Raw genomic sequence first — 55,914 nt, 5'->3', positions numbered from 1 at the left:
TTTTGCCCCTTTGCGCGCGGCAGGTGATCTCCGGACCGCCTGCCGCGTACAGTTTCGCAAGCAAACAGCCATCAGACCCCGGAAAACGGAGCCAGAGACCCATGCCCCGCATCACATTCATTTCCGCCGACGGCACGCAGCTGGACGTCGAGGCCACGGAAGGCCAGACGCTGATGGCCGCTGCCGTGGCGCATGGCATAGAGGAAATCGCGGCGGAATGCGGCGGCGCTTGTGCCTGTGGAACCTGCCACTGCTACATCGAGGCCAGCCAGCTCGCCTTGCTGCCGCCGGCTGATGAGGCGGAAACGGCGATGATCGAATGTGTGATCGACCCGCGTCCCGAAAGCCGTCTGTCCTGCCAGGTGAAGCTCACCGCGGCGCAGGACGGACTGGTGGTGCATTTGCCCGCCAGCCAGCACTGAACATCAAGGCAGCGGAATAGGTCGCACGAAGGAACGCGTTGAAGCCTGTGCCGCGACAGTCGGTCCAGGCAGCGGAACCGTGGCAACGACCGGCTGCACGACCGTCTTCGGCAGTGTTTCCGGGGTCACCTTCGCTGGAAGGGGAACGGTGACGGGCGCCGGAGACACTGTGGCCACAACCGGTGCAAGAGCTGGCACCTGCACCGAAACCGGAGACAGCACTGGCGACAGGTTACCTTGTGCCGTTGGCGTGGTTGGGGCCGGTCGCGTGCGCCGGGCCGGCGTTTTGCCCGTGTCCGGTTGGTTCGGCGCAGCGAGCAAGGTATCCACACTGGCGAGGGCGGGAGACAGGCCCATGCCCGGCGACTGCAGGCTCGACAGCAGGTTGGCGGACGAGATGCCCGGCACGGCAAGCTGCAGCCGCTGCATCAGGTCCACAGCAACCGTTTCCGTGAGGCCTGACCGGCACAGCCGGACCCGGATCTCGGCCAACCCGGTCTTGCTCGGCTGGAAGAAGGACGCCTCGTCCGAGCTGCGCTGGACATCCTGCCAAAGGTAGTTGCAGCCGGAATTGTCGCTGGCGATGCCGAAGGGGCCATAGGCGTTGACGGGCAAGCGCGTGGACAGGCGCAACGTGCGGCCCGGAAAGGCTGCTGCCATTTCCGCCTGCAGCGTCGCGGCCGAGGGCGCGGGCTGTGATTTCCCGGGCACAAGCCGGATTTCGATGGCATTTTCACCCCGGCTGCCGGTGTCTCCGGCGAGCGTGATGCGCTGCCGCTCGATGCCGCCGGAGCGGCTCTGCGTCACCGCGATCACCTGACCGGCGGCCTCTGGCAGGCGTGCCAACGCCATTGCGGTGCCCACATCGCGCGGCGCGGTGTCGGTCAAGGCGGACAGGGCCGCGTCATGATAGGCCGTCACAGTTGAAGGCACTTGCGCGCAGCCGGCCGAGCCAAGCACGGCAAGTGACAGCGCGAAACGGAGGGCGTTTCCGGCTTTCGTCATCATTCGCTGTCCACGATCAGGATGGGATCCAGTTCCTGTAGCCCGGCCCGCGTCTCACGCGATGAGAGCTGCCGGTCGAGCAGGGTGAAGACCTGGCGGGCGGCGGTCTTCTGGCCGGTGTGGATCAGGGCCCAGCCGCGCAGCAGCATCAGGTCGCGCGGCTCGGGCACCAGCAGGCGGCGCCGGTCGAGCGCGGCGAGTGTACTGGCGTAGTTGCCCGCATCAAATGCACTTGCAGCGGCCTGGGCCAGTGCGGCGCTGGCGATCTCCTGCCTGCGCTCCTGTGGCTGGGACACGCTCTGCGCCGCCGCCACCGCATCGAACGAACGACCAACCCGCAGCATTGCCAGCGACTTGCCATAGGCTGCATCGCGCGACACCTTGCCCGGGCCGGACATGGCTGCATTAAAGGCCAGCGCTGCTTCTTCGGGGCGGTTCAGGTCCATGAGGCACCAGCCCCGCATCAAGGCAGCTTCGGCCCCGGCAGCGGTTTCAACGAGCTTGAGGCAGGCAGCGGGATCTTTGGCCTTGCGAGCCTTTTCGGCACGCGCAAGGACACCGGAGCCTCCGGATTTGCCCGGCTTTTGCTGTCCTGGCCCGGCGAGCGACAGGCTTGCCAGATGCGGGTAGCGTGGCGCATAGCCGGTCAGCAAGGCCTGCGCCGTCTTGAGGTCGCCAAGGCCGAGCGTGGCGAGGACATGCCCTTCCGCTGCCTTGTCGTCACCGCCCCACTGCAGGGCCGTCTCGAACCAGGCCGCTGCGGCCTGATGCTGCTTCAGCGAAAAGGCATACCAGGCCAGCGCCGAGGCGCCGGCGACGGACTGGCGGTTTCGCACGGCTTCGGCAAAGTCCTCCAGACGTCCGGTGTCGGAGGGGCGGGGGCTCGCCGATGCCAGGTCCTCCGCCACCAGTCCGATGAACAGGTCTTCCAGGGCCGGCAGGGCCTGCCGGTTGCTGCGGGCGATCTGTTCGGCTTCCGCGCCGCGCCCAAGGCCGGCTAGTGACAACGCCCGGCCAAGGGCCACGTCGTCTGCGGCAGGTCCGCTAACCGCTGCTTGTGCCCGCTCGAACAGCGCGAGGGCCTCGGCGTGGCGCCCGGCGCGGCGGGCCAGCCAGCCAAGCAGGCGCGTGTTGGTCATGTCCGGGCCAGTGTCCACTGCATGTACCAGCACAGCCACTTGCCGCTCCGGCGGTGCCACATCCTGTCGAAGCTCAAGATAATCCGAGGCCCAACGCCGGGCGAGATCGATTTCGACATCCTCCAGCCGCAGACCCGGTGTGCCCGCTGACGCCTGCAACCCTTCCAGCAGCCGGACCGCCTCGCTTAGCGGCAAACTTGCGACCGCCTTTTGCACGCTGGCTCGCTTGTGGTCGGCACTGACATCGCCGGCCCGCAGGGGCAACTGGTACAGGTCATAGGCTTCCGCCGTCGCGCCGGAGACCGCATAGGCCTCCGCCACCCGCCAGAGCACGTCGAGGTCCGCGACGCTGAGCAGCATCGGATCGGTCTCGACTGCGGCGATGACTTCGGCCGGACGCTGGGCATCCGAAGCCTGGATCAGGCGCAGGCGGGTCTCCTTGCGCGCAATCTTTTCAATCAGTTCCGCCGGCGGTTGCCAACCGGCGTCGCTGGCCTGGCGGCGGGCGATTTCGGCCCGCAGCATGTCCAGCTGGTCCTGTGCGAACAGGTCCCACAGGTCCTGATGCGGGTTGGCCCGGTTTGCGCCGGTGTAAAGATCGGTCGGCGCACTCCAGCCTGGATGCAGCGTGCGCAGCCGGCGGATCTCCGCCTCGACCCGTTCCCTGTTGTTCTGGGCGGCGTAATAGCGCAGCGCGCTCTCGTCCACGGCGGGCAGGGCGGCTGCCGCCAGCGTCGGATCGGGCAGGGTTTCCGGCGCGCTCGCAAGGCTCTGGGCACGCGGGGATATGCTCATTCCGACCGAGATTTGCAACAGGACTGCGGCGCTCAAAAGAAAACGGGATCTCACCAGCATTCGGGATACCTCTGCTTGACGGCAATGAGGGCGAGCGCTCTCAAGGTGGCGGGGTAATAAGGTTCGTCCGACGGCCGCAGCACGTCTTTCGGCATCGGCGTACCGTCCATGGCGCAGCTGACGAGATCGGCAATGGCGCGATAGCCGCGATCCACCAGGCGGTCGCCGGCCTGCCCGGTGACGAGATCGACGACTTCAGGCGTGCGCTGGCTCCAGGCCGCAGCAAAAGGCGCCAGTTGCTGACGCTCGCTCGGGCCTGCCCAGGCCAGATAGAGCGGAATGCGCACCGCATTGTAGCCGAAAAGAGGCGGAAACCCCTCGGCTGGACGCGGTGTGCCCTCTCCCAGCGCCACCCACTCGGCAGGCAGGTCCTGTCGGCCGAACCGGCTGTTTGCCAACAGCGCGAGGCCGCTCTCGCGCAGGCCTGACCAATCGATTGCCCGGTCTGGTCCCCCGTCCAGGGCTGCAAGCACGGGAAAAGCCGGAAAAACCCAGTAGGAAGGATTGACCACTGGCCCATCCGGTCGCTCGTCGGCGGAAAACCCGTTCGCACCCGGCAACAGCATCGGCCGGTCCGATCCGTCCTTTATCGCGAGGCGGCGCAGGGATCCAACGCGGGCAACAGCCTCGGACCTCAGGGCCGCGTCATTCCAGTGTCGTCCCGCCTCGGCCAGGCCCCAGGCAATCAGCAGATCGCCATCGGTGGCGTTGTTGGTATCGCGCACATGAGGTGGCTGCGGTTCCCAGCGCCAGGCGGCCAGCCCGTCGTCGCGCACGTCGAGATTGGCGACGGTCCAGCTCCGGATCAGGTCAAAGGCCGGCCGGTCATCCGCAGCGACCGCCAGCAACAGCCCGTAGCCCTGGCTCTCGGAATGGCTGATCCCGCCATTGGCCGTATCGATCACACGGCCCTGCGGTGAAACGAAGCGGCGCTTGTAGTCGGCCCAAAGTTCCGGCGCTTCGAGGCTGCCGGGCAAGGGGCGGGGCAGGATCTTCAAGGTGGCGGAGACTGGCGCCGTGCCCCGCTCTGTCTGGCGTGGATATGCCATGTCCATGGCTGTAACCTCAGCCTTTTTCTCCGGCCCGCTGCCAAGCCACCAAGTGGCAATAGCTGCAACGGCAAGCGCGGCAACCGCGACCCCAAGAAGCATCTTGCGCATCAGACGGTCCCCTTGCCGTCGTAACGCACGGCGCGGCCGGTCGTCACGGCCAGCAGGAGTGCCGCGACCAGCAGCAGGCCGGCATAGATCAGCGGGTTGCCCGACAGCCAGCCGGCCGCCACCAGCCGCCAGTTCGAGAGTGATCCTGGCTGGGTGACGACGTGAAAATGCGGTGCGCTGTCCTCGGCCTCGATGATGCCGCTCTGCATGTCATAGCGGGCCTCCTCGCCCACCAGCTGGCGCCAGTTCTGCGGCGCCACGATATCCTCGACCGCAATGGCCAGCGCCGTCGTGCTGGGTGCTGTCACGACGGTCCAGAAACTGTCGTTGCCGGCTCCCGGATAACCCTGCGCAAGGACGAGCGTTGTTCCCGGCGCCAGGTCCCTGCGCTGGATGTGCGGGGCGAAGAACAGGCTGGAAACGGCGGTTTCCACCTTAGACAGCGTGTTGCGCAACGGGTCGCGGCCCTGCTGCTGCTGTTCCCACCGCCGCATTACCTCGGTCCCTGACGGGCTTTGCGGCAGGGGGAACCCTTCAGGGCCCGGGCGGGTCGCTCCCGGCATGATCTGAAGCACGGGATCCTGCGGTGATCGGATCGAGCCGGTCATCACGGGTTCATTGCGGCTGATCGACTGCAGGGAAACGACCCTGCGCTGCAGCGGATTGGTGGCATTGACCATCTGTGGCGCGGCACCATCGATGCCCTGGCCGGACCAGGCAGCGCGCAACTGCTCGGCATCAAGCCCGGCTGCGGCGAGCGCTGCCGGCGACAGGTCGCCGAACGCGCCGATCAGGACAGCTGCCTCATCGGTCACTGCAGGACGACCGATCTTCAGCGTGGCCTTTGCCGTACTGTCCATGTCGATGCCCAGACGGACCGCAAACGTTGCGGCAGCGGACAGCATGTCCGGTGTCGCGAATGGGACATAGATTGGAACATTGCCTTTGGCTTGCCGGGCAAGTCCGCCGCCAAAGCTGGCGTTGAGCGAGGGCAGGCCCAGCAGGCGCGGATAGGAAGGAATGTCGAGCCGTGTTTCCTCGACCAGCAGGAAGCGCGGCGGATCCTGTAGTGCAGCCAGCGTGTCACAGTGCCGGTCTGCCTGCGTGTCGGTCTGCGTGGTCATTTCCACCGTGTTGAGCCCGGGCCGGAAAGCCTTCAGGGACAGCCGCAGCACCTTGTCCGAGAACACGTCACCTTGCGGATCTGCCAAAGGCAAACCGGCTGCTACTTTTCCGTTCACCCGGACAACGATCTGGCTCGTCTGCTCCAGGTTTGCGGCATAGCCACCGGCCAGGGACAGGCTGATGCTGCCGGTCTCTGCCGGAAAGAAATCGTCAGGCAGCCGCAGGTCGAAACGGGTGCGTTGCAGGCGACCGTTGAACTCGCTGGTGCGAGCTCCGAGATCGGCAAGCGTCAAAGTGGAGCCGGGTTCGACTGCTGCTGCACGCAGCCGTCGCAGGGCGGCAAGTCCATCCGGCGTTCCGGTCCTTGCGGCAACCGACAGATCACCGCTGCCGATCCGCTGGGCAAGGCTATCGAGACCCGCCTCATCCAGTTCCGCAGCAACGAGGGTAACGCCACTCCCGTTCTCCACAAGGGTCAGGTTGCCGGGTTGCGGCATGGCGGGGCTGGCCAGGGCGCGCAATTCGTCCGGCGTTCCCATGATCAGGGTCAGGCCGTCGCTGTGTTGTGCGCTTCCGGTCACCTCGACGATCGGGTGCGTGATGCCGGTCTCCCGGGCGATTCGGGTCAGGACGGCAACCGCACGCGACAGGGCCTTCATGTCGCTGACATCCGCCAGCACGATCCGCAGACGGTGTGCGCCGCGCCCATCCGGGGCGATCGCTGCCAGATCGGACAGGCTTTCAAGCCCGAGCGCGTTGTCTGGAAACCTCAGGCCGGTCCGTGCCGGATCGATATCACTCCACAGCTCGTAGGTCGCCGCCGAGTCACAGGCGACCCGGTGCCGCTGGCTGACGGAGAGCCGGACTGCGTTCAGCCCGGGCTGAAGTACGCCCGCCGGCAGGTCGAACAGCAATTTCTGCGGCTGTCCGAAGGCGTGGATCTCTCGTTCGGCCAATGTCTGACCATTGACCATCAGGCTCAGGCTGGAGCCTTCCGGCATCACCGAAACCGCCGATGTCAGCGCCAGCTCAAATACGGCACCCTGTCCGGCCTGCTTGCGCGTCAGATACACCGGCCATTCCCGGTGATCGCTTTCGCCAGCCAGCCGCAAGCCCGCTGCCAGCGCTGGCAACGTCCGCAAGGTCCGGTCTGGTGCCGAAACACCGGGAGCAGTCTCCTCGGCCAGCGCCGGGTTCACCGATAAGGGGAAGGCGGTGTTGCCGAGCAGAAGCAACGTCAGCAGCAGCCCGGTCCGCAAGGATTGAAACTCAAGGGAGGTCAACATGTTATCCCTCCACCGTCTTGAATGCGGCAACCTTGCCCCCGCCTTCGGCACCGCGCGGCGGCGACGCAGGCGGTTCAGCTGCCGCCGTTTCGGTGCGGTTCATTGCCAGCCATCCGAACTGCAGTCCGCGGATTGTCTGGCCCAGCGACATGCGCAGGAACATCAAGGTGCCGCGCAGGACGCCTTTGCCGGCACGGCGCAGGTTCCAGAAATCCGATAGGGGCTTGCCCTGGCCATACATCAGCTCGGCGATGATGGTGTAGTGATGCGGCGCCGGCTTCAGGTACTGCAGGCCGACCGCGAGGCTGTCCGGTTCGGCAATGGTGCGGCGGACGGCGACGGGGATGCCGCCTGTCACGCTCTGGCCATCCAGCGTCTCCACATGCAGCCGGCCGACCAGAAGGCCCTCGCCGGCCGGAAGATCAACCCCCGGCGTCAGCAGCTTGACCCGCGCGCCCGTCGTCGAGGCATCCTGGATATGCACCGCCAGACTGCCGCCGGGCAGGTCCAGCCGTCCTGTCCTGTGGACGGCAAGGCGCTGGTTGCGCCGCCGCTCGGACCGTTCGGAGACAACGCCCAGCGAGACCGCCGCAAGGGCGAGATTGATGGCGTTCCAGATGCAGACCACGACCAGCAGATCATTGTCGAGCGTCTGCGTTGCATAGCGCCATCCCGCAAAGGCCATGGCGATCACAAGCACCGCAAAGCTGACAAAATAGGGCGTGGCGAGCGACGACAGGAAGTCCCGGTTCGTGGTCACGCCCTTTTCCGTCACGTTGAAGCTCGGCTTCTTCGGATTGAGCAATACCGACAACATGGCAGGCGCCAGATAGAACGACTGGATGTACTCGTAGAGTTCTGACACCCAGGGCCAGCGCACCCGTCCGTACAGATAATTTTGCAGGATCATGTTGGCGATCAGGTAGGTCACCGCATAGGCGACAAATTCCTGGCCATTGGCGATGAAGATCTTCAGGTCGAAGAAGATGAACAGGAGCGGGGCCACGAGGAAGGTCAGGCGCGGGAAGGGGAAGGCCCAGAACAGCGCCGAGGACAGGTAGCAGACGCGCTGCGGCAGGCTGAGCCCGCGCTTCAGCAGGGGGGTTTTCAGCAGCAGGATCTGCATCATGCCCCGGCACCAGCGCGAGCGCTGGCCGATGAACGAGGCGAAGGTCTCAGGTTGCAGTCCGGCAATCATCGGCCGGTCGACATAACGGCTGTTCCAGCCGCGCGAATGCAGCTCAAGCGCCGTCTCGCAATCTTCGGTAATGGAAACACCGGAGAAACCGCCGGCCTCCACCAGAGCCGCCCGGCGCAGGACAGCCGCGGAGCCGCAGAAGAACGCAGCGTTCCAGCGGTCCAGGCCGCGCTGGATGACTGAGTAGAACATCTCGTTCTCGGATGGCATTCGCAACCAGGTCGACAGGTTCTTCTCGACAGGATCCGGGTTGAGGAAGAAATGCGGCGTCTGGACCAGAAAAAGGCGTGGATCCTCGCGGAAATGGCCAACGGTCTCACGCAGGAACTCCTGCACCGGGGCATGGTCGGCATCGAACACGACCACCAGTTCACCCGTCGAATGGGCGAGGCCGTTGTTGAGGTTGCCGGCCTTGGCGGACAGGTTTTTCTGCCGGGTGAGATAGGTCGCGCCAAGGTCGGCGCACAGGGACATCAGCTCGGCCCGCCGCCGACGGGCCGCTGCCGCCTCGATCACGTTATCCTGGGTGCATTTCTGGTCCGTGCCGCCGTCATCCAGCAGATAGACCTTCAGCTTGTCGGCCGGATAGTCGAGCGCCCGCGCTGCCGCCAGCGTCGCCGACAGGAGATGGACATCCTCGTTGTAGGTCGGAATGAACACGTCGACGGTCGGCAACTCCTCATCAGAAAGGCGCCGAGCCGGTGCCCGCTCCAGCGGGCTGGCCACGACGAACAAGCTGATGAACAACATGCCGATGCAGAACAGCTCGGCGGCGAACAGGATCATACCCGGAATGAAATCCGCCATGTCGCTCATTGATGGCAGCGTGCTGGTCGCGCGCCAGTACAGGTAACGCAACACCAGCAGCGTGCCGATCGACATCATCATCATGCGCTGGTTCGCACCGCGCCAGACCCGCCAGACCGCCAGCAACGCTGCAATGAGCACGAGACCCAGCACCAGTTGGGACTGGGTTCCCAGCGGCAGCGTGACCAGAAAAGCGACCAGTCCAGCTGACAGGAGCCAGGGGATCAAACGTTTGAACAAATCCATGATGCGGAACTTTCGCAATACCGCCCGAAAGGCTTGAGCGTTAACGCAGACTTGCCGCAAAACGTAAAAATGAATCCAATAAACGAGGTTATCGATCTGTTAAAGTAAAAGGAACTCTAGGAAAATTTCGCCTAGGCAGAAATTGTCTATGTAAATTGAAGTATGTTATCCTAGTTTAATATGATTATCCGATGATCATTATGGTTTCTGAATTCTTAATCAGACCCCAATGATGCGATGCAAAAAAGTTAAGACTGCCGTATGGTGAGTTTTTCAAAGCATAGGGAATAATGCCGAGCCGAGCCCTTGGCTGAAATGACAGCGCCCGCCGGTTGCGCAGGTAACCGGAAGCGCGGACCCTAGCGAGAATGCTTAGACGGACAAGTTCTGCGGACTGCCTCGTCATCGAGGCAGGATTTTCGGATGTGTTTGCAGGCAGATGTTTCGGTCACAACCGCTGACCTTGCGTGCAGTGCTTACGTGGCTCAATCGCCGCTGCTTGCCTTGCTCCGCAATAACCTGCGCATTTTGCGAGGGTGTACATGAAACATGTGGAGGTTGACGCCAGCGCATGATGCAGTCTGGCATGACCAGCAAAGCGGGTCAGGGTTTGGAGCCCTTTGTCCTTCTGGCCAGTCCCTCAGGCCAGTCCCTCAGGCCAGTCTTCGAGTATTCAGTCGGGCAGGCGCTCGGCAATGACGTGGTATCGGCTGCCATGGCTTGAGGTCGTCAGGACGGCCCGACGCACGAAAACAAGCTCACGTATTGCAAAGCGTCCGTCCAGCAACCGGCAGAGCTTCGCCTCGTCAAAGTAACTTTGAATCGTGCCACGCTCATGTGCCTTGTCCACGATCAGTTCGCCTGAAAAGCCGGGTTCACAGTCACTGTCATCGCCGCTGATCAGGTCAAGGTAGAACAGACCGCCGGGCCGGATCACCCGGGCCAGATCGGCAACACAGGCAAGCGCGATATCGAAAGGCATCGAATCAAGAACGCCATGCGCCACGGCAACATCAAAGGAGGCAGCAGGATAGGGCAAATCGCGCCCGTCTCCGACCGTCAGGCGTCCCGCCGCATCGCCATAGCCGGCCTCGACCAGCCAGCGCCGGCCGACCGCTATGGCTTCGGACGACAGGTCGATGCCAACGCCGTCAAGCGCGAGGTCAAGCAGGAAGCGCACATGACGCCCTATCCCGCAGCCGAAATCGAGCACACGGCTTGAGGAACTGAAGCCCTCACGAAAACTCACCTCGGAAACACCGGTCCGCTTGGCAACATGGCGGGCAAAGAAGCGCAGCACCTCCTCATTGGGATAGAACAGGAAGTTGTCGCCCCGGCGGTAGGCATCGTCCCATTCCAGTTGCTTGGCATCATCGGTCATTCGCTCACACCACAAATTCGTGTTGCAGCCTCAGGCAGGCATCGCAGTTCAGCGACTCGCGGCGCACCCGATCGTTCACATAGACATTGGAGAAATGGTACCAGAAGTCGGAATGATAGACATTCGGCTGCCGTTTGACCCGGCATTGGAAGCCAATGGACAGATCTTCCCAGGGCAACCCGAGCCGGATCACGCGGATAAACTCGGCGCGGCGGATCCGGATCGACAGATAGGTGTCAAGTTGTTCCAGCAGGGCCTCATAGCCTTGCCGGTCGAGTGCCTTGACGTGTTCCGGCCCTTCTGGCCCGAAGCGGCAATAATAGGCCTCGTCTCCGGCCTCGAAGTCATCGTCCGTGAGCCGGACGCACAGGTTGAGGGCGCGCCGGAAGTCCGATTCCATGAAATAGGTTTCGACCTCGTCCGGGCTGAGGTCGCTGTAGTCGGCCGCAGCCGCCATCAGATAGGTGTCAACATCAGCCGGCGGCATCTCGGCAACGCCCAACTTCCCCTGCTCGATGAGCATGTTGCCCGCGAACAGGAACCTGTTGCGGCTTGTCACGTCGAGCAACTCCACGCCGTTGTCACTGCAAGGCCCCGCGTAGCTGGCAACGGAGTTCTTCCTGTTGTTTGTCCGGATGTAATCATCCCGCGTGGCCGCCTCGCTGAAGAAACCGGCATAGGGCAGGAACGCCTGAGGGCGCATGCGTGACAGGATCTGCGTGTTGCTGTAGCGGGCCACGTTCCGGTTGCGCGTGACGATGCCCTGCTTTTCCTCGTCGCTATAATTGTCGAAACACAACGGAAAGCCGCTGGCCCCGCTGGCAAAGGACGACGCATAGAGCGTGACCGCCTCCGGAAACCGGTGAAAATCGATGAAATTCGCATCCACGGCAAGCAGGGCTGAAAAGCCGCCAATCTCCAGCAACAGGCCACTGTCATCTCGGAAATCGCCGCTTTTGAGAATGGAGAGCGCCACTTCATTGACGTCGTCGACAAGGCGGGTATCGAAGCCTTCGGTGCGGATATCGGCAAAGCCGAGATCGCGCAGATAGCGTTCTGTTGACCCTGAACTGAACGCGGGTGTCAGGATCGGCATGTCCCGCCTGACCTGTTCCAGCGTCTCCCGGTGCAGGTGGTCCGGGTGATTGTGCGAGATGAACAGGAAGTCGCAGGCGTTGATCCGCTCCAGGGCATCGACCGGGGAGGGCAGGCTCAGCCACCAGCCATTGCAAAAGGCCGGGCCAAGGAGCCAGGGATCGGTGGCAAAACAGATCCCCGGTGCGCGGATCAGCAGGCAGGCGTGGTTGAGAAACTCGACCTCGACCGGAATGGACCGCGTAAACCCCGTCAGCTGCCGGGACGGTTTGCGCAGCTCGAACCGCAAGGGTGCCTGAGGGTCCTCAACTCTGGCGGCGAGCACCGGAGTTTTGGCACAGTCGACATTCAGGTAGCGGCCGCTTGCCGGATCCAGGTTCCAGCCGTGCATCGGGCAGGAAATGCGGTTGTTGTTGAAGATCAGCCGGCCGCCGTTGTGGTCGCAGATCCGGTCATAAATCCGGACTTCATGTCCGCTCCGCCAGACAAACCAGTCTTCATGATTTGTCAGGCCCTCGCCGAGTTCGCCCGGCACCAGGTCATGTTCGGTGACATGGTCACGGAAGTCAGCAGGTTCCCGGCGGAAGGCGGCAAAGGGATGACTGGCGGACATGGTTCAGAAGCCCATTTGGACAGGGGTGAACAAACTCGGCAGCTGATTTTTTACAGCTCGTGTGCAAGGCCGGACGCAAACCGCGCGGACCGGGCAACACCGACATGGATTCAGTATGGGCCTTGCGGGTGCTGCCGTTCAAGTGAGCAGCAATTCCTATGCGGTCAAGTTGTGCGGGACTTGCTAAATTTTCGCGGAAGCCAGCAGGCTGAGGCCTCTGTCGCCATGCGTTTCAACCAGCCTTTTGCGGTTGAACCCGCAGTTGGTGATGCTTCTGCATCGCAGCACTCAGGTCAGGCCGGGGATTGACGAATAGTGGTACCGGATGGACCGGACAGATGGAGAAACTGCCATGGAACTCGACGAGGATAGGGTAGACGCGGCCGTTCTTGGCCTGTTGTCCCTCACCTTGCATGATGGCAATCGTGCCTGGAAAAGCTTCGACTGGGACACATTGAGCCGCTTGCATCAGCAAGGGTTCATCGAGAACCCGGTCAACACCGCAAAGTCCGTCACGCTCACCCCTGAAGGCATTCGCCGTTCCGAGGAGCTGCTCGCGCAGATGTTTGGGAAAACTAGGAAGAAAGAATGACCGAGGGTGAGGAACAACGTTCAAACCCTAAGCCACGCGCGGTGTCGGCGCGGACGGATGCGCAAAGACAGATAATGGCGGAGAGGGTGGGATTCGAACCCACGGTACGGTTGCCCGCACAACGGTTTTCGAGACCGTCCCATTCAACCACTCTGGCACCTCTCCGCGGCACTCAAGATGAATGGGTCTCAAGTGGCGCGGAACATAGACAAGGGCTTTCAGGCCCGCAAGAGGCAATTTCGGAATTTTGCGGGATAAGTTTCGGCGTCCGGGTTGTGGGTGCAATGCCTTGGCCGAACGCGGTATTTTCTGCCGACAGGATGTTTTTGGCACGGTGTAAGGCGGCCAGGTCCCCGATCCTTTCCGTGAAATATTCACGTGGCCGGCCTTTCGTCGACCTTCCGGTTGCTCGCTGGCCGCAGGTTGATCGGCTGCTGGCGGCTTAGGTAAAGGCGGGCCATATGCGGGTCTGGCCAGGCGATCAGCGTTGCAGGACTCTTTGGCGGCGAAGGCAAAAGCGCGTTGACTTCGGCGGCTTCCCGGGGGTATACAGCAACCGCTCGATGGACTGGGAGACGTGTGCCCAGGCGGTCGGCTGTTCGCAACTCTGGCCTTTGAGGTTTCTGCCGCTGGATCGGCAGCGCCTGAAAGCTCCCGAAAATCAGGTCCCGGACGCGTCGCGCTGCGGCGTCGATGGATATCTGACTGCCGGACCAGGGTTTCGGATACGTCATCAGAACGAAAAAAAGGACGTGCGAGACATGTTCGCAGTGATCAAGACTGGCGGTAAGCAGTACACCGTCGCCCAGGATGACCTTCTGAAGGTCGAAAAGCTCGACGCCGAAGCCGGCTCCATCGTGACCTTTGAAGAGGTCCTGATGCTCGGTAATGGCGAGGAAACCACCGTTGGCGCGCCCTTCGTGGCCGGCGCCACCGTGACTGCGGAAGTGGTCGATCAGGCCCGCAACCGCAAGATCATCATTTTCAAGAAGCGCCGCCGCCAGAACTCGCGTCGTCGCAACGGTCATCGTCAGGCCTACACCCTCGTGAAGGTGACTGGCATCGTGACCGGCGACGCAAAGCCGGCGAAGAAGGCGAAGAAGGCAAAGGCCGAGGAAGCTGCTGGCGAGTAATCGCCGCCACTTCGGTTCCAACTGAACAGCAAAGACGAGGAGTTTCGTCATGGCACACAAAAAAGCAGGTGGCTCGTCCCGTAACGGCCGCGATTCCGCAGGCCGCCGTCTGGGCATCAAGAAGTTCGGCGGCGAAGCTGTGATTCCGGGCAACATTATCGCGCGTCAGCGCGGCACCACCTGGCATCCGGGCACCGGCGTTGGCATGGGCAAGGACCACACCATCTTCGCAACCGTCGAAGGTAAAGTTGTATTCCAGCCGAAATCCAACGGCCGAACCACCATCAACGTGCTGCCGGTAGCGGTAGCAGCGGAGTAACGCCGAGTGCATCATCGATCGCCGGCGTCCTAATCGACCCGGCGGCTCGAAAGATCCGTTCAAAGTTAAAGGGGAGATGGGACGCCATCTCCCCTTTTTTCATTTCACTTTGACCGGAGGAAGCCATGGTTCTCGAAAGCGAAGGATATCTCGACGAAAGTTGTCTCGGTGCGGCCGTGATGCCGCAGGAAGGTGTCCGCGTGCGGCTCGACCTGCCGCGAACGGACGATCTGGCAGACATCGTGTTTCTCGCCAACAACCGAAAAATTGCCTCGCATCTGGCGACCATGCCGCATCCGTTCTCGCTGGAAGACGCGCGGCGGATGGTTCAGCGCAGCGCCGTTCTCAATTCCACCCATGCCAGCTTTGCCATCCGCATGGCCACCACCGGCCGGCTGATCGGTCAGGCCACCTGGTCGGCGCTCGAGCCTGGCGGTCCGGTTCAGGTCGGCTACTGGCTGGGCGAGCCCTTCTGGGGCCAGGGCTTTGCGACGGAAGCCCTGCAGATGCTCGTCGACCATGCGTTTGCCCAGGGAGAGATGCGTGAGTTGCTGGCGGACTGCCGGGTCACCAACGCGGCCTCGCGGCGGGTGCTGGTGAAGTGCGGCTTCCAGTACCGGGACCAGAGCATGGCTCGCTCGCTCGGCGCCGGCGGTTCGGTTCCCATCGAACGGTTTGCGCTTGAGCGGTCGGTCTGGCGCGCGCTCAAGCACTGGGGGAGGGTGGCATGACGCTTCCCGTTTTGCGTTCGCGCCGTCTTGTCCTGCGGCCGCTGGAGGCCAGTGATGCCGAGGCGATTGCCCGCCTCGGCGGTCAGGACTTCGAGATTGCCCGCTGGATGACCAGCTTTGCCTGGCCCTATGAGGAGGGGGCTGCGGAACAACTGATCGCCCGGCAGGAAAAGATCAATCCGCTGAAAGACCCGGCGGTCTTCGCCATCACGCTGGGCGGCGTGTTCATCGGTCTGATCGCGATCGATCCGCCCGGAGATCTCACGGAAGCTGCGGAGTGTCCGACGCTGGGCTACTGGCTTGGCCGGCCATTTCAGGGCTTCGGCTACACGACCGAAGCCGCACAGCGGGTACTGGGATGGGCGTTTGAGACGCACCGTTGCGCAGCGGTTGCGGCCCGGGTCTATGAGGAAAACGCAGCATCCCGCGCGGTCCTTCGCCGGCTAGGTTTCCTGCCGACGGCGGTGACCGAGCGCTTTGCCCGGCCGCTGAACCGCAAGGTCCGCAACATCGTCGTGCGCCTCGACCGGGCGTCCTTCGAGGACCGGAGGCTGCCGGCATGACGATCCGTATCGACAGCCGGCGGCTCGCCCTGCGGCCGCTGGCCGCCGCCGACATCGACCGGGTGGCCGAGTATCTCGGTGACTATGAAGTCTCCAAGATGCTGTCTCGCGTGCCTCACCCCTATGACCGGGCGGACGGGCTGGAAAAACTGCGCAGCGCCGAGGCAAATGCGGCGTGCTGGCCTGATATCGAGGAAATCGGTTTCGCCATTGACCATGACGGTGGTCTTGTGGGCGCGATTTCCTTCCGGGCATTGCATGAAACACCTGTCATCGGCTATTGGCTTGGCCGCCCGTATTGGGGACAGGGACTGATGGGCGAGGCAATGCTGGCCGCACTCGGCTGGCTGTTTGCCACCCGCGAGGTCGCGGCGGTGGAAGCGTCCGTCATGCAGGAAAACCCCGCTTCGGTGGCGCTGTTGCGCAAGGCGGGCTTTGCTATCATCGGTTCGGAGGACTGCAGCAGCCTGTCGCGCTGCGCCGCCGTGCCGGCCGTCCGCTTGCGCCTTGAGCGCGCGGACTTTCTGGGATCAAGTAACACCTGACGCGCAGGGCGCCAGGGGAACGGACACACGATGAAATTTCTCGACCAGGCCAAGATCTATGTGCGCGCCGGCAATGGCGGCGCCGGTGCCGTCTCGTTCCGGCGCGAGAAGTTCATCGAGTTCGGCGGCCCCGATGGCGGTGACGGCGGACGCGGCGGCGACGTCTGGGTCGAATGTGTCGATGGCCTCAATACGCTGATCGACTACCGCTACCAGCAGCATTTCAAGGCCGGTACTGGCATTCACGGCATGGGCCGCAACCGCTCGGGCGCCAAGGGCAAGGATGTCGTGCTGCGCGTTCCGGTCGGTACCGAGATCCTGGAAGAAGACAACGAGACCCTGATCGCCGACATGACCGAGGTCGGCCAGCGGCTGCTGCTGATCCGTGGCGGCAATGGCGGCTTCGGCAATGCCCAGTTCAAGTCTTCTACCAATCAGGCCCCGCGCCATGCCAACCCGGGCTTGGAAGGCCAGGAAAAATGGATCTGGCTGCGCCTGAAGCTGATCGCCGATGCCGGTCTTGTCGGCCTGCCGAATGCCGGCAAGTCGACGTTCCTCGCCTCGGTATCCTCCGCCAAGCCGAAGATCGCCGACTATCCTTTCACGACGCTGCATCCAAATCTGGGTGTGGTGGAACTGGACGGCCGTGGCTTCGTGTTGGCCGACATTCCGGGACTGATTGAAGGTGCCCACGAAGGCGTCGGCCTCGGCGACCGGTTCCTCGGCCATGTCGAGCGCACCCGCGTGCTGCTGCATCTGGTCGATGGATCAGGTGTGGAAGACCCGGGCGACGCCTACCGGATCATTCGCGGCGAACTGGAAGCCTATGGCAATGGGCTTGACGAGAAGCCCGAGATTGTCGCCCTGTCCAAGGCAGATGCACTCTCGCCGGAACTGAGGGAAGAACGGCTGGCCTCGCTGGAGGCTGCATGCGGTCATCGGCCGCTGATCCTGTCCTCCGCCAGCCGCGAGAACGTCGAGACGGCGCTCCGGATGATCATCCGCGCCATTGACAAGGACAAGGAAGAGGCCGCCAACGAGGTTCCGGCGCGGCCTGAGGAGGGATGGCGTCCGTGAACGAGTTGCGTCAGCTTGCCGATCACAAGCGCATTGTCGTGAAGATCGGGTCCGCGCTTCTGGTCGAAAAGGGCGAGTTGCGCCGGCCCTGGCTAGAGGCCATCGTCGAGGATATCGCGGCCCTTGTTGCAAAGGGCAGCGAGGTTCTGGTCGTCTCGTCCGGCTCGATTGCGCTCGGTCGCGGCGTCCTGGGCCTGCCGAAGGGAGCGCTGAAGCTGGAGGAAAGCCAGGCTTCGGCTGCCGTCGGCCAGATTGCGCTGGCCCAGGCCTATGCCGAGTGTCTCGGGCGCAAGGGGCTGAAGGCGGGCCAGATCCTGCTGACGCTCGGCGATACGGAAGAGCGCCGCCGCTATCTCAACGCCCGCGCCACTATCGGTACGCTGCTGCGCATGGGCGCGGTTCCGATCATCAACGAGAATGACACCGTCGCCACCTCGGAAATCCGCTATGGCGACAACGACCGTCTTGCCGCGCGCGTTGCCACGATGATGAGCGCGGATTGTCTCGTGCTCCTGTCGGATATCGACGGCCTCTATACGGCCCCGCCCGCGACCAATCCGGACGCTGTGTTCCTGCCGGAAGTTCCACGCATCACGGCCGAAATCGAGGCGATGGCCGGCAGCGCCGGATCGGAACTCTCGCGCGGTGGCATGAAGACCAAGATCGACGCCGCCAAGATCGCAACAGCCGCCGGTACGGTCATGGCCATTGCGTCGGGAAAGGTGATGAACCCGCTGAAGGCCATCGACAACGGCACCCGCTGCACGTGGTTCCTCGCGGCCTCTACGCCGGCAACGGCCCGCAAGGCCTGGATCAACGGCCATCTGGAGCCGCGCGGCGAGATCCGCCTCGATGCCGGGGCAGTCTCCGCGTTGAAGTCCGGCAAGAGCCTGCTGCCGGCCGGTGTGGTCGCGGTGGCGGGCAATTTCTCTCGCGGCGACGCGGTCAAGGTCCTGTCGCCGGAAGGCCGGGTGCTGGGCCGTGGGCTGATTGCCTATGACGCGGCAGAGGCACGCATGATTGCCGGCCGCAACAGCCGCGAGATCGAGGCAATCGTCGGGTATCCCGGGCGGGCGGAGATGATCCACCGCGATGACCTGGCACTGGATGACGCTCCGTTCGAGCGGGCGGGATAAGCAGGGATCGCGGCGCATCCGGCCGCGCGCCTGAAGACTGAACGGACGGATCGCCGACTGGCAGATTGGGATGGGGACGATGCTGGACAAGATCAAGGATGCAGCAGGCCAGGGCGACGATGTCGCTGCGTTGATGGCGGCCATGGGCCGCAAGGCGCGTGCCGCAGCCCGCGCCCTTGCGCTGGCCTCCGCGCAGACCAAGAACCAGGCGCTGCTCGCCATGGCCGCTGCGCTTCGCGCCGCGACGCCGGACATTCTTTCTGGCAACGCGCGCGATCTGGACGCCATGCGTGCCAACGGCCAGACCGAGGCCTTTCTGGATCGTGGTACCCTGACCGAGGCGCGGATCGAGGCAATTGCCCGGGCACTGGAAGACATCGCAGCGCTGCCCGATCCGGTCGGCAGCACCATTGCCGCCTGGGAGCGCCCGAACGGCCTGAAGATCGAGCGCGTGCGCACGCCGCTCGGCGTTATCGGCGTCATCTATGAGAGCCGCCCCAACGTGACCGCCGATGCAGGCGCGCTGTGCCTGAAGGCTGGCAATGCCGTCATCCTGCGCGGCGGGTCGGACACGCTGCATTCCAACATGGCCATCCACACGGCGCTGCAGGCAGGGCTTCAGGCCGCCGGCTTGCCGGTTGACGCCATTCAGGTCGTGCCGGTGGCGGATCGCGCTGCGGTCGGCGAAATGCTGGCCGGCCTCAACGGCAATCTCGATGTCATCGTGCCGCGTGGTGGCAAGAGCCTGGTCGCCCGCGTCCAGAGTGACGCCCGGGTCCCGGTCTTCGCGCATCTCGAAGGCATCGTTCACATCTTCCTCGACCGCGCAGCTGATGCTGCGACGGCAAAGTCGGTGATCATCAATTCCAAGCTGCGCCGGACGGGGATCTGCGGCGCGCTGGAGACCTTGCTCGTTGACCGCGCCATTGCGCCGGCCCTGCTGCCGGGCATTGTGGCTGAACTGTCGGCCATGGGCTGCGAGATCCGTGGCGATGCCGAAGTTCAGGCCTTGTGTCCGCAGGCCATTCCGGCAACCGACGAGGACTGGACGACCGAGTATCTCGACAAGATCCTGTCGGTCCGTGTTGTCAGTGGTCTGGATGAGGCCATCGACCACATCGAGACTTTCGGGTCGCATCACACCGACTGCATCCTCACCGAGGATGCGGCGGTAGCGGAGCGGTTCCTCTCGGAAGTGGATTCGGCCATCGTCCTGCACAATGCCTCGACCCAGTTTGCCGATGGCGGCGAATTCGGCATGGGCGGCGAGATTGGCATTGCGACCGGACGTATGCACGCTCGGGGACCGGTCGGTGTTGAACAATTGACCAGTTTCAAGTACCGCGTGCGCGGCGAGGGGCAGACACGGCCGTGAGGCTGGCCCGCGGGAAGGATGACCCCGTCGATGCATGAGCTGAACTGCCCTTCAAGGGTCCACCCTGCGTGGATGAACCTGCCTCATGCCGAAGCGGGCAATCGCATCGGCTTGTTCGGCGGGTCCTTCAATCCGCCCCACTCTGGCCACCGGCTCGTCGCCCAAACCGCGATGCAGCGGTTGGGGCTGGATCAGGTCTGGTGGCTGGTGACGCCTGGAAATCCGCTGAAGGATCATTCCGGACTGGCGCCTCTCGAGCGCCGCATCGCCATGGTATCCGCGATTGCCGATCATCCGCGCATGAAAGTGACCGCCTATGAGGCGGTGCTGGGGACCAGCTATACCGCCAGTACGCTGGCCGGCATCCTGCATCGCCGGCCGGGTGTGTCCTTCTGCTGGATCATGGGTGCGGACAATCTTGCCGGCTTCCATCGCTGGCAAAGTTGGCGCGATATTGTCGAAACCGTGCCGATTGCGGTGGTAAACCGTCCGGGCGCCTCGCTTTCGCCGCTGTTTGCCCCTATGGCTCAGGTTTACGGTCGGGCCCGGGTTCCGGAAAACGAAGCTGGACTGTTGATGCGGTGCCCGGCACCGGCCTGGGTTTTCCTGCATGCGCCACTGGACCCGACGTCCTCGACGGTCCTGCGGCGGGAAGCCGGGCAACGGTGACTGGCGCAAGGTGACTGGCGCAAGCAGCATGGTTGCCGTAAACCGGCGTTAACGATGGCAAGGCATCTGTCTTGAAATTGTAAGGTCCCGGCAGCTATTCTTGATGGCAGGTGGCAGGCAAGGTCTGAAACACTGCCACCCTGTTGGTGAACGGCGGCAAGGCATGCGCATCCGCCACAACTGTTTTTGAAAGGCAGAACACCTGAACATGACCTTTGAAAGCGAGGGGCAGGCTCCGACCGCTCCTCTTCAGTCCGCACTCGGCGACAAAGCCAAGGGCACACTGATTGAAACGATCCTCGCCAGTCTCGATGACGCGAAGGCGGAAGACGTTGTCTCCCTGAACATTGCCGGCAAGAGCGCCTTGGCCGATTACATGGTGATCGTGTCCGGCCGTTCGCACCGTCATGTCGGCGCCATCGCTGACCATCTGCTGCGCGACCTGAAGGAAGCCGGTTACGGCAACCCGCGCGCCGAAGGCCAGTCGCATTGTGACTGGGTGCTGGTGGATGCCGGCGATGTAATCGTGCATGTGTTCCGTCCGGAAGTCCGTGGCTTCTACAACCTGGAACGGATGTGGGCTGCAGATTCGACTGAAACGCCGCACTACGTCGGCTGATTTGCCGGCTGTGCTGCCCTGGACCGGCGGGAACGTTCCCGCCGGAGGCTGATCTGTCATGCGTTACCTGATTGCCGCAGTCGGCCGCATGAAGGCGGGTGCCGACCGCGATCTCCTCGACCGCTATCTCGACCGCGCCCGCAAGACGGGCAAGGGGCTCGGGGTCAGCGCCGTCGATCTGGTCGAACTCGCTGAAAGCCGCGCTGCGCGACCTGAAGACCGAAAGTCCGAAGAGGCAACCGCGCTGCTCGCGGCCCTGTCGCCGCGCGCCAGGCTTGTTGTGCTGGACGAGACCGGCAAGTCCATGACCAGCCCCTCGCTTTCCGACCGCCTTCGCACCTGGATGGACGAAGGCGCACCGGAAATCGCCTTTGCCATTGGAGGCGCCGACGGACACGGCAGTGCCATCCGTGAGCGCGCTGATGTCGTTCTGGCGCTTGGCGCCATGACCTGGCCGCACCAGATCGTCCGCATTCTCATTGCCGAGCAGATCTACCGTGCCTTCACCATCCAGTCCGGTCATCCCTATCATCGGGTCTGACTGAGCCCGTGCGGCGCCTGAGCCTTATCAGGGCGTGATGCGTCAGCATCTCAGCGCCCTGAACACAAGACCAGCCCGAGCGGCGTCTAAGCCTTCTCAGGGCGTGATGCGTCAGCATCTCAGCGTCCTGGGTACAAGATTAGCCCGAGCGGCTTTGGGCGTTTGTAGGAGGCGGTCCGCCTGCATCCTGCCGTATTTCCCCTGCATCAAAGTTCTGCGGGGAAAATGGCGCAAAGGTTTGCGCAGCGGTTACCTTGGTAAACACTTCCTTAACGCCCCCGTCTGATGCTTTGGGGATGAGATGTGCGCTGAACGGATCGTCCGGTCGGCGCAAGGCCGGGACAAGCAACGGGTGCTAGGCAAGGGACAACGGCAGGGCGATGTGAGGAGCCGCGCAAGGCATCTTGCTGCGCTTCTGGGAGCAGCTTGCCTCCTTGCAACCGGTGGGCTGGCGCAGGCGACTGAGCCCGTTACCACGGCCACGGAAGCGCAGCCGGGAATGACACCTGCCGAGATCGAGGCACGCCAGCGCAAGGCCGAGCGGGAAGCCGAACTTGCGACCTTGTCACGCGATATTGAACTGTCTGCCGCCCGTCAGCGCGAGATCGCCCAGGAAATCGCCGCGATTGACCGCGACAGTGCCGAAATCAATGCTGCCGTCCTGCGCACGGCAGGCAAGATCAAGGGACTAGAGGCGGATCTCGCCAACACGGAGCGGCGCTTGCAGCGACTGGCGGAAAACGAGGATGCGGTGCGCGTCTCCCTTTGGGAGCGGCGGGACACGCTGGCCGAAGTGCTGGCCTCCCTGCAGCGCATTGGCAGACGCCCGCCTCCGGCGCTGGCAGTCCGCCCCGCCGACGCGCTGGCCGCAGTCCGTTCGGCGATCCTGCTGAACGCCGTCATGCCTGACCTCAGGATCGAAGCCGAAGCGCTCGCCTCGGATCTTGAGGAACTGACGCGCCTGAAGATTTCCATCGTTTCCGAGAAGGAGCGGCTCGTCGGTGATTCGACGCGGCTGGTCGAGGAGCAATCCCGGCTTGAGCTGTTGATTGCTGCCAAGCGTCAGCAGCGCGAGGCGACGGCCGGCGTATTGACGAGCGAACAGAAGCGCGCCGAGGAACTGGCCGGCAAGGCTGGATCTCTCAAGGAATTGATCGCGAGCCTTGAAGTTGAAATCGCCTCTGCGCGCAAGGCTGCGGAAGCTGCAGCCCGGGCAACAGAACAGCGCCCGACCAGCGGGCGACGGAGCGCCGATCCCTTCGCCGACCCCGGTCGCCTTGCACCTGCGGTTGCCTTTGCCGACACAAAAGGCCAGCTTCCGCGCCCGGTTTCCGGCACCTTGCTGAAGGATTTCGGCCAGGCAGATGATTTTGGCGGAGTGACTGAAGGCCAGTCCATTGCCACCCGTGCCGGCGCGCGCATTACCGCGCCCGGAGATGGCTGGGTGGTCTACTCGGGTCCCTTTAGGTCATTTGGCCAACTCTTGATCCTGAATGCCGGCGATGGCTATCATGTTCTCCTGGCTGGGATGGACAGGATCGATGTGGAACCGGGGCAGTTTGTACTGGCAGGAGAGCCGGTGGGCGTGATGGGTTCCACGCATTGGGCAAGCGCATCGACGATTGCCTTGGGATCGGCAGGTCCTGTCCTGTATGTAGAATTCAGAAAAGATGGCAGTGCGATCGACCCCACACCCTGGTGGGCCCGCACGGAGGAAGAAAAGGTACGCGGATGATTCGGAAAGCTACCCTGCTGTGCACCGGTATCCTGGTCGGCGCCATTGTCGCTACGACGGCCTCCAATCTGCCTCTGCGGCTGAGCGGTGCAGCCAATGCGGCCGCGTCGGATACCTACCGCCAGCTCAACCTGTTCGGCGACGTGTTCGAGCGCGTTCGCTCCGACTATGTCGAAGTGCCTGATGATGCCGAACTGATTGAATCGGCGATCAACGGCATGCTCACCTCGCTGGACCCGCATTCCAGCTACATGTCGCCAAAGACCTTCCGTGACATGCAGGTGCAGACGCGCGGTGAGTTCGGTGGCCTCGGCATCGAGGTGACCATGGAGGAGGGCCTGGTCAAGGTCGTCTCCCCGATCGATGACACACCGGCGTTCAAGGCAGGTGTTCTGTCCGGCGACTTCATCACCCACATCGACGGCGAACAGGTTCAGGGCCTGACCCTGAACGAGGCCGTTGAAAAGATGCGTGGCCCGGTCAAGACCGACATCGAAGTGACGTTGCGCCGCCAGGGCAGAACCGATCCGCTTGTCCTGAAGATTACACGTGATGTGATCAAGATCCGCTCGGTGCGCTGGCGCGAGGAGGGTGATGTCGGCTACGTCCGTGTGACGCAGTTCAACGAGCAGACCTTTGACGGCCTGCAGAAGGGCATTGACGAGATCGTCTCCAAGATCCCGGCGGACAAGCTGAAGGGTTTCGTCATCGACCTGCGCAACAACCCGGGCGGCCTGCTTGACCAGGCCATCGCCGTGTCCGACGCGTTCCTGGAGCGCGGCGAGATCGTCTCCACCCGTGGCCGCAACGCAGAGGAAACCCAGCGTTACAATGCCCGTTCCGGTGATCTCGCCAAGGGCAAGCCAGTGATCGTGCTGGTCAACGGCGGTTCGGCATCCGCTTCGGAAATCGTCGCTGGTGCGCTGCAGGACCATCGCCGGGCGACAGTGCTCGGCACCCGGTCGTTCGGCAAGGGCTCGGTCCAGACCATCATCCCGCTCGGCGCGAATGGTGCAATCCGTCTGACAACGGCGCGCTACTACACCCCGTCCGGCACGTCGATCCAGGCCAAGGGCATTCTGCCGGACATCGAGGTCCTGCAGGACCTGCCGGAAGACATGAAGGGCAATGCCGAGACCAAGGGCGAAGCCGGCCTGCGCGGCCACCTGACCTCTGAAAGCACCGAGGGCAAGGAAGAGTCCGGTAGCCAGGCCTATGTTCCGGCCGATCCGAAGGATGACAAGCAGCTCAACCTCGCGCTGGATCTCCTGCGCGGCGTGCAGATGAACAGCGCTTTCCCGCCGGTCGGTGGCAAGGCTGCGGTCGTCCCCAACTGAGAGCGAGCTGCAGCTCAAGTCTCCGGCCTGCTCCTGTGTGTCGCGTAAGGGAGCCATGTCGGACGCCTTGAGCTGCGGCCTCATATCCCGCAAGGGAACAAAGATGTGCCGGATGACCCCGGCGACAGATCGCCCAGGATGGGCCTCAAGCACTGGCAAGACGCGACATGGCCGGAAATGACCTGACAGCCCCCCTTGGCATGGGCAAGCGGAAGTTCTTCCGCATGCCCTTTGGCCTGATCGGCATGGGTATCATGACGGTCATGCTGATGACCGGACTGGTCTGGATCGGCGTGGTGGAAGATCCGCTCGGCGGCGAGCCCACCGCCTTGGTGCCGCTTGAGCGCACGGTCGAGGGCCTGTCCTCGCGGGATATCGCCGTTGTCGAGCTCAATGCCGACATTCCCGGCGATTCCAAGCCGGACGGTGTGCAGGCGAGGGTCAACACTCTGGGTCCGCGCTTCGAAGAGGCTCCTGTTGGCGCTGAGCTGAACGTAGCCTCGCGCCGTGAATTGTCTGCGCTGCCGGACGACCGCGTCACCGAGCGGGCCGATCATGGTCTCGTGCCGAAAGTCGGCATCGATGGCATCCGGCCGCTGGATCTCTATGCCAAGCAGATTGCAGCCGAACCAGCCTCCGCGCCGCGAATCGCCATCATCATCGGCGGCATCGGCCTGTCGGAAGCCGGCAGCCGCAATGCGCTGGAAAACCTGCCGCCGGATGTCACCTTCGCCCTGGCGCCTTATGGCGACCGGCTTGACCGCTGGATGCGTCAGGCCCGGACATCTGGCCATGAACTGCTGCTGCAACTGCCACTCGAGCCGTTTGATTATCCGGACAATGATCCCGGCCCGCATACGCTTCTGGTCAGCCTGCGCGGCCCTGAATTCATGGACCGGCTCTACTGGTTACTCAGTCGGTTCACCAATTATGTCGGGGTGATCAATCACCACGGCACCCGGTTCACGGCCACCGAGCCATCCATGCAGTATCTCCTTGAGGAGATCACGCGGCGTGGGCTGATGTTTGTCGATGACGGCTCGTCGTCGCGCACGGTTGCTCCCGCCGTTGCAAACGCTGCGCAGACCCCGTTCAGCCGGGTCGACATCGTGCTGGATGCAATCCCGAAAGCCGATGAGATCAATGCTCGCCTGCTGCAACTCGAAGGCCTTGCGCGTTCGCGCGGCACTGCCGTGGCTGCAGGAACGGCATTGCCGGTCACGATCAAGGCTCTGCAGGAATGGTCGCGCGATCTGGAACAACGCGGCCTGATGCTGGTGCCGATCAGTGCGACTGTTGACCGCGCCCCGCAGGGCTGACTCGGCCCAGTATCCGTGCTTTCCTTGCAACGAAACAATCGCTAAACCGGCAGTGGGCGATCCGTTCGGTCGCAACAGACAATCCGCAAGCTCCCCAGGGAGAACTCCGTGCAAGGCCCATTGTTCGACCCCGCCCGGCCTGACGCCATCAATGGCCTGCCCTACCGGCCCTGCGTCGGCGTCATGCTGATCAACCGGGACGGGCTGGTCTGGGCCGGCCGCCGCCATGACGGACATGGCAAGGTCGATCCCGGATTTGCCTGGCAGATGCCCCAGGGCGGGATCGATCCGGGCGAGGACCCGCTCGAGGCCGCCCGGCGTGAACTGTTCGAGGAAACCTCGGTCGCCAGCACCACACTTCTGGCCGAAGCGCCGGACTGGTTCCTCTACGACTACCCGCTGGACGTGATTGCTACGGCGCGACGCGGCAAGTTTCGCGGTCAGGCACAGAAGTGGTTCGCTTTTCGCTTCGAGGGCGATGACAGTGAAATCAACATCCTGACGCCGCCGGATGGGCATTCCCAGGAATTCAGTGACTGGCGCTGGGAGGAAGCCCACCGCCTGCCGGGCCTGATCGTACCGTTCAAGCGTCAGGTCTATGAGGAAGTCGTCACTGCATTCGCGCATCTGACCCGGTAACAACCGGCTCTGCGCGGTCAGCGCGGGATGTCAAAATCGGCAGTTGTCAGCGGCGCCTGCCACTCAGACAGCACATCGTCATCTGTCTCGGCGGATGCCAGCCTTTCACGCACTGCGTCAAGTTCGGCAACCGGCAGCAACCGGCCAAGTGCCCATGCCGCCGCCCCCCGCACCACTGGCGCGGTATCGCTGGCAAGGCGCAAGACTTCTGGGATCAGGCTCCTGTCACCACTGTTGCCCGCTGCGATGAGGCAATTGCGCAGGAACCGGTCGCGGCCGATGCGCTTGATCGGCGAGCCGGAGAATTTTTGCCGAAAACCCGCGTCATCGAGGTGCAGCAAATCAGCCAGCGGCGGATCAACGAGATCTGCCCGTGCCTGCAGCTTGGCCTCCTGAGCCACTTGGGCGAATTTGTTCCAGGGGCAGGCCGCCAGGCAGTCATCGCAGCCGTAGATCCGGTTGCCCATGGGCTGCCTGAACTCATGCGGGATAGGCCCGGCGTGTTCGATGGTGAGATAGGACAGGCAGCGGCGGGCATCGAGCCGGTAGGCCTCGGGAAAGGCATCGGTCGGGCAGGCTGTGAGGCAAGCCTTGCAGGAGCCGCAGTGGTCGACCTCGGATGCGTCTGGATCCAGCTCTGCAGTCGTGAAGATCGAGCCGAGAAAGAACCATGACCCCAGTTGCCGCGACACCAGATTGGTGTGCTTGCCCTGCCATCCTGCGCCGGCGGCCGCGGCCAGCGGCTTCTCCATCACGGGGGCCGTATCCACGAACACCTTCACATCGCCGCCGGTCCGGGAGACAAGAAAGCCGGCCAGTTCCTTCAGCTTGCCCTTGATGATGTCGTGATAGTCACGATGGCGGGCATAGACCGATATGCCGCCGACTGAGGGGTCGGCCAGATGCGTCAGCGGATCCCGGTCGGGACCATAGTTCATCGTCAGGATCAGGATCGAGCGAACCTCGGGCCACAAGACGCAGGGATCGGCGCGGCGGTCCTCGGTCTCAGCCATCCACGCCATCGAGCCGTGGCAGCCGGCGTCGAGAAATTGCCTTAGGCGAGCAGGAGCCTCCGGAATGGCGTCCGGGCGGGTGACCGACAGGGAACTGAACCCGAGCGACTGTGCCTTGGCATCCAGTGCCGCCCGCAGTTTGCGCCCGGCTGACCGGGACGCAGCCTCTGGTGTGCCCGCTGTCAGAAGTCGAGGTCCGCGTAGCTGTGCGCCGGCGGCATGCCGAGCATCTTTTCGGCCAGGAGGGGCCGGAAGCTCGGGCGTGACTTCACCCGTGCATACCAGGCCTTGACGTTGTCCTCTTCCGCCCACGGCACCTCGCCCAGATAGTCGGCGCAGGAGAATTCGGCGGCCAGGGCAAAATCTGCAAAGCTCAGGCGGTCACCGGCCAGCCATTTGCGCGAAGCTGCAAGATAGCCGAAATAGCGCATGTGGTGGTGAATGTTCGCACGCGCGATGCGCAGGATCGCCGAATCCGGTTCGCCGCCGCCAACGGAGCGAGGCATGTCCTGCTTGTAGATCCGCTCGCGCACGAAATGGCCCACCACTTCGTCGTCGAACTTGCGCAGCGCCCAGTCGACCAGGCGGCGCGTTTCGGCCCGGCGGTCCGGGTGATCGGGCATCAGCCGGCGGTCGGCCATGGCGTAGCCGCGCGTTTCGTCGAGATATTCCATGATCGGCAACGGGCCACAGATCGGCGGTCCGTCATTCTCGACCAGCACCGGAACGGTCCCGGCCGGATTGAGCATCAGGAATTCCCGATGCCGCTCCCACGGGTTGACGGACTTCAGCTCGAAGTTTGCCCCGTACTCACCGAGCAGCAGGCGCACAAAACGGGCAGACGGAGAGAACGGATGATGATAGAGCGTGAGCATTAAGTTGATTGGACCTTCAGCGCCGCGGCCCCCCAGCGCGCGGACACCAGATTAGTAGGATATGGTTAGCATCCTGTTTCCGTCCCGCCGCCTTCCGGCCGCCGCGAAGCCCCGCATAGATCACGCCGAGCCAGTTGATTCAATCCCATCCGTGAAAGTCTTTTCGAGGAGCCAATTGTCATGACGAGCGACACCATTGTCAGCGCCTTCCTGCTCGGAATTGTCGAAGGCCTGACGGAATTCATTCCCGTTTCCTCGACCGGACACTTGCTGCTTCTGGGCCATTTCCTCGGCTTCGAAAGCACCGGCAAGACCTTTGAGGTTCTGATCCAGCTCGGTGCGATCCTCGCCATCCTGTCTGTCTATTTCGGTCGCCTGTGGAAAGTTTTCGTCGGCCTTCCGCATGACCCGGCTGCCCGCCGCTTTGCGGCCAGCGTTCTTCTAGCCTTTTTCCCGGCAGTGGTGATCGGCGTTCTGGCGCATGATTTCATCAAGACGGTGCTGTTCGAATCACCGACGCTTGTCTGCGTTACCCTGATCCTGGGCGGCTTTGTTCTTCTGGCCGTTGACCGCCTGCCGCTGACACCGCGCTATACCAATGCGATGGACTATCCGCTTGGGCTCAGCCTTGCCATCGGCTTCTGCCAGTGCCTTGCCATGGTTCCGGGTGTGTCGCGGTCCGGCGCGACCATTGTCGGCGCCCTGCTGATGGGCACGGACAAGCGCTCGGCGGCGGAATTCTCGTTCTTCCTGGCCCTGCCAACCATGGCCGGTGCCTTCGCCTATGATCTCTACAAGAACCGCGACGTGCTCTCGATGGACGATGCAGCCATCATCGGCATCGGTTTTGTCACGTCCTTCATTGCTGGCGCCTTCGTGGTCAAGACGCTGCTCGACTTCGTCAGCCGCCACGGCTTTGCGCCCTTCGCCTGGTGGCGCATCATCGTTGGCGGCGTCGGCCTCGCCGCGCTTTATGCGTTCGGTTGAGGCGGTTCAGCTCGTCGGAGCCGAGCTGGTCAGGCCTGCGAGATAGGTTGCGGTCGTTACCTCGACCAGGCGATCAAGTGTGTCGCCTTGCATAAGGTCTTCTGCCAGCTGACGGTCGCTGATCAGGATGGCCAGCCCGTGCACAAGGGCCCACGCACCCACAGTCGCTTCCCGCTGATGCGTTCCAGTCAGTCGGGAGACGGCAACGCTCAGCCTGGAGAATGCCTCCGCAGTTGAGGATTCGAGGTCTGGTGACGTGCCGTCCCGCGGGTGCCGCATCATCAGGTCGAACAGGTTCCGGTTTGCGAGCGCAAACCGGACATAGGCGCGGCCGAGACGTTGCAGGGCCGGAGTGTCGCCTGGCAGCGCCGCCGCCCGATCCAGTTCGGCGGACAATTGCCGGAAGCCTCGTGCCGCCAGCGCTGCCATCAAGGCCTCCCTGCTGCCAAAATGCCTGTAGGACGCGGACGCCGACACGCCGAGCTGTCTTGCGATTTCCCGCAAGCCGATTTTCTCCGCCGGCATGTGCTCCAGCATTGCATGCGCGGCGTCGAGCATCGTCGTCGCCAGATTGCCGTGGTGGTAGGGGACTTCACTCATGTTGACACCGTTCACATGCGAGAGCAATGTTAGCATTGTTCACATAGTGAGGTGGGTCTGTCATGATTTTTTTGGCTTTTGTTTTCGGTATTGCCGCCCTTGCACTGCTAGCTGACCGGGTTGGCATTGCCTCCATACCCGACTGGGCCAGCCGCTTGCGGTTCGGACTGGCTGCAGCCCTGGTGTTCTTTGGCGTCGATCATTTCCTGGCGGTTGGACGCTATGTCCCGATGATCGACGGCTTTGTGCCCTTCGCGGAGCAAGTCGTGCTGGTGACAGGAGCTTGCGAGATCGCGGGCGCCATCGGGCTTCTGGTGCCAGCCACGCGGCGTCTCGCCGGCATCATGCTGGCGATCTACTTCGTCTGTGTCTTCCCGGCGAATATCGCCAATGCATTGAATGGGCTGGCTGTCGACGGGCTGCCGTCTTCCGGCTGGTACTACTGGGTTCGCCTTGCGTTTCAGCCGCTTTATGTCTGGCTTGCACTGGTCGCTGGAGGCATCGTCATGCAACGCCAAGGGCTCGAAGTCCGGCCGTCGTGAGGGCGGCCCCGATGACGATCACGGGAAACGGCATCTTCGCAAAATAGAGGGCAGCGGCAGCCGCGACACCAAGCGGACGGGCCCAGCCAGCGAAGGCACCCCCGTCGAGGATGGTCGAGCTGATCACCAGTGACAGCAGCATGATCACCGCCGCCGTGGTGAACAGCTTCTGCAGGGCCGGCGACAGGGTCAGCCGGTCGTGCAGCAGGGGGCCGGCAACACGGAAGGCATAGGTGCCCGCTGCCAGGGCAAGAATGGCCGAGATCGGCATGACGGCGCTGCTCATTCGGCTGGCTCCTCGCGGGTGAGCGGTTCGGTCTGGTGCTTCTGTCCGATCAGGGCAATGAGCCCGACGAGGGACACCAGCACCGGGACACCGGCTGGCAGGTACGGCGTCAGCAGCAGGCCGACGGCTGCGCCGATGCTGGCAGCGGCTTGTGTCCGGCGGTCTTTCAGCGCTGGCAGCACCAGCGCCAGCAGCACCGCTGGAAACGCCGCGTCGAGACCGAATGTGGCCGCATCCCCCAGCGTCTCGCCCATGATCGCGCCAATGGCCGTCCCGGCATTCCATGACACGAACAGGCTGAGCGAGCAGGCCCAGTACAGTGCACGGCTGCGATCCGGATCGCTGTCCTTCAGGGCAAAGGCCAGCGATTCATCGGTCAGCACGTGTGAACCGAGGATGCGTTCGAGAACACTGGCCCTCAGCCGGTTGGCGACGGTGAAGCCAAACGGCAGGTGCCTGGCATTGAGGATCAGTCCGGCCAGGACCGCAGCCAGAGGACTGCCCCCGGCCAGGATCACGCCGAGCGCGGCGAACTGCGACGCGCCAGCGAAGACAACCAGTGACATCACGATTGGAACCCAGACCGGGAACCCGCCGCCGGTGGCAATCGCGCCAAAGGATAGGCCCACAATCGCCGCAGCCACGCCCACCAGGGCGACGTCGCTGACGTCTTGTCGTGTCAGGTGTTTGAAGATCGGTGTTTGAAATATCGTCCACATGTTTGCTAAACTGAACGAACAGCATTCGTTCGTCAAGTCGAACGAATGAATTTTATTTCGAACGGAGCAAGCCTCTGACGCCGTCTGACAGCCCCACCCCGGACCTCGCTCCGGCCGGTTCACCCCAGACCTCGGATCCCGCCATGGGCTCCGGCGCTGATGATCTGATGCAATGGATTGCCTACGCCCTGCGGCAGGAGCGGGAAAAGGCCGGCATCAGCCTCAGCGAACTGGCCCGCCGGGCCAATCTGTCGAAATCGACGCTGTCCCAGGTCGAAGCCGGCAACGGCAACCCCAGCGTCGAGACCCTTTGGACGCTGGCGGTTGCGCTTGGCGTGCCGTTCAGCCGGCTGGTTGATCGTCCACGCCGGGCCCCGGCACGTCTGATCCGCGCGGGCGAGGGGCCGGCCACCCGCTCGGAACTGGCCGATTACACCGGCACCTTGCTGAGCGCCGGCGCGCAATCCGTGCGGCGCGATCTGTACCGGCTGGACATTCAGCCCGGTCGCGTGCGCCGGTCTCCGCCCCATATTCCCGGCACGGTCGAGCATGTCATCGTGGCAACCGGACGGGCCCGGCTGGGGCCGGTGGATGCGCTGGAGGAGCTGCTGCCAGGCGACTACTTCGCCTATCCGGGCGACGTGCATCACAGCTATGAGGCGCTGGAGCCGAACACCGTCGTCGTGCTCCTGATGGAGCACGCCTGATACCTTGAGGCCGACAACGTAAACAGTTAACCTTGTAAAATAACGGTTTTTTGTCGGATTCAGGCTATCAGTCGGGGATCCTGTGGCGTCCTGCCCGTTCCTGTCCAGCTGACGAGGTTTCCCGTGCACCCTGCTGTCTCGAATGCCCGCCGTGTTCTTCTCGCGCTCGGGGCCGCCGCAGGCCTTGCCCTGATGTCACCGGCAAGCTTGCGGGCGGAGGAGCCCGTGATCACCGTTTCCAGTGGCATCTCCTACCAGTTGATCGGCCGCTGGGACGTCGACAAGCTGAACCAGATCCTGACCAAGGATACGCCAGCCTTCGCCGGTATCACCGAGACCTATACGCCGGCCACGAACCCAGTCCGGCTCTACCGCGTCACCTATCCGTCGGTCATTCCCGAGCGGAACAGCCGCCCGACTGTCGCCACCGGTCTGATTGCCGTGCCGGAGATTGCGCAGACTGCCCTGCCGCTGGTGTCCTACCAGCACGGCACGGTCTACGGCCGTCAGGAGGTGCCCTCTTATCCCGACCAGTCGCCCGAAACCCAGCTGATGATCGCCCAGTTCGCCGGGCAAGGCTATCTGCTGATTGGCGCCGACTATTTTGGCATGGGTGCGTCGACCGAGCCGGAAGGCTACATGGTCAAGGCCAGCCACCAGCAGGCCACCACCGACATGCTGACCGCGAGCCGGGCGGTCATTGCTGACATGAAACTCTCCGATACCGGCCTTTATCTCGCCGGCTGGTCGCAGGGCGGCTTCGTGGCCATGGCCATGTTGGAGAAACTGGAACGCGATGGCGTTCAGGTAAAAGCAACAGTCACAGCCAGCGCCCCGCTGGACGTGTTTGCCGCGCTGAACGGCTTCCTCAACTTCCCGCGCAAAAACGACGCGGTCTGGGTCAACAGCCTGTTCATCCTGTCGAGCTTCTCCTTCGAGAACTACTACGGCATCCCGGGTCTCGCCCGTTCGCTGTTCACCGACGAGACCTATGAGCTTGCCCGCAAGGCCTATGTCCGCGAGCCGGTCGATCCGGCGGCAATCCCGACCGACCTGAAGAAACTCATCCGTCCGGAGTATTTTGACGCCCAGTATTTTGCCGCGTCTGCCTATGGCCGCCTGATTGCCGAAACCCAGTCCTATCGCTGGGTGATCAAGACCCCTGTGCGCAACTACTATGGCGACACCGACGAGGCGATCACCGTGGGCGTTGCCAAGATGGCGCAGAACTATCAGTCGGCCATGGGCGCCGGCAATCCGATGGCTGAAGCGGTTTCGACCGGCAACACCAGCCACCGTGGCACCTTCGCCCGCGCCGTTCCGCAGTGGAAGATCTGGTTCGACGGCAAGTGACGTCCAGCCCGGAGACAGGCGCCAGCCATGGTCCTGTCTCCGTCCTCATGCCTGATGATCATGGCAGGGGGCATAGTCTGCGCTTGACGGCGATTGGTTACATTTGCAATCAATCTCTTCCTGTCCATCCTGACCGGGAGAGCGCCATGGGCGAAGTGGTCCTTCACACGTATTTCCGCAGTTCCACGTCCTTCCGCGCCCGCATTGCGCTCAACCTCAAGGGCGTCGACTACCGGTCAGAGTTTCATCACCTGCGGCTCGGCAAGCATCGCGATCCTGCCTATCTTGCGGTCAATCCGCAAGGGTTGGTGCCGACGCTCGTGTGGTCGGACGGCATGGTGCTGTCCCAGTCGCTGGCCATCATCGAGTTTCTGGATGAGGTGATCGCGGAGCCGGCGCTGCTGCCGCGCGACCCGGCCGGCCGTGCCCGCGTCAGGGCCTTGTCGCAGATGATTGCCTGCGACATCCACCCGGTGAACAACCTGCGCATTCTCAACGCCCTACGCAGCCGCTTTGGCGCTGATGATGCAGCGGTCGCCGACTGGTTCCGAACCTGGGTTGCCGAGACTTTCGGCCCGCTGGAACAGCACCTCGCCAATGATCCGCAGACCGGCCGCTTCTGCCATGGCGACACGCCGACGATGGCCGACATCTGCCTCGTCGCGCAGGTCGCCAACAACGGCCGCTTTGGCGTTGACATGGAGCCCTATCCAGTGATCCGGCGCATCCACGCCTCAGCCATGGAACTCCCCGCTTTCATCGCCGCCGCCCCGCAGAACCAGCCCGATGCGGAGTGAACCCGCGTAGACGCAGTCAGCCGGCAATATCGGCCAGAGCGTACTGCAGCAGCGTGTCGCGCACGGTGGTTCTTGCAGATATTGGCGTCAGATTGTGATCCGTGGCGTCGAGGAACGTGAGGCGCAAGTTGCTGTACTTGCTCGCATCCTTGCCACGCGCGCCAAGGGTTTGCGCCAGGAACGGCAGTCCGGGGTCACTTTCGCTGTAGATCAGGTCGACGCTCTGGCCACGACGCTCCAGCGTTGTGAGGTCGTTGCTGATCTGCCGGCGCAGCCGTGACGACGTCGTCAGACCCATCGCATAGGGCGCGCTGGCGCGCTCAAAGCGGTTGAAGGCGCGCCGGATCAGGAAGCCGATGAGAGCGAAGACCGGCACCTCACCCTTGAGCAACTTTTTGATCCGCGCCGGGTCGAACAGTTTGCGGGCATAGTCAGCCGTATCGCCATGGTCGAAGCGCAAGAGGTCACCGATGTTCTCGCGCGGGTCCCACAGGAATCGTTGCAGGTTGATACAGACAGCCCCCTTGATGCGTGGATCAGCGATTGCCCCGCGCAAGGCCAGATACGCGCCGCTGCAGGCCCCCGTCGCGATGATCTCGCCGGTGCTCCTTGTCTCGAGGAATGCCAGCGCATCGGCCACGTCTTCCTGCTGTCTCGCGCTGTAGTGCACCGGTTCCAGCGCGCCAGGAGCCGCCGCACTGTCACCTATGTCGGAGACATCCAGCCGCAGCGAGGCAATCCCTTGCTGGGCCAGATCCCTGGCGGTCTCCCGTGTCGCCATGCCCCAACCGGTGCGCGGCGTGCCGCCAGCGGTCAGGAACAGGATCGTGCGCCCGCGCCGGGCGTGTTCTTTCGGTTCGCACCAGGTTCCGACCAAGGTGCTGCGGCGGCCAAGTGTCACCACCTCCTCGCGGAAGCCATTCCCGGTCAGCAGGGCGGGTCCGGGCACCGGACTTCTTGCGCTGTTGCCGGCATGGCTGGCAGCGGCTGGAGACGGAGCGCTGGGAAGCGTCTGGCACACCCATGTCCCGATTGCCGCAAGTTCCGCCAGCGGGGGTGTCGAGAGCGTCGGATCGGTAACCAGCTCGTCATAGCCAGCGAACGGGATACTTGCAGCGCCGGTGGAGTTGGCCAGTAGCGCTGCAGCAAAGTCTTCTTCGCCCGTCCGGCCCGGGCGCGGCAGGCACAGGACCGGGCATGCGCATGGAATGGCAGCTTCGCCAAGACTTGCTGCCCTGATGTCCCGCGAAAGCCCCTCGCTCAGGACAAGGCCGGCGACGCTCATTGCGGCTCCATCGGGCAGTTCGGGTGTGATCCGGGTGCGCTCGGCAATCATCGCGCCGCGAATCTGTGCCTCGCGCAGGTAAAGCCGTCCGGACAACAGTGGAGCCATGAGCACGAGTGCGCCGATACCCTGGCGGTTCCGCGCCATCCGGCGCCCCGCCAGCAGGGTGCCGAGCCCGAGGCCGGCCAGGACGATCTGCTCCGCTCCCGTTTCCCGCTGCAGCGCTTCGATTGCGGCATCCAGCGCTGCGTCCAGCATGTCGATGCCGATCACAGCCTCCGGCGCGATCACCGAGCCGCCCATTCCCGGCAGATCGAACCGCAGCACGGGATAGCCGTCGCGCGCCAGCAACTCCGCCAGAAGGCGCATGCTGCGTCTTGCACAAAGACCCTCATAGCCCCAGTCCTCGATCAGGATCACGCCGGTCCGCCCGTCGGGGCCAAGCAGCAGGGCCGGGGACCCGTCAAGGGCGAGGGGACGCGGCCGCAATTGGCTGTCAGAGGGAGCGGTCATGGGTGGGGTCCAGGGTTATCGGGTACTGCGAAGGCCGGAAGGGGAGGCGGTCATCGAGGCGCACTGCGGAATTTCTCCAGTGCTTCCTAGCACATGTGGCTCCAGTGCATCCATCTGGGGACGATCCGGACCGCCCCGCGTGGCGGGCTGGATCGACAGCGGATAGTCACCCCACCAATCGCCTGCCGCCCAATAGGTCCAGCCGATCCACGTGTCGGGATTGGCGTTGATAAAACCGGCCATCTCGTCAATTGCCTTCAGGCAATCGGGGGAGGACGTGCCGCCGAATTCGCTCAGGATTGCCCGCTTTCCGGAGGCCTTCAGCCAGTCGGTCACCTGTTGCAGCGCCTCAATCGCCGTGTCCTTGGCTGGACAGGAACGATGTGTTCCAGAAAAGTCCTCGTCCGGGTACTGGTGAATGTCATAGGCATAGTTGTCCAGCGGATCGACGACCCCATTCATCACGGCGGCATTGCTGCCGCCGTTCTGGTCCGCATACCAATGGTAGGCGCTGGTCCAGATCGTCCCGGGGACAAGGATCATGTTGTTTGCGCCGGTCGCCCGGATCGCGGCAATACCGGCGTTGGCAGAGGGGAGCCAGAACGCGGCATCCATGTAGTCGGGCTCGTTCTGCAGCAGAAAAATGATGTCATCGTCGCCGGCGTAGAGCGCGGCGAGCCGCGCCCAGAAATCGGCAAAAGCCCTTGCGGGCACCTCGCGTGAGCCGATCTGTTTGCCGAAGTGGCGTGCGTTGGTATGTGGCGACAGGATGACCTTGAAGCCCATGCTTTTCGCCATGGCAACGCTGTTGATCAGCGGCTGCAGTTCATTCATGTCGAAGGGCTTGTTGAGCACCGGCTGCAACCGTTCCCATTTGAACGGAAACCGGACGACATTCATGCGCTTGCTGGCGAGATAGTCCAATGTTTCCCGCGTCGGGTAGAAGTGTGTCGTTCCCAGCTGGCCGATCGTGTCGCCAAACTCGGCACCGGCCACATTCGCACCACGCAGGCATTGTGCGGCAAGGGCCGCCGCGGCAGACGAGAGCATCAGACAAGCGGCCAGCCCGACCGTTGCTGCGGATCCAATTCTGGCCCGACGCCGGTTCATCGTGTTTGCTCCTCAGGACGCGGCTCATGGCGGCTTGAGCGCCAGCGACGCAAGGCGGCGCGCGCGCTTGTCGCCATGGTGTCGACCTCGACGTGTTTCAGCGTCCAGTTCCGGCAGATCACCAGAATCGCAAGACCGTGCACAAGACCAACAATCGCGACCCCGGCCATTCCAAGGTAGAGGCCCATCACCACCAAGGCTGCAACATAGACGACAAAGACTACACTGCGCATGGCGAGGAAATACCGCTCACCGCCACCGATCATCATCAAATTGGTTCCTGGGCCGAAGAAGGCATGGGTGACCGGCGCCAGGCACAGGATGGCCAGCACTTCATAGTGATCGGCAAAAGAGGGCTCGAACAGGGACAGCGCGAACTTGCCGATCAGCATCATGAAGCCAAAGGCAAGGCAGGTGCCCGCGAAGCTCGCTGCAGACAGCAGGGAAACCAGGCGCTGGGCCCCAGGTATGTCCCGATCCTGGAGCTTTGCCGAGACCATGGGGAGCCCGATGGTGTCGATGATTGACACCGGCAGCATCAATAAGGCGGCAAGGCGGAAGGCGACAAAGTAGAAGGCCGCAGCCTCGAGGCTGAGGAAGATGCCGATCAGGATTGTCTCGAGATAGAGCGCAGCCGAGACGAAGAAGCTGTTCGCTGTGAAGAACAGACTTTCCTGTGTCCAGCTTGAACGGGTCTCGGCATCAAGCCCGGAAGCCTTGTCCTTGACAAAGCCAAACCCCTCGATGCCGACAAGGCGGTAGGCCTGATAGCCGACAACCACGGCCAGCAGCACCGTGATGACTTCCATCGCTCTGGCACCTGAGGACAGAAGACCGGTATAGGCCGCAAGTGGCAAGGCTATGAGCGACAGTATGCGCCAGATGTTTTCCCGTGGTGTAAGCGCCAGGCCGATGTTTCCGCGCACGCGGAAATAATACTGCATGTACTCGCTGATGGCGAAAACGCAGGCAAAAATAAAGGCAATCGGCAGGGCATCATACTGATGCGGGACATCGACAGCAAAGAGCTGGACCGCGGCCGCCGCGACCAGCATCACGGCGATGCCCGACGCGATCCACTTCATGTTTATGAACAGCAGATTGCGGTTGAGGGCGGCGTGATCCGGGCCGTCATTGCTGCGGAAATGTTTCAGCAGCAGGACATTCTGGCCAAGAACCAGGATCATGCCGAGGGACGAACCGACCGAGAACAGAAAGTTGTAGAGACCATACTCCTCGATCGACAGCACCCGGCTTGCCATCAGAAGGACAGCAAAGCTCAGTACCGGAGAGGCAATCCGGCTGAAGAAGGACCAGACGAATTCCTTCAGACTGACTTTCGAGCGCAAGGAGGAGAGCAGGCTCATCTCGTCTGGAACTTTCTCGCAAGCTGTTCGCGGTGGCCATGCCGCGCCATCACGGCTCCGAGGAACGTCTTGAACTCGGTGCCGAGATGTTCCGGAAGGTAGCTGTGTGCTGACGTGAGTGCGCCACGTGACAGTCGCTCATATGTGGTGGGAGACCCGGCCAGCCGCAGGATCGCCTCACGGATTGACCCGGCATCCGCCGGCGGGACGTGGAAGCCGTTCACACCATCCGCGATATTCTCGGCGACACCGCCAATGCTCGTCGAGATCACCGGCACAGCATGGGCGAAGGCCTCGATGGAGGCCCGTCCAAAAGCCTCGCGTCCAATCGAGGGGTAAACGAGTACGTCGATTTCCCTGAGGTACTCGTCCGCTTTGACCCAGCCGTAAAAAGTTGTCCGGTCAGCCGGGAATCGACGGCGGACTTCCTCGCCATAATTGTCCCGCTCTGCGCCCTCGCCAGCGATGTGGAACTCTACATTTGCGTCTGCAGGCATCATGGCCGCAGCATCCCCAAGATAGGAGACGCCCTTGAAATGGCTGTGCAGCCCGAGGAAGCCGACCCGAAAGGGCCGGTCGGTCGGAAACGGACGGGGCGTCTCGGCAAACAGGCGCGGCAGGGCAGCGGGGATACGTTTCATGATGGCATTGGAAAAATATCCTTCTGCCATATGTCGGTTCAGGACGTCCTGGCTTTCGCCAACGACGCCGTCGACATAGCGGGTGAGGAATTTCTTTCCAAGTGACGTGGCCTTGCAGGATCCGCACTGGCGCGTGCAGTTCTCGGAGTTCTTCTGCATCACCGAGTTCCAGCACATCAGGAACGAGTTGAATGCGGTATGTGCGACTGGCAGGCCGGCGAGTTTCGCTGCCGCCCAACTGGCCACATTGATGTTTTCGATACTGACCGTCATAAGCATGTCCGGTTTGACCTCGGCGATCTGCCGCCGCATCGCGGACAGCGCAAACGGGTTGCCATTTTCAAGCAGATGCCAGACCGGCTTTTTCCAGTCCGGCCGCCGTTTCAGGTAGTCCCAATAGATATTCGGGCTCTTGATGCGGCGCACCGGGATTCCCTGTACCTCATCCAGTTCGTTCCGGTCTCCGACATTGACGACGGTCACATCAATTCCCTGTCCTTGCAGCATCTTGGCAAGCATGAACGAGGACGTCTGGGCACCGCCGGGAAGGTTCGGGGGAAAGGCGGCGCAAGCCATCAACAGTCGCATCTCGGTCAAGCCCTCCGGAACAATTGCTTGCGAATTTTAGGGAGGGAGTATTGAAGAACGGTAATTCGGCCTGAAATTTAATCAAATTAAAAATATGTAACAGACTGTAGGTTTTGATTTTAACCATAAGAAGTTCTGGAAAAATACGAAAATTTAAGGTTAGTTTTGAATTAAGAAATCAACTCGCAGGTTAGGAAGAATATTTAAAAACAATAGGTCAATTCTTGCGCTCAGATTGAAGGACGCAACACTGGGCCTGACAGCGCTGTCGGCCTGGTAGGAGGACATGATGCGCACCCTCACTCCGAAGGTGACGGCGAAGGCTCGCTTGAAAACTATGGTGAGGGCCGGCCTGTCCACGCTGCTTGCGGCGTCTGGAGGAGATCGCCTTATTGGCCGCCGGTATGGCGGACAGGGTGTGATCCTGATGTTCCACGAATTCGTCAGCTCCCCCGTTGATACCCTGGGGCAGGGCTGTCCGGTCGACCACTTTGACGCCATTCTGGCGGCCCTCAAGGCGTCCGGACGCGACTTCGTCGGTGCCGATGAAGCCCTTCGCCGGCTCACTGATCCCGAAGCCCGTCCGTTTGTGGTCCTGACCTTTGATGATGGCTACCGGTCAAATATCGACCTGGCACTGCCGGTCATGGAGCGCCACGCCGCGCCGGCAACGATTTTCGTTCCGACCGGCATGGTTGACCGGAGCATCAATGCCTGGTGGCTGGGTCTGCGTGAACTCGCCGTGACCTGTGACGTGATCGAGATGGAGCCGATGGAGCTGCGGCTTGAGTGTCGTGACCTGCGGGGGAAGCAGGCTGCTCTTGAACTCATGACGGCCTGGGTCTGGCAGGATTTCGCCCGGGCAGACCTGCTTGCGCCGGTCTTGGTCGCCCATGGGGTATCCATGCCGGATCTCGTCGACCGGCTGGCGCTGGATGAGGCCGGCATCCGGGCTGCGGATCGCCATCCACTGGTCGAGATCGGGGCTCATACCGCCACGCATCGCGCCCTGCGGCTGCTGGATGATGCCGCGGTTGAAACGGACATCGGCGACAACAAGCGCTATCTCGAAACCTTGCTCGACCGGCCCGTGGACTGGTTCGCCTATCCCTATGGCCCCCCCTCCATCGGCGGCACCCGCGAGGCCGACATCGTGCGAAAGCTGGGTTTCCGGGCGGCTGTCACAACCGATCCCGGCGGTCTGTTCCGGCCGCATCTGAATGCGCCTTACCTGCTCCCACGCCAGAATGCCGAGGTGCCGGCAAGCCCGGTTTCCCATGCTCTGGCCGGCGCCAATGGTGTCTTCCGCGCCTTGTCCACCCGCTTTGGTGCTCCCTATGACTGTCCCGGAGATATCAAATGACCATTGACCGCGTTCTGCCCGATGCAGCCGACCTGGCGCCGTCGCCCTTTTCCGGGCGCACCATCGTGCATGTCGTGCGGCAGTTCTATCCGATGGTCGGCGGTCTCGAGGACTTCGTCCGCAATCTCGTCCGCCGGCAGACCGACCGCTTTGACCGTGTCCGGGTTGTGACGCTGGACCGGTTGTTCATCGAGCCGGACAAGCATCTGCCACAGAGGGATACCCTGGATGGCGTCGAGATCTGCCGCATTCCGTTCCGTGGCTCGCCGCGTTATCCGCTCGCCCCTTCGGTTCTCTCCCAGCTTCAGGGCGCGGATATCATTCACGTTCATGCCATTGATTTCTTCTTCGATTTCCTGGCGTTGACATCTCTCGCCCGGCGCACACCCATGGTCACCACGACCCATGGCGGTTTCTTCCATACGGCCAGTTACCGGCAGCTCAAGTCGCTCTGGTTCAACAGCGTCACCCGGACTTCGGCGAGCCGCTACAAGGGCATTGCCTGTTGCAGCGAGAGCGACTTCGCCCGATTTGCCACGATTGCGCCGACCCGGGTCCGCCTCATCGAGAACGGTGCGGATCTGGAGAAGTTCGGGTCCGCGAGCGCTGAAAGGCCGGGCAAGGGCCTCATCACCATCGGCCGGTTCTCGCACAACAAACGGCTCGACCTGCTTCTCGACATGATGCAGCAACTCGTTCGCCGCGATCCGGACTGGCGCCTGCATATTGCGGGTTCGGCGTCGGACTGGAGCGAGGCCGATATCCGGCAGATGATCGACGTGCGCGGCCTCGGTTCGTCGGTGATCTTGCATGTCGGCCCGTCGAACACACAGATCCGAGAGATCATGCAGCAGTGCAGCCTGTTCGCAAGTGCCTCGGAATATGAGGGGTTCGGCATTGCCCTGATCGAGGCCCTGAGTGCCGGCCTGGTTCCGGTCGTCGAGCCCAACGCGGCCTTTCAGTCCCTGGCGCAAAAGCATGCCATGGTCCGCCTGGCGCGCTTCGCTGATCCGGCAGCTGCAGCCGGGAGCGTTCAGGCTGCCTATGCCGCCCTGGAAGGCGAAGGCGGCGGGCTGCGCGTGGCTGCCATTGCGTCTTCCGGGCAGCATGGTTGGGCGCAGACGGCGAAGCTCTATGAGGATTTTTACCGGACGGCGCTCGCTTGACGGGTTGCGGCTCGCCATCGCCACGGCTGCGTCTGTCCCTTGCGCCCCCGACCCGGGGCCGTCAAGGACTGCGGCCGCACAGAGCCGCCGCTCCGCTGCCAGGCATCGACCGCCCCTGCACACAGCCAGAGCAGGCCACCGGTCTTGATGGTTGAGAGCGAATAGGAAACGATCATCAGCAGGCAGATGTAGACGACCAGCAGGACCTTGAACTTCCAGCCTTCATCGTTGCGCATAGGGGCGTAGATATAGATTGCCCAAAGGGCCATGAGACCGACCGCTCCGGTCTGGAACAGGGCAAAGGCATAGCCGCTGTCCGACAGGTAGGTGGCGTTTGTCGAGATGCCGAGAATGCCGCGCCAGTCGAGTTTCATCAGCAACTGGCCGGAATAGAGCCAGCGGCCGGTCATGGTGTCGTCCCAGCCGATCCGGTTGGCTACCGCAGCATAGATCATCAGTGCGACGACGATGGCAATCGGCGCCAGCAGCATCAGGATCCGGGGCGTCGTCCGGTGCAGCGGGGCGACGACAAAGAACAGCAGCGATACCACCATGCCGAAGCGTGCATCGCACAGGATGATCAGGGTGAAGGCGATGCCGATCAGCAGGTAGCGGTGGTGCATGTCTTTTCGAAAGACGCCCCAGAGCACGAGAAACGCGCCGAAGTTGCCCATTGATACCGGCTCAAGAAACACCGACGAGACCCGGTGAGCGCCGAGAAAGGCGAAGAAATTCCGCCCGCCATAGCGAACACCGCTGTGGAAGAGCGCATTGTCCTCGCCTAGAAAATTTGTATCGGCACTGATCGTCCCGCGCGCGACGTAGTATTCAAAGATATTCACATTGGCGAGGTAGAAATCGAGGAGCAGGAACTCGAACAACCCGACAGCCAGAACAAGAAGCGCGGACCACAGGACGATCTGGTCGACCTTCCGGATATCCCTGATCTGGAGCCCGACAAAATAGAAGATGATCGGAACCAGTGCGTCACGCACCGATTTCGGGTCCATCTGCGCCCGTAGCGCCATCAGCATGAACATATAGGCGAGATAGAGCGTGATCAGCGTGTAGAGCCCCGCGCGCCGTGTCATCGCCAGGCCCATGGCCAGGCCGGTCAGCGCCAGTTCGCTCAGCACCACATGGTTCTGGGAAATGCCCATGACCTTGGTGTTGACGAAGGCGAGACCCAGGTTGAACAGCAGGGTGCCGAAAATCACCGCATAGACCAGGGCGAGCCAGACCGGCCCCCGGTCCTCAGGCTGGGGAGCGGAGAGCAGTGTCACGCGGGCGTCAGGCGGCCTCAAGAACGACATTGCCAATCACCCGCTCCTGCCAGGGTTGCAGGTAGGCCAGCGTCCGGTCGAGATCGGCCATCCGGGTCACGCCAAGCTGGCTGACGAGCACGATCGCGTCGCAGTTCTTCAACAGGACGGGGAGGATCGGGTTGCTTTCTGTCGAGCCGCAGTCGATCAGCAGAAAGTCCTGGCCATCTTCGGTGAACATTGCCGGCCCGGCATATTTCCGGGGATCGTCCAGTCGTTCGACGCTGACATAGCGTGACAGGGCATGCGGCGCTGCCTGACCTCGCCTTGACCGGTCTTCCAGAGCTCGTCCGCGGCCTTCGCCGCGGTTCTGTTCCACGGCTTTGCTTGCCTTGGTTGCTTGCGGCAGCGCATGGGCGAGCAGGACTTCCTCGTTCATGTCATAGAGCGAAGCGGCGATGCCCCGGGTGACCTCCGTGGTCTCGATGGCGGTCGTGGTCTTCAGCACGAGAATATTGGCTGGCAAATCCTCGCCAAGCGCATAGCGCAAGGCATAGGCAACACGGTTCAATCCCAGTTCTGCCGCATCTGACAGCATCTGCGGCGCAGTGCCCGATTTGCGGCCGAAGAGACCCGAGCGACCCTTGCGCAGGTCCTGCAGCGGCAGGTTGGTCAGCACCGGTGCGCCGGTCCAGTCGACCAGTTCCCGCTCGGAATTGAGGCGTCCGCTCAGAATTTCGACGCCGACTGCAACACCGGACGCCAGCGCAATGCCGAAGATCCCCGCTGCCGCGACAAGGATGAGCGCCGAAGGGCCGCCTGGCGCCAGCGGCGGCTGGGCTGCGGAGAGAATGCGCGAATTGGTTGCCTGCACGTCCTGCTGCTCGGAGAGTTCCTGCGCCCGCTTCATGAACAGCTGATAGACGCCGCGCTTGGTGTCGGCATCCGCTTCAAGCTGCCGCAACTCGATCTGGGCCCTGTTCTGGTCGGAGTTGGCCACCTTGAGCTGCCCGATCCGGCTTTCCAGTCCGGACAGGTTGGCCTGGGCACGTTCATAGTCGGAGCGGATGTTCCGCTGGATGCGCGACAACTCGTCCGAAATCAGGCGGCGGGTGTTCTGCATCTGCGCGGCGAGTTCGCGCATTTGCGGATGGTTGGCGCCGAGTGTCGTTGCCGCGCGCGCTTCGCGCTCGGCCAGCGAGGCGTATTGAACCCGAAGGGAGCTCAGAACTGTGTTGTTGACATCGACCGGGATCGCCCCTGCCTCGACATCCGCCGCGCTCAGCCGGCGTACCAGATCGAAGGTGTTCTTTGACTTCTCGAGGTCCACGCGTGCCTGGGTCAGTTGCGTGTTGAGGTCCTGCAATTGCTGGTCCTCGACAAGGCCGCGCTGGGTCGTTGCGATCAGGTCATTGTCGGCGCGGTATTTCTCAACGGCGGCTTCTGCCTGCTCGACCTGCCGGCGAAGCTGTTCGGCCTGGACCTGCAGCGACTGGCTGGTCCGTTGCAGACCTTCTGCGCGGGCCTTGCGTGTTTCGTCGAGATAGGCCTGTGCTGTCGCATTGGCGATCTCAGCCGCCCTGATCCTGTTCGGGTGGGTGGCCTTGATCTGGAACACGAAGGTCCGATCCACCCGGCTGACCTGCAACGTTTTCCGCAAGGCCTCGACCAGGCCGGACAATGCCTCTTCTGAGTTCTTCGGCGGAAACAGGAACGGCAACAGGCGCTGGCGCAGGCCGGGGCCAGAGAAGGCCGGGTCGTTCTTCAGGTCCAGTTTTTCGACGACCTGGGTGAGAACCGGGTTTGACATCACGACAAAGGCCTGGCTGTCGACGTCCAGGCTTTCCAGCGGCGATGCCCCGTCGCGGCCGGAGAAGTCCCGCCCAAGGATCTGGGCGCTGGGCGGCTCGACCAGCAATTCCGCCGAAGCGCTGTAGAGCGGCGTCCTGACCAGCGCATAGGCAAGTGCCAGGGCAATGAAAAGCGCCGGCACAAGCACCAACCATCGCGCCTTTCGGGCCAGAATTGCTGGAATGTCAGAGACTTCGACCATGGTCAGCGACCGCTCACGCAACTGCCCCGGCACCTTTGGCGAGGCCCAAGAAAGGCTAAAACCGGTCGCGTCCGATGCGCGTCCTCTTGCCGTGACAATGGGGAAACATGATTAACAACTGGCAAATTCGGCGGTCGGCGGCTGGCCTATTGAAAAATCTGACAGGACGGTTGCCTTTCCTGCCGCAAATCCTTAAACGAAAGTTTACGTGACTGTTCCAATTTTACGAAGTAAGTTGACGTAGTTTTTACAGTATTATTCTGAAAAAACATGATTTAATCCGTTATTCACTGGCGTTGAGACATCATGCGGATCCAAAGAAAACAATAAAATCAGGTGAGGCGTAGATGTTGATGTCCAGCTTGAATCTGGGTGCTCCAGTCGGATCCGGGATTACTCGGATCGGGCCGCTTGGAATTCACAAGCTTACCCGTGCCCAGGCGGTCGACATGATGCGCAGCGCCTTGTTGCTGCGCATGAAAATGGATATCGGCATCTGTAATGCAAACACCGTTCTGCAGGCGATGGACAATCCGGCCTATGCCCGGACCTTGTCCCGCATGACGCTGTTCAATGATGGCATTGGCGTCGACATCGCCAACCGGGCGCTGACCGGCTCGTCCTTTCCGGCGAACCTCAATGGGACGGACCTGATCCCGTTCATCCTCCATACTATCGGCCTGCCCCTGCGCATCTATCTGCTGGGCGCAAAGCCTGATCCGGTCGCGCGCGCTGCAGGGCATATTGAGGAGAATTATCCGGGCCATCATATCGCGGGGTATCGCGACGGCTATTTCGGGCCAGACGAACTCGATGCCGTCATTGCTGACATCAACGCCTCCAAGGCTGACCTGCTTCTCGTCGCGATGGGCAATCCCCGCCAGGAACAGTTCATCGTCGACAATCGGGCTCGGCTCAACCCGACGATCTGCATCGGCGTCGGCGCGCTGTTCGATTTTCTCTCCGGGGACGTTGTCCGGGCACCGAAGTTCCTGCAGATGGCTGGCCTCGAATGGCTGTTCCGCCTGATGCAGGAGCCGCGCCGTCTCGGCAAGCGCTATACGGTTGGCATCTATCGCTTCCTGGCGGCCGTCTGGCGGTTGCGGACCGAGGCACGACGGGCTGCCGAACTGGAAGGCCGTCGTCGCCCGCCGCCAATCTTCTGACCGGTGCATGCCCTGGCGCTTTGCCGGCTTTCTGCCTTGACCTGTCGTTTTGGGTGAGGCTTCGCGACGCTTCCCCGCTTGGCCCGGCGGCCGGGGAGGGCTAAAACATCAGGCATGAACACTGCCTTGAACGGATTCTCCCTAGCCAACAGCCTGCCGGTCTTTGAACCGGGCTGGGTCTGGCTGGCCGGCGCCGGACCGGGCGATCCTGGCCTGATCACGTTGCATGCGCTGAATGGCCTGCGTCAGGCCGATGTGGTCGTTTATGACGCACTGGTTGATGCGAGCATCCTGTCCTTTGCGAAGGCTGGGGTCGTGCTCGATTTCGCCGGCAAGCGCGGTGGCAAGCCAAGCCCGAGACAACGCGATATCACCCTGAAACTGATCGATTATGCCCGCGCCGGCAAACGGGTGCTGCGCCTCAAGGGCGGAGATCCCTTCGTCTTTGGCCGTGGTGGCGAGGAGGCGCTAGCGCTGGCCGGGGCCCATGTTCCGTTCCGCGTCATTCCGGGCATCACTGCCGGCATTGGCGGCCTTGCCTATGCTGGCATTCCAGCGACGCACCGTGACACCAATCAGGCAGTGACATTCCTGACCGGTCATGACCAGACCGGGCTGGCGCCTGACGCCATCAACTGGAAGGGCATTGCGGAAGGCTCTCCGGTCATCATCATGTACATGGCGATGAAGCATCTTTCCCAGATTGCCGGCGAACTGATGTCCTGTGGACGATCCGGCGAAGAACCTGTGGCCATCGTGTGCAATGCGTCGCTGCCCCAGCAGAGCGTCCTGGAGACGAGCCTTGCCCGCTGTGCTGTCGATGCGGCTGCGGCCGCACTCGAGCCGCCGGCGATTGTCTGTGTCGGCGAGGTGGTGCGGCTGCGCGCCGGGCTGGACTGGCTGGGCGCGCTGGCCGGCCGTACGCTCACCGGTGATCCGCTCGGTCTCGGCGATCCGCTGCAAAGCCTGGGCGCTGCCGAATGAGCAGCCTTTCCGAGCTGGATCGCTCTGAACGTGGCACGCCCGCGCTGATGCTGGCCGCCCCGACATCCGGTGCGGGCAAGACGACGCTGACCCTCAGCCTGCTGGGGGCATTACGCGCGGCCGGGTTCATGGTCCGCGCTGCCAAATGCGGGCCGGACTACATTGATCCGAAGTTTCATGAAGCGGCCAGCGGTGCGCCGTCGGTCAATCTGGACCCGTTTGCCATGTCGCCGGCCGTTCTGAAGGCCCTGGCGGGTGACCAGGCGCGTGGCGCTGATCTTCTGATTGTCGAGGCCGCCATGGGCCTGTTTGACGGTGCCAGTGACGGCTCGTCCAGCGCGGCGGATGTGGCGGCAGCCCTCGGTATTCCGGTGGTCCTGGTGGTCGACTGTTCCCGACAGGCGCAGTCCGTCGCAGCGCTCGTGCGCGGTTTCCGCGATCACCGTGAGGATGTTCAGGTTGTAGCGGTGCTCTTGAACCGGGTCGGAAGTGCACGGCACGGCGAGCTGTTGCGCGTGGCCCTGGCCCCGCTTGGCCTGCCGGTTCTGGGCCTGCTGCCCCGCCGGGAAACACTGGCCTTGCCGGAGCGCCATCTGGGTCTGGTCCAGGCGGAAGAAAACGCCGATCTTGCCGGCTTCATGGCCGGTGCTGCGAAGCTCGCCAAGGAGACAGTCGATCTCAGCGCCCTTGTTGCGCTGGCCCGTCCGATGCGGCAATCCAATTACCCGGCGCCGGTCCTGTTGCCACCGCCAGGTCAGCGGATTGCGGTAGCCCGGGATGTGGCCTTTTCCTTTGCCTATCCGCATGTGCTGGCAGGCTGGCATCGTTCCGGTGCGGAAATTCTGCCGTTTTCGCCGCTTGCGGATGAAGCTGCGGATGCGGCAGCAGATGCTGTCTATCTGCCTGGCGGCTACCCGGAACTGCATGCCGGCCGCCTTGCTTCGAACCAGCGCTTTCGGTCCTCGATCCGCGCGGCTGCTGCCCGCAACGTGCCGGTCTTCGGCGAATGCGGCGGCTATATGGTGCTGGGGCAAGGGCTCACTGATGCGGCCGGCGAACGCCATGAAATGCTGGGCCTTCTGCCGCTGGAAACAAGCTTCGCCGCCCGGCGCTTGCATCTTGGCTATCGCCGTCTGACGGCGCTGGCTGACCTGCCGTTCCGGGGGCTAGGCACTGGTTCCCGCCTGACCGGGCATGAGTTCCACTATGCCAGCATCCAGCATGAGGGGCAGGCTGGACGGCTGTTTGCTGCCACGGACGCCCTTGGTGATCCACTGGCGGATATGGGGCTGGTCGAAGGCACGGTCATGGGATCCTTTGCCCATCTGGTCGCCTGAGCCAGTGAGTTAGACCTCCGGCGCATGGCCGATGTCGGCCGCATCCAGTGGCCCAGGAGCCGCAGCCAGAGCCGCGGTCGCCCGCTCGCTCTTGCGCTTGTCGAGGATGAGGACCCCCTGCGGTCCACTGCCAGCCAGCGCTGCGCCTTCGCTGATGCCGTGACACCCGGTCTCGGCAAACACCAGATCCGAGGGATTGGCCAGCCGGGGCGTTTCTCGCTCCAGTTCCTCGGCCGAAAACACCCGCAAGGGCACGGCGAAATGCTGCGCCAGCGCGATCAGCGCCGGTTCGCCGGCCTTGCGATCGAGACTGGCAACGGCGGCCAGCGTTCCAGCCGCGATGTCGGCTTCCCGGAGAGCGGCTTCGGCCAGCGCGATCAACTCCTCAGCCGTACAATTGCGGCTGCAGCCGGCCCCAAGAACGACCCGGCGCGGGTGATAGACAAGGCAGGTCGGTGAACCGGCCAGCGCTGCCGTCGTGGCACAGAGCGTGATATCGGCGCCGTCATCAAATGGCAGTTCCATGGCGGCAAGCCACGGGGCGTCGCCCTCGATCCGGACCGGCGCGCCCGCATAGAGCTCAGCCATGACAGGGGCGGCATCCTGCGGATTGGCGAGGCACCAGCCGGCCGGCGGCTGGTCGAGCGCCAGCGCCAGCGCGGGATTGCCCGGAGCGGTGATCGCCGCCTGTCCACCCAGAACAGTGGCAAGATGACGGGCAAGCGCATTGCCGCCAAATGCCGCACCGACCAGGGGCACCACACTTGCTCCATCCTCCGAGACCGAAACGACGGGGGATGCCCTGCTTCCCGCCTGGAGCAGCGGTGCGATCGCCCGGATCAGCAGTTCTGCCGGACACAAGGCAATGATCGGCACCCTTGCGGCAAACAGTGTCCGCACATGGCCGATCGTGTCGCTGAACTGGGTGTCTGCATCGGGAAGCCGCCCGGCCAGGGCCTGCAGGCTGGCCCCTGGAAGTGCGGCTTCAATGCGCCTGGCTGTCGGCAAGGCGGCAGCAGTCATGACGAGGACAACGGGGGAAGCCGTCACGCGCAACGTTCCTTGGAGCATCGGATCATTTGCGGGGAACCATCAACTGTCACCGGACTTTTCTTCCCGAAGCGAGGGCAGGCGCTTGGCCCGGATCGTGAGGTCCCCGGGGCGTGGCGTCTGGCCCGTGCCGGCGGGTGCGGTCACCACATCGGCATGGGACTTCTTGCCCCGTGCCTTGCGCGGCGCCTCGCCATCAGGAGATCCCCCTTGCGACAGAAACCCGCGCGAGCGCAGGCCAGGCGTCTGCGGGGCGGACAGTCGTGGCTTTCCGGGCATTTTTTCGGCAACATCCGTGGTGGTTTCACCAGGCATGTCAGGGCCACCATAGGGCCGTGCCTGCTTGCGCCCAGGTGTCACCGGGGTCCGTTGGATCCGTCGTGCCATGTCGGTCTCCCGCGCGTTGCACCTTGTTGCCGTCCTTGTGCGGCATCTGCGTCGGTCCTGCAAGCAAGCGCTGTGAAGGTGAGGGCGGCGTCCCACAGACATTGCCTACAAACATCTGTTGACCAGTGCCGTTTCAATTCCTGTGTCAACGGTTAGACTGCAGTATCTACGCCGGAACGGTAACAGGCAGGGGGAGCCAATGGCGACAGTGAAACTCATCAGCGATACCGAAGCCAGCCCCCGTGTTGCCGCGGTGTTCGCGGATATCCGCCAGACGCGCAACTCGGATTTCATCAACAATTTCTGGCGCGCACTGGCGATTGACCCGCAAGGGCTTGAACGCACCTGGACCGAGGTCAAGGCCGTCATGGCGGCGCCCGGCAGTATCGACCCCCTGACACGGGAAATGATCTACATCGCCGTGTCGATTGCCAATGGCTGCTCTTACTGTGTCCACTCGCACACGGCGGCAGCCCGGGCCAAGGGCATGACCGGCGAACAGCATGGCGAGCTGCTGGCGATTGTCGGTCTGGCGGGCAAGACCAATCACCTTGCCACCGCCTTGCAGGTGCCTGTCGATCCGGCTTTCGACATTTCTTGAGACGCGAGGCGGGTAAGACCTGCGGAAAATAAATGCAATTCCCGGGTGCCCCTGTCGCAATCCGGCGATATGGTCGCATCAGGCCGCAGTGAAGCGGCGTTGCGCAGAAGGAAGTCGTTGATGGGCCGTCACATGGTGTTGACCGCGATCGCTAAGGATCGCCCCGGTCTTGTGGATGCTTTGGCCGATGTCATCTCCGCAGCAGGCGGCAACTGGCTGGAAAGCTCCATGGCGCGCCTTGGCGGTGAATTTGCCGGCATTGTCAGCTTTGAAGTTCCCGACGACCGTGCAGCGACGCTGGAAAGCGCGCTGGCTGCCCTGTCCAGCGAAGGTATTGCCGTGACCTTGCGGACTGGCATGCCGGATGTCGAGGAGCCGGGGAGGACAGTTCGTCTGGACCTCGTCTGCCAGGATCAACCGGGCATCCTGCGTGCGGTCACCCGTGTGATTGCGGCAGAAAACGTCAGCATCGAGACGCTGGAAACATTGGTCGCGCCGGGCTCGATGTCTGGTGAAATGCTGTTCCGCGCGTCCGCTGACCTGCGCCTGCCTGCCGGCGCAGATGTCGGACGGTTGCATGATGCGATCCAGGCCATTGCGGCCGATCTGATGGCCGACATCGACATGAACGAGGAAGAGGGCTGAGGTTCGCGCGCGGCCGCGCGCAATCAGATCGCGATACTCGGCAGTCGTCCACCACCGATCTGGATCTCGCCTGTCTCCGGATCGAAGGCGAAATGCGAGGCGTTGTTGACGAGCTGGGCGATGTGGCCAAAAGCGGTCACATCGTCAAAGGTTACTCTGTGCTTCTCGCGGGTGCGGGCCAGGGCAAACTCGATCACATAGGATCGCTGCTGGGGGTTTATGTAAAACCCGAATCCCAGGATTGCTTCTGCTGCCATGATGCCCTCGCTTCCTGTGAGGAATTTAAACCTGCGCGCGCAAAATCCTTAATCTTCGCGTCATTTATGTTCAAGTTAATTATGTCGGGCTTTCGTCCGGGGTCGGGCCTTGCGTCTGGACGCATCCGGCGGTTCAGGCGGCGACAGTCCAGTTCTCTGCATCCTCGCGCGCGCCGATGAGGGCCAGGCCCTTGGCGACAGATGACAATTCCTCGCCGCCACTCAGACGCTCGGGTCCGAAGCGGCGCGCGAACAATGCCCGGATTGCTGGCACGAAAGATGTGCCGCCGGTCAGAAACACCTTGTCCACGTCCATGGGGGCAAGTCCCGCCGCGTCCAGGGTTCGCATCAGCGTCTCATCGATTCGCGTCAGATCATGGTCGATCCAGGTCTCGAAATCGGCCCGGGTCACGCGTTCGGCGAAGTCGGCCCCGATGGGCGCAAAGCGGATCTCGGTTTCCTCCGCGAATGACAGCCGCGCCTTGGCTTCCGACACGGCCTTGTACAGCGGATAGCCCTGGTCGGTTTCCACCAGCTCGATGAAAAGCTCGATCTTGTCGTCGTCGACGCAGGACGACAGCATCTTCTTCAGCTCGCGATAGTCGGCCGAGGCCTTGAACACCGACAGCAGATGCCAGTGCGCAAAGTTGGAGAACAGGTTGGGCGGCACCTCGAGCAGCTTGCCCATGCTGCGATACTGGCTGCCCTTGCCGAGGTGCGGCAGGATCACCTTGTCGACGATACGGTAATCCAGCGTGTTGCCGGCGATGCCAAGACCGCCATGTCCAAGCGGTTCCGCCGCAAGGCGTCCGCCGTCGCGGGAAAAGCGCATCAGCGAAAAGTCGGTCGTGCCGCCGCCAAAGTCGGCAACCAGCACCGTGGCCGATCCTTCCAGGCGCTGGGCGAAGGCGAAGGCCGCGGCCACCGGCTCATAGACGAACAGCACATCGGAAAAGCCGAAGCGGGAGAGCGCGTTGCGATAGCGCTGCATGGCCAGCGCCTCGTCCGGCGCACCGCCGGCGAAGGTGACCGGGCGGCCGATGACAAGACGCGCGCCGCCTGCGTCCAGCGCCTCGTTCCGGTGGGCCCCGGCGCGGCGCAGGAAAGTCTCCAGCAGATCCTCGAAGTCGAACTGCTTGCCGAAGATCCCCGTGCCGCGGAACAGCCGGCTTGCGACGAATGTCTTCAGCGACTGCAGGAAGCGGCATTCGCCGGTGTGATCCAGAAACTGCCGGATCGCCCAGGGGCCGACATCGGCGCGTGCCCCGGCGGCCTCGTCACGCAGCGGCTCGAGGAATGACAACACGGACGGCAGGCTGTCCACTTCTTCGTTGCCCGCGCCAAACGTGAGGCTGCTGGCCTGACCGCTGTTGTCGACGGCGGTGAGGACGGTGTTGGACGTGCCGAAATCAAGGCTAAGAGCCGGGCGCATGGAAAGACCTCATTGCGGGAAAAGGGAAGGGCGGACCTCGGCTGGCCGGCAGGGCCAATCCGGGAGGGCAAGTCCGCAAAGGACGTGCGCAATAGCCCATACGGCCGCACCGCGCAATCCCAGAACCATCGCCAGCCTCGTGCAAGCTTGAAGCGTTACCCCTCTAGACCGGAAAGACACCGTCTCGGAGAGCAAACGTGGAACCGGTCTACCTCACCAGATTGGCCTCACAGCATAATGACTGGCTGGCTGTGCGTCAGGCGACGATCGCCCAGAACGTGGCGAACTCCGACACGCCGGGTTACGCCGCCCGCGATATTGAATCTTTTGACGTGGTCTTCAGCGACACGCGCCTCGCCATGACCGCGACGCATGGCACTCACATGGGCAGCGCCGCCGAGATCCCCGATCCGGCCGAGGTGGAGAAGGCCGATACCTGGCAGGTCTCGCATTCCGGCAACAGCGTCAGCCTCGAGCAGGAGCTGATGAAGGCCGGCGAGGTGGCACGCGACCATGCGCTGACCACCTCCGTCGTCAAATCCTTCCACCGCATGTACCTGGCAAGCCTGAAAGGCTAAGCGATGATCGACCCGTTGACCGCCACCCTGAAGATTTCCTCCTCCGGCCTGCAGGCGCAGTCCGAGCGGCTGCGCGTCGTCTCGGAAAACCTCGCCAACGCCCAGTCGACCGGCAAGACCAAGGGCGCCGACCCCTATCGCCGCAAGACCATCACCTTCGAAAGCGAGGTCGACCGGGCCTATTCCGCCAATCTGGTGAAGGTGAAGGACATTGGCTCCGACAAGGGTGCGTTCACGGTCGAGTACGACCCGGGCCACCCGGCCGCCGACGACCAGGGCTACGTCAAGATGCCGAACGTCAACACCCTCGTTGAAATGGCGGACATGCGTGAGACCAACCGCTCTTACGAAGCCAACCTGAAAATGATGACGCAGGCCCGCTCCATGGTCATGCGCACCATCGACCTGCTGAGGACCTGACCATGATCGACCAGATTTCTTCCCTGACGAAAGTGTCCTCCGACGGCATCACCTCTGGTGTCTCGCAGACCCGCTATGTCTCGTCCCCGGTCGCTGCGGCTCCCATTGACGGTGTTGGCGAGGCAAGTTTCTCCGATGCGCTGGCGCAGGTGTCCATGGACGTGGTCGACAAGATCAAGGACGGCGAGGCCGCTGCCATCTCCGGCATCAGTGGCAAGGCCTCCGCGCAGCAGGTGGTCGAGGCCGTCATGGCCGCCGAAGCCTCGCTCCAGACCGCCATCGCCATCCGCGACAAGGTGGTCTCCGCCTATCAGGAAATCAGCCGCATGACGATCTGAGGCCCTCGGCTTCAACATTCAGGATACGGAGAGTGACATGAAAGCCCTTGCCATCGCGGCGACCGGCATGAGCGCGCAGCAGCTCAATGTCGAGGTGATTGCCAACAACATCGCCAACATGAATACAACGGCCTACAAGCGCGCTCGGGCCGAGTTTACGGATCTTCTCTACCAGGCCGAGCGCCTGCAGGGCGTGCCGAACCGGGGCGGAGAGGATCCGGTTCCCGAAGGCGCGCAGCTGGGCCTTGGCGTGCGCTCCGCCGCCATCCGCAAGCTGCACATGCAGGGCACGCTGACCAACACCGACAACAAGCTCGACATGGCCATCGACGGGCGCGGCTGGTTCCAGGTCACGGGTCCGGAGGGCGAGACGCTCTACACCCGCGCTGGCGCCTTCAACAAGAATGCCGAAGGCCGCCTTGTGACGCTGGATGGCTACACGGTCGAGCCGGCAATCCTGTTCCCGCCGGAAACCACCGACATCATCATCAACGAGTCCGGTCAGGTGTTTGCCCAGCTCGACGGCGAGGTCAATCCGCGTGAACTCGGTCAGCTCACCCTGACCAACTTCGCCAATGACGCCGGCCTCGAGCCGATCGGCGGCAGCCTGTTCCGCGAAACGGCAGCCTCTGGCGTCGGCATTGGCGGCGTCGCCGGCGAGCCGGGCTTTGGCATTGTCCGCCAAGGCTACACGGAAGCCTCCAACGTCGATCCGGTGAAGGAAATCACCGAGCTGATCTCGGCCCAGCGTGGCTACGAAATGAATTCGAAGGTCATCCAGGCTGCCGACGACATGGCGGGCGTTGTGACCAAGGGCATCCGCTGACCGC

At 63.1% G+C, this 55,914-nt stretch carries 55 protein-coding genes and 1 tRNA gene; 33 read left to right on the top strand and 23 right to left on the bottom strand.

Annotated elements, in window-relative coordinates:
• Positions 1-101: 101 nt before the first annotated feature.
• Positions 102-422 carry a 2Fe-2S iron-sulfur cluster-binding protein gene (locus C8348_RS07140; RefSeq protein ID WP_106752616.1) on the top strand — a complete coding sequence of 107 codons (321 nt, stop codon included), beginning with the start codon at positions 102-104 and terminating at the stop codon, positions 420-422.
• A gap of 3 nt (positions 423-425) precedes the next feature.
• Here the strand turns inward: C8348_RS07140 and bcsN are convergent, their stop codons facing one another.
• From bcsN to C8348_RS07105, 7 genes are all read right to left on the bottom strand, one after another.
• Positions 426-1,430, bottom strand: a complete 1,005-nt coding sequence (bcsN, locus tag C8348_RS07135) for a cellulose biosynthesis protein BcsN (protein WP_106752615.1) — start codon at positions 1,428-1,430, stop codon at positions 426-428.
• Positions 1,427-3,361: a hypothetical protein gene (locus C8348_RS07130; protein WP_106752614.1), complete on the bottom strand. Its 1,935-nt coding sequence runs from the start codon at positions 3,359-3,361 to the stop codon at positions 1,427-1,429. Before C8348_RS07130 ends, bcsN begins: the two co-directional genes overlap by 4 nt.
• A 50-nt stretch (positions 3,362-3,411) precedes the next feature.
• Positions 3,412-4,581, bottom strand: coding sequence for a family 8 glycosyl hydrolase (locus C8348_RS07125; protein WP_106752613.1), 1,170 nt, complete (start codon positions 4,579-4,581; stop codon positions 3,412-3,414).
• On the bottom strand, positions 4,581-6,992 hold the full coding sequence (locus tag C8348_RS07120) for a cellulose biosynthesis cyclic di-GMP-binding regulatory protein BcsB (protein ID WP_106752612.1): 2,412 nt from the start codon (positions 6,990-6,992) through the stop codon (positions 4,581-4,583). The genes C8348_RS07125 and C8348_RS07120 overlap by 1 nt, the downstream gene beginning before the upstream one ends.
• 1 nt (position 6,993) lies before the next feature.
• Complete coding sequence (gene bcsA, locus C8348_RS07115) at positions 6,994-9,243, bottom strand: UDP-forming cellulose synthase catalytic subunit (RefSeq protein WP_106752856.1); 2,250 nt, start codon at positions 9,241-9,243, stop codon at positions 6,994-6,996.
• 673 nt (positions 9,244-9,916) lie between these two features.
• Entirely contained in the window at positions 9,917-10,624 is a 708-nt protein-coding gene (locus C8348_RS07110; protein ID WP_106752611.1) for a class I SAM-dependent methyltransferase, read from the bottom strand.
• Between the two features lie 4 nt (positions 10,625-10,628).
• Positions 10,629-12,332 (bottom strand): Rieske 2Fe-2S domain-containing protein, encoded by a 1,704-nt coding sequence (locus C8348_RS07105; protein WP_106752610.1) that lies wholly within the window; start codon positions 12,330-12,332, stop codon positions 10,629-10,631.
• Between the two features lie 352 nt (positions 12,333-12,684).
• Here C8348_RS07105 and C8348_RS07100 point away from each other — a divergent pair, with 352 nt between their 5' ends.
• Positions 12,685-12,924: a DUF6429 family protein gene (locus tag C8348_RS07100; protein ID WP_106752609.1), complete on the top strand. Its 240-nt coding sequence runs from the start codon at positions 12,685-12,687 to the stop codon at positions 12,922-12,924.
• Positions 12,925-12,999: 75 nt separating this feature from the next.
• Here C8348_RS07100 and C8348_RS07095 read toward each other — a convergent pair.
• A tRNA-Ser gene (locus tag C8348_RS07095) sits at positions 13,000-13,089 on the bottom strand.
• A 596-nt stretch (positions 13,090-13,685) separates the two neighbouring features.
• On the opposite strand from C8348_RS07095, the gene rplU reads away from it, so the two are divergent.
• The 15 genes from rplU to C8348_RS07020 all read left to right on the top strand — a co-directional run bounded on the left by rplU (position 13,686) and on the right by C8348_RS07020 (position 26,662).
• Positions 13,686-14,057, top strand: coding sequence for a 50S ribosomal protein L21 (gene rplU / locus C8348_RS07090; RefSeq protein WP_106752608.1), 372 nt, complete (start codon positions 13,686-13,688; stop codon positions 14,055-14,057).
• Between the two features lie 49 nt (positions 14,058-14,106).
• The gene (rpmA, locus tag C8348_RS07085; RefSeq protein ID WP_106752607.1) at positions 14,107-14,376 is read left to right on the top strand and encodes a 50S ribosomal protein L27; all 270 of its coding nucleotides are present in this window, start codon (positions 14,107-14,109) and stop codon (positions 14,374-14,376) included.
• Positions 14,377-14,501: 125 nt separating this feature from the next.
• A complete protein-coding gene (locus C8348_RS07080) occupies positions 14,502-15,107 on the top strand; it encodes a GNAT family N-acetyltransferase (protein ID WP_106752606.1) in 606 nt (201 codons plus the stop codon).
• Entirely contained in the window at positions 15,104-15,670 is a 567-nt protein-coding gene (locus tag C8348_RS07075; protein ID WP_106752605.1) for a GNAT family N-acetyltransferase, read from the top strand. The genes C8348_RS07080 and C8348_RS07075 overlap by 4 nt, the downstream gene beginning before the upstream one ends.
• On the top strand, positions 15,667-16,215 hold the full coding sequence (locus tag C8348_RS07070; protein ID WP_106752604.1) for a GNAT family N-acetyltransferase: 549 nt from the start codon (positions 15,667-15,669) through the stop codon (positions 16,213-16,215). The genes C8348_RS07075 and C8348_RS07070 overlap by 4 nt, the downstream gene beginning before the upstream one ends.
• A 30-nt stretch (positions 16,216-16,245) precedes the next feature.
• Entirely contained in the window at positions 16,246-17,292 is a 1,047-nt protein-coding gene (obgE, locus tag C8348_RS07065; RefSeq protein ID WP_106752603.1) for a GTPase ObgE, read from the top strand.
• Positions 17,280-18,428 carry a glutamate 5-kinase gene (gene proB / locus C8348_RS07060; protein ID WP_106752602.1) on the top strand — a complete coding sequence of 383 codons (1,149 nt, stop codon included), beginning with the start codon at positions 17,280-17,282 and terminating at the stop codon, positions 18,426-18,428. Before obgE ends, proB begins: the two co-directional genes overlap by 13 nt.
• A gap of 79 nt (positions 18,429-18,507) precedes the next feature.
• Entirely contained in the window at positions 18,508-19,803 is a 1,296-nt protein-coding gene (locus tag C8348_RS07055) for a glutamate-5-semialdehyde dehydrogenase (RefSeq protein ID WP_106752601.1), read from the top strand.
• 72 nt (positions 19,804-19,875) lie between these two features.
• On the top strand, positions 19,876-20,472 hold the full coding sequence (locus C8348_RS07050) for a nicotinate-nucleotide adenylyltransferase (RefSeq protein WP_106752600.1): 597 nt from the start codon (positions 19,876-19,878) through the stop codon (positions 20,470-20,472).
• A gap of 208 nt (positions 20,473-20,680) precedes the next feature.
• Positions 20,681-21,091 carry a ribosome silencing factor gene (gene rsfS / locus C8348_RS07045; protein WP_106752599.1) on the top strand — a complete coding sequence of 137 codons (411 nt, stop codon included), beginning with the start codon at positions 20,681-20,683 and terminating at the stop codon, positions 21,089-21,091.
• 58 nt (positions 21,092-21,149) lie between these two features.
• A complete protein-coding gene (rlmH, locus tag C8348_RS07040) occupies positions 21,150-21,632 on the top strand; it encodes a 23S rRNA (pseudouridine(1915)-N(3))-methyltransferase RlmH (RefSeq protein WP_106752598.1) in 483 nt (160 codons plus the stop codon).
• Between the two features lie 499 nt (positions 21,633-22,131).
• Positions 22,132-23,367: a murein hydrolase activator EnvC family protein gene (locus C8348_RS07035; protein ID WP_106752597.1), complete on the top strand. Its 1,236-nt coding sequence runs from the start codon at positions 22,132-22,134 to the stop codon at positions 23,365-23,367.
• Positions 23,364-24,704 carry a S41 family peptidase gene (locus C8348_RS07030; RefSeq protein WP_106752596.1) on the top strand — a complete coding sequence of 447 codons (1,341 nt, stop codon included), beginning with the start codon at positions 23,364-23,366 and terminating at the stop codon, positions 24,702-24,704. Before C8348_RS07035 ends, C8348_RS07030 begins: the two co-directional genes overlap by 4 nt.
• A 167-nt stretch (positions 24,705-24,871) precedes the next feature.
• Complete coding sequence (locus C8348_RS07025; RefSeq protein WP_208983617.1) at positions 24,872-26,023, top strand: divergent polysaccharide deacetylase family protein; 1,152 nt, start codon at positions 24,872-24,874, stop codon at positions 26,021-26,023.
• 108 nt (positions 26,024-26,131) lie between these two features.
• Complete coding sequence (locus tag C8348_RS07020; protein ID WP_106752595.1) at positions 26,132-26,662, top strand: RNA pyrophosphohydrolase; 531 nt, start codon at positions 26,132-26,134, stop codon at positions 26,660-26,662.
• A gap of 17 nt (positions 26,663-26,679) precedes the next feature.
• On the opposite strand, the gene queG is transcribed toward C8348_RS07020, so the two are convergent.
• Entirely contained in the window at positions 26,680-27,861 is a 1,182-nt protein-coding gene (gene queG, locus C8348_RS07015) for a tRNA epoxyqueuosine(34) reductase QueG (protein WP_198646973.1), read from the bottom strand.
• Positions 27,858-28,550: a glutathione S-transferase family protein gene (locus C8348_RS07010; RefSeq protein ID WP_106752594.1), complete on the bottom strand. Its 693-nt coding sequence runs from the start codon at positions 28,548-28,550 to the stop codon at positions 27,858-27,860. The genes queG and C8348_RS07010 overlap by 4 nt, the downstream gene beginning before the upstream one ends.
• Positions 28,551-28,730: 180 nt before the next feature.
• On the opposite strand from C8348_RS07010, the gene C8348_RS07005 reads away from it, so the two are divergent.
• Complete coding sequence (locus tag C8348_RS07005; protein ID WP_106752593.1) at positions 28,731-29,537, top strand: undecaprenyl-diphosphate phosphatase; 807 nt, start codon at positions 28,731-28,733, stop codon at positions 29,535-29,537.
• A 6-nt stretch (positions 29,538-29,543) separates the two neighbouring features.
• On the opposite strand, the gene C8348_RS07000 is transcribed toward C8348_RS07005, so the two are convergent.
• Positions 29,544-30,137 (bottom strand): TetR/AcrR family transcriptional regulator, encoded by a 594-nt coding sequence (locus C8348_RS07000; protein WP_198646956.1) that lies wholly within the window; start codon positions 30,135-30,137, stop codon positions 29,544-29,546.
• A 62-nt stretch (positions 30,138-30,199) separates the two neighbouring features.
• Between C8348_RS07000 and C8348_RS06995 the strand changes: the two genes are divergently transcribed.
• Entirely contained in the window at positions 30,200-30,679 is a 480-nt protein-coding gene (locus C8348_RS06995; RefSeq protein ID WP_106752591.1) for a DoxX family protein, read from the top strand.
• On the opposite strand, the gene C8348_RS06990 is transcribed toward C8348_RS06995, so the two are convergent.
• On the bottom strand, positions 30,642-30,965 hold the full coding sequence (locus C8348_RS06990) for an AzlD domain-containing protein (protein ID WP_106752590.1): 324 nt from the start codon (positions 30,963-30,965) through the stop codon (positions 30,642-30,644). The genes C8348_RS06995 and C8348_RS06990 overlap by 38 nt on opposite strands.
• Complete coding sequence (locus C8348_RS06985) at positions 30,962-31,684, bottom strand: AzlC family ABC transporter permease (RefSeq protein ID WP_106752589.1); 723 nt, start codon at positions 31,682-31,684, stop codon at positions 30,962-30,964. Before C8348_RS06985 ends, C8348_RS06990 begins: the two co-directional genes overlap by 4 nt.
• Before the next feature lie 143 nt (positions 31,685-31,827).
• Here C8348_RS06985 and C8348_RS06980 point away from each other — a divergent pair, with 143 nt between their 5' ends.
• The 3 genes from C8348_RS06980 (at position 31,828) to maiA (ending at position 34,541) form a co-directional block, all read left to right on the top strand.
• A complete protein-coding gene (locus tag C8348_RS06980; protein ID WP_106752588.1) occupies positions 31,828-32,391 on the top strand; it encodes a helix-turn-helix domain-containing protein in 564 nt (187 codons plus the stop codon).
• Positions 32,392-32,583: 192 nt separating this feature from the next.
• On the top strand, positions 32,584-33,744 hold the full coding sequence (locus tag C8348_RS06975; RefSeq protein ID WP_106752853.1) for an alpha/beta hydrolase: 1,161 nt from the start codon (positions 32,584-32,586) through the stop codon (positions 33,742-33,744).
• Positions 33,745-33,890: 146 nt separating this feature from the next.
• Entirely contained in the window at positions 33,891-34,541 is a 651-nt protein-coding gene (maiA, locus tag C8348_RS06970) for a maleylacetoacetate isomerase (RefSeq protein WP_106752587.1), read from the top strand.
• A 16-nt stretch (positions 34,542-34,557) separates the two neighbouring features.
• Here the strand turns inward: maiA and C8348_RS06965 are convergent, their stop codons facing one another.
• Genes C8348_RS06965 through C8348_RS06950 form a run of 4 tightly spaced genes read right to left on the bottom strand, consistent with a single transcriptional unit; the run spans position 34,558 to position 40,045 of the window.
• Positions 34,558-36,339 carry an alpha/beta fold hydrolase gene (locus C8348_RS06965; RefSeq protein WP_106752586.1) on the bottom strand — a complete coding sequence of 594 codons (1,782 nt, stop codon included), beginning with the start codon at positions 36,337-36,339 and terminating at the stop codon, positions 34,558-34,560.
• Between the two features lie 15 nt (positions 36,340-36,354).
• On the bottom strand, positions 36,355-37,389 hold the full coding sequence (locus C8348_RS06960) for a glycoside hydrolase family 5 protein (RefSeq protein WP_208983616.1): 1,035 nt from the start codon (positions 37,387-37,389) through the stop codon (positions 36,355-36,357).
• 56 nt (positions 37,390-37,445) lie between these two features.
• Positions 37,446-38,816, bottom strand: coding sequence for a lipopolysaccharide biosynthesis protein (locus C8348_RS06955; protein ID WP_106752584.1), 1,371 nt, complete (start codon positions 38,814-38,816; stop codon positions 37,446-37,448).
• Complete coding sequence (locus C8348_RS06950) at positions 38,813-40,045, bottom strand: glycosyltransferase (RefSeq protein ID WP_106752583.1); 1,233 nt, start codon at positions 40,043-40,045, stop codon at positions 38,813-38,815. Before C8348_RS06950 ends, C8348_RS06955 begins: the two co-directional genes overlap by 4 nt.
• Positions 40,046-40,334: 289 nt before the next feature.
• Here C8348_RS06950 and C8348_RS06945 point away from each other — a divergent pair, with 289 nt between their 5' ends.
• Both C8348_RS06945 and C8348_RS06940 read left to right on the top strand, forming a co-directional pair.
• Positions 40,335-41,408: a polysaccharide deacetylase family protein gene (locus tag C8348_RS06945; RefSeq protein WP_198646954.1), complete on the top strand. Its 1,074-nt coding sequence runs from the start codon at positions 40,335-40,337 to the stop codon at positions 41,406-41,408.
• On the top strand, positions 41,405-42,574 hold the full coding sequence (locus C8348_RS06940; protein ID WP_106752581.1) for a glycosyltransferase family 4 protein: 1,170 nt from the start codon (positions 41,405-41,407) through the stop codon (positions 42,572-42,574). The genes C8348_RS06945 and C8348_RS06940 overlap by 4 nt, the downstream gene beginning before the upstream one ends.
• Here C8348_RS06940 and C8348_RS06935 read toward each other — a convergent pair.
• Positions 42,553-43,887 carry a UDP-phosphate alpha N-acetylglucosaminyltransferase gene (locus tag C8348_RS06935; RefSeq protein WP_198646953.1) on the bottom strand — a complete coding sequence of 445 codons (1,335 nt, stop codon included), beginning with the start codon at positions 43,885-43,887 and terminating at the stop codon, positions 42,553-42,555. The two genes, C8348_RS06940 and C8348_RS06935, sit on opposite strands and share 22 nt — an antisense overlap.
• A complete protein-coding gene (locus C8348_RS06930) occupies positions 43,865-45,910 on the bottom strand; it encodes a GumC family protein (RefSeq protein ID WP_208983615.1) in 2,046 nt (681 codons plus the stop codon). Before C8348_RS06930 ends, C8348_RS06935 begins: the two co-directional genes overlap by 23 nt.
• Positions 45,911-46,242: 332 nt before the next feature.
• On the opposite strand from C8348_RS06930, the gene C8348_RS06925 reads away from it, so the two are divergent.
• From C8348_RS06925 to C8348_RS06915, 3 genes are all read left to right on the top strand, one after another.
• Positions 46,243-47,055 (top strand): WecB/TagA/CpsF family glycosyltransferase, encoded by an 813-nt coding sequence (locus tag C8348_RS06925; protein WP_208983613.1) that lies wholly within the window; start codon positions 46,243-46,245, stop codon positions 47,053-47,055.
• A 114-nt stretch (positions 47,056-47,169) separates the two neighbouring features.
• Positions 47,170-48,039, top strand: coding sequence for a uroporphyrinogen-III C-methyltransferase (cobA, locus tag C8348_RS06920; protein WP_106752578.1), 870 nt, complete (start codon positions 47,170-47,172; stop codon positions 48,037-48,039).
• Positions 48,036-49,376, top strand: a complete 1,341-nt coding sequence (locus C8348_RS06915) for a cobyrinic acid a,c-diamide synthase CobB (protein WP_244293952.1) — start codon at positions 48,036-48,038, stop codon at positions 49,374-49,376. The genes cobA and C8348_RS06915 overlap by 4 nt, the downstream gene beginning before the upstream one ends.
• A gap of 9 nt (positions 49,377-49,385) precedes the next feature.
• Here C8348_RS06915 and C8348_RS06910 read toward each other — a convergent pair whose 3' ends face one another.
• Together C8348_RS06910 and C8348_RS06905 are read right to left on the bottom strand one after the other, a co-directional pair.
• Positions 49,386-50,426, bottom strand: a complete 1,041-nt coding sequence (locus tag C8348_RS06910; protein WP_106752577.1) for a cobalamin biosynthesis protein — start codon at positions 50,424-50,426, stop codon at positions 49,386-49,388.
• A 42-nt stretch (positions 50,427-50,468) separates the two neighbouring features.
• Positions 50,469-50,813 carry a hypothetical protein gene (locus tag C8348_RS06905; RefSeq protein WP_106752576.1) on the bottom strand — a complete coding sequence of 115 codons (345 nt, stop codon included), beginning with the start codon at positions 50,811-50,813 and terminating at the stop codon, positions 50,469-50,471.
• A 199-nt stretch (positions 50,814-51,012) separates the two neighbouring features.
• Between C8348_RS06905 and C8348_RS06900 the strand changes: the two genes are divergently transcribed.
• Complete coding sequence (locus tag C8348_RS06900) at positions 51,013-51,414, top strand: carboxymuconolactone decarboxylase family protein (RefSeq protein WP_106752575.1); 402 nt, start codon at positions 51,013-51,015, stop codon at positions 51,412-51,414.
• Positions 51,415-51,534: 120 nt separating this feature from the next.
• Positions 51,535-52,059: a glycine cleavage system transcriptional repressor gene (locus C8348_RS06895; RefSeq protein WP_106752574.1), complete on the top strand. Its 525-nt coding sequence runs from the start codon at positions 51,535-51,537 to the stop codon at positions 52,057-52,059.
• A 23-nt stretch (positions 52,060-52,082) separates the two neighbouring features.
• On the opposite strand, the gene C8348_RS06890 is transcribed toward C8348_RS06895, so the two are convergent.
• Positions 52,083-52,316: a hypothetical protein gene (locus tag C8348_RS06890; protein ID WP_106752573.1), complete on the bottom strand. Its 234-nt coding sequence runs from the start codon at positions 52,314-52,316 to the stop codon at positions 52,083-52,085.
• A 133-nt stretch (positions 52,317-52,449) separates the two neighbouring features.
• Positions 52,450-53,748: an Hsp70 family protein gene (locus C8348_RS06885; protein ID WP_106752572.1), complete on the bottom strand. Its 1,299-nt coding sequence runs from the start codon at positions 53,746-53,748 to the stop codon at positions 52,450-52,452.
• Positions 53,749-53,945: 197 nt separating this feature from the next.
• Between C8348_RS06885 and flgB the strand changes: the two genes are divergently transcribed.
• Genes flgB through flgG form a run of 4 tightly spaced genes read left to right on the top strand, consistent with a single transcriptional unit; the run spans position 53,946 to position 55,910 of the window.
• Complete coding sequence (gene flgB, locus C8348_RS06880; RefSeq protein ID WP_106752571.1) at positions 53,946-54,326, top strand: flagellar basal body rod protein FlgB; 381 nt, start codon at positions 53,946-53,948, stop codon at positions 54,324-54,326.
• 3 nt (positions 54,327-54,329) lie between these two features.
• Entirely contained in the window at positions 54,330-54,746 is a 417-nt protein-coding gene (flgC, locus tag C8348_RS06875; protein WP_106752570.1) for a flagellar basal body rod protein FlgC, read from the top strand.
• A gap of 2 nt (positions 54,747-54,748) precedes the next feature.
• Positions 54,749-55,084: a flagellar hook-basal body complex protein FliE gene (gene fliE / locus C8348_RS06870; protein WP_106752569.1), complete on the top strand. Its 336-nt coding sequence runs from the start codon at positions 54,749-54,751 to the stop codon at positions 55,082-55,084.
• A gap of 37 nt (positions 55,085-55,121) precedes the next feature.
• Entirely contained in the window at positions 55,122-55,910 is a 789-nt protein-coding gene (gene flgG / locus C8348_RS06865; RefSeq protein ID WP_106752568.1) for a flagellar basal-body rod protein FlgG, read from the top strand.
• The last annotated feature ends 4 nt before the right edge of the window (positions 55,911-55,914 follow it).

This window comes from Pannonibacter carbonis (genome assembly GCF_003012935.1).
Classification (GTDB): domain Bacteria; phylum Pseudomonadota; class Alphaproteobacteria; order Rhizobiales; family Stappiaceae; genus Pannonibacter; species Pannonibacter carbonis.
Note: the sequence above shows the minus strand (reverse complement) of the source record. Positions and strands in the feature narration are given on the sequence as shown.

Coding starts and splice junctions, on each gene's coding strand:
- C8348_RS06950 (WP_106752583.1), bottom strand. CDS start 40,045: ATGCGACTGTTGATGGCTTGCGCCGCCTTTCCCCCGAACCTTCCCGGC.
- cobA (WP_106752578.1), top strand. CDS start 47,170: ATGAACACTGCCTTGAACGGATTCTCCCTAGCCAACAGCCTGCCGGTC.
- C8348_RS06890 (WP_106752573.1), bottom strand. CDS start 52,316: ATGGCAGCAGAAGCAATCCTGGGATTCGGGTTTTACATAAACCCCCAG.
- C8348_RS07125 (WP_106752613.1), bottom strand. CDS start 4,581: ATGCGCAAGATGCTTCTTGGGGTCGCGGTTGCCGCGCTTGCCGTTGCA.
- flgG (WP_106752568.1), top strand. CDS start 55,122: ATGAAAGCCCTTGCCATCGCGGCGACCGGCATGAGCGCGCAGCAGCTC.
- C8348_RS07010 (WP_106752594.1), bottom strand. CDS start 28,550: ATGCTCACGCTCTATCATCATCCGTTCTCTCCGTCTGCCCGTTTTGTG.
- C8348_RS06960 (WP_208983616.1), bottom strand. CDS start 37,389: ATGCTCTCGTCTGCCGCGGCGGCCCTTGCCGCACAATGCCTGCGTGGT.
- rpmA (WP_106752607.1), top strand. CDS start 14,107: ATGGCACACAAAAAAGCAGGTGGCTCGTCCCGTAACGGCCGCGATTCC.
- maiA (WP_106752587.1), top strand. CDS start 33,891: ATGGGCGAAGTGGTCCTTCACACGTATTTCCGCAGTTCCACGTCCTTC.
- C8348_RS06995 (WP_106752591.1), top strand. CDS start 30,200: ATGATTTTTTTGGCTTTTGTTTTCGGTATTGCCGCCCTTGCACTGCTA.
- C8348_RS06905 (WP_106752576.1), bottom strand. CDS start 50,813: ATGGCACGACGGATCCAACGGACCCCGGTGACACCTGGGCGCAAGCAG.
- C8348_RS07025 (WP_208983617.1), top strand. CDS start 24,872: ATGGCCGGAAATGACCTGACAGCCCCCCTTGGCATGGGCAAGCGGAAG.
- C8348_RS06980 (WP_106752588.1), top strand. CDS start 31,828: ATGGGCTCCGGCGCTGATGATCTGATGCAATGGATTGCCTACGCCCTG.
- C8348_RS07110 (WP_106752611.1), bottom strand. CDS start 10,624: ATGACCGATGATGCCAAGCAACTGGAATGGGACGATGCCTACCGCCGG.
- C8348_RS07130 (WP_106752614.1), bottom strand. CDS start 3,361: ATGAGCATATCCCCGCGTGCCCAGAGCCTTGCGAGCGCGCCGGAAACC.
- bcsN (WP_106752615.1), bottom strand. CDS start 1,430: ATGATGACGAAAGCCGGAAACGCCCTCCGTTTCGCGCTGTCACTTGCC.
- C8348_RS06915 (WP_244293952.1), top strand. CDS start 48,036: ATGAGCAGCCTTTCCGAGCTGGATCGCTCTGAACGTGGCACGCCCGCG.
- C8348_RS07035 (WP_106752597.1), top strand. CDS start 22,132: ATGACACCTGCCGAGATCGAGGCACGCCAGCGCAAGGCCGAGCGGGAA.
- C8348_RS06940 (WP_106752581.1), top strand. CDS start 41,405: ATGACCATTGACCGCGTTCTGCCCGATGCAGCCGACCTGGCGCCGTCG.
- C8348_RS07140 (WP_106752616.1), top strand. CDS start 102: ATGCCCCGCATCACATTCATTTCCGCCGACGGCACGCAGCTGGACGTC.
- C8348_RS06985 (WP_106752589.1), bottom strand. CDS start 31,684: ATGTGGACGATATTTCAAACACCGATCTTCAAACACCTGACACGACAA.
- rlmH (WP_106752598.1), top strand. CDS start 21,150: ATGCGTTACCTGATTGCCGCAGTCGGCCGCATGAAGGCGGGTGCCGAC.
- C8348_RS07050 (WP_106752600.1), top strand. CDS start 19,876: ATGAACCTGCCTCATGCCGAAGCGGGCAATCGCATCGGCTTGTTCGGC.
- C8348_RS06935 (WP_198646953.1), bottom strand. CDS start 43,887: ATGTCGTTCTTGAGGCCGCCTGACGCCCGCGTGACACTGCTCTCCGCT.
- C8348_RS07080 (WP_106752606.1), top strand. CDS start 14,502: ATGGTTCTCGAAAGCGAAGGATATCTCGACGAAAGTTGTCTCGGTGCG.
- C8348_RS07005 (WP_106752593.1), top strand. CDS start 28,731: ATGACGAGCGACACCATTGTCAGCGCCTTCCTGCTCGGAATTGTCGAA.
- C8348_RS06965 (WP_106752586.1), bottom strand. CDS start 36,339: ATGACCGCTCCCTCTGACAGCCAATTGCGGCCGCGTCCCCTCGCCCTT.
- rplU (WP_106752608.1), top strand. CDS start 13,686: ATGTTCGCAGTGATCAAGACTGGCGGTAAGCAGTACACCGTCGCCCAG.
- C8348_RS07075 (WP_106752605.1), top strand. CDS start 15,104: ATGACGCTTCCCGTTTTGCGTTCGCGCCGTCTTGTCCTGCGGCCGCTG.
- C8348_RS07000 (WP_198646956.1), bottom strand. CDS start 30,137: ATGAGTGAAGTCCCCTACCACCACGGCAATCTGGCGACGACGATGCTC.
- C8348_RS06975 (WP_106752853.1), top strand. CDS start 32,584: ATGTCACCGGCAAGCTTGCGGGCGGAGGAGCCCGTGATCACCGTTTCC.
- rsfS (WP_106752599.1), top strand. CDS start 20,681: ATGACCTTTGAAAGCGAGGGGCAGGCTCCGACCGCTCCTCTTCAGTCC.
- C8348_RS06925 (WP_208983613.1), top strand. CDS start 46,243: ATGTCCAGCTTGAATCTGGGTGCTCCAGTCGGATCCGGGATTACTCGG.
- C8348_RS07120 (WP_106752612.1), bottom strand. CDS start 6,992: ATGTTGACCTCCCTTGAGTTTCAATCCTTGCGGACCGGGCTGCTGCTG.
- C8348_RS07070 (WP_106752604.1), top strand. CDS start 15,667: ATGACGATCCGTATCGACAGCCGGCGGCTCGCCCTGCGGCCGCTGGCC.
- flgC (WP_106752570.1), top strand. CDS start 54,330: ATGATCGACCCGTTGACCGCCACCCTGAAGATTTCCTCCTCCGGCCTG.
- C8348_RS06895 (WP_106752574.1), top strand. CDS start 51,535: ATGGGCCGTCACATGGTGTTGACCGCGATCGCTAAGGATCGCCCCGGT.
- bcsA (WP_106752856.1), bottom strand. CDS start 9,243: ATGGATTTGTTCAAACGTTTGATCCCCTGGCTCCTGTCAGCTGGACTG.
- C8348_RS07100 (WP_106752609.1), top strand. CDS start 12,685: ATGGAACTCGACGAGGATAGGGTAGACGCGGCCGTTCTTGGCCTGTTG.
- C8348_RS06885 (WP_106752572.1), bottom strand. CDS start 53,748: ATGCGCCCGGCTCTTAGCCTTGATTTCGGCACGTCCAACACCGTCCTC.
- C8348_RS06955 (WP_106752584.1), bottom strand. CDS start 38,816: ATGAGCCTGCTCTCCTCCTTGCGCTCGAAAGTCAGTCTGAAGGAATTC.
- C8348_RS07105 (WP_106752610.1), bottom strand. CDS start 12,332: ATGTCCGCCAGTCATCCCTTTGCCGCCTTCCGCCGGGAACCTGCTGAC.
- C8348_RS07030 (WP_106752596.1), top strand. CDS start 23,364: ATGATTCGGAAAGCTACCCTGCTGTGCACCGGTATCCTGGTCGGCGCC.
- proB (WP_106752602.1), top strand. CDS start 17,280: ATGGCGTCCGTGAACGAGTTGCGTCAGCTTGCCGATCACAAGCGCATT.
- C8348_RS06900 (WP_106752575.1), top strand. CDS start 51,013: ATGGCGACAGTGAAACTCATCAGCGATACCGAAGCCAGCCCCCGTGTT.
- C8348_RS07055 (WP_106752601.1), top strand. CDS start 18,508: ATGCTGGACAAGATCAAGGATGCAGCAGGCCAGGGCGACGATGTCGCT.
- C8348_RS06945 (WP_198646954.1), top strand. CDS start 40,335: ATGCGCACCCTCACTCCGAAGGTGACGGCGAAGGCTCGCTTGAAAACT.
- obgE (WP_106752603.1), top strand. CDS start 16,246: ATGAAATTTCTCGACCAGGCCAAGATCTATGTGCGCGCCGGCAATGGC.
- fliE (WP_106752569.1), top strand. CDS start 54,749: ATGATCGACCAGATTTCTTCCCTGACGAAAGTGTCCTCCGACGGCATC.
- C8348_RS06990 (WP_106752590.1), bottom strand. CDS start 30,965: ATGAGCAGCGCCGTCATGCCGATCTCGGCCATTCTTGCCCTGGCAGCG.